The organism is Microbacterium sp. NPDC055683, from assembly GCF_053617895.1.
The window spans coordinates 45626-101957 of the sequence record NZ_JBSHGQ010000005.1 but is presented as its reverse complement, the minus strand read 5'-3'; the positions used below and the strand labels follow the sequence as shown (position 1 = coordinate 101957).

51 protein-coding genes (1 of these 51 only partly in view) are annotated in these 56332 nt (G+C 72.1%); 37 read left to right on the top strand and 14 right to left on the bottom strand.

Annotated features, from left to right (window positions below; genetic code table 11):
- Together ACWGPF_RS03750 and ACWGPF_RS03745 are read left to right on the top strand one after the other, a co-directional pair.
- Positions 1 to 1364: the 3' portion of a DEAD/DEAH box helicase gene (locus ACWGPF_RS03750; protein ID WP_452331546.1), read on the top strand. It extends 553 nt beyond the left edge of the window; only the last 1364 of its 1917 coding nucleotides appear in the window; its start codon lies beyond the left edge, outside the window; it ends in the stop codon at positions 1362 to 1364.
- Positions 1365 to 1415: 51 nt separating this feature from the next.
- A complete protein-coding gene (locus ACWGPF_RS03745; protein WP_452331545.1) occupies positions 1416 to 2468 on the top strand; it encodes a DUF998 domain-containing protein in 1053 nt (350 codons plus the stop codon).
- Positions 2469 to 2509: 41 nt separating this feature from the next.
- Here the strand turns inward: ACWGPF_RS03745 and purD are convergent, their stop codons facing one another.
- Complete coding sequence (gene purD, locus ACWGPF_RS03740) at positions 2510 to 3772, bottom strand: phosphoribosylamine--glycine ligase (RefSeq protein WP_452331544.1); 1263 nt, start codon at positions 3770 to 3772, stop codon at positions 2510 to 2512.
- A 111-nt stretch (positions 3773 to 3883) separates the two neighbouring features.
- Here purD and ACWGPF_RS03735 point away from each other — a divergent pair, with 111 nt between their 5' ends.
- The 6 genes from ACWGPF_RS03735 (at position 3884) to ACWGPF_RS03710 (ending at position 8258) form a co-directional block, all read left to right on the top strand.
- Positions 3884 to 4252 carry a sterol carrier family protein gene (locus ACWGPF_RS03735; protein ID WP_452331543.1) on the top strand — a complete coding sequence of 123 codons (369 nt, stop codon included), beginning with the start codon at positions 3884 to 3886 and terminating at the stop codon, positions 4250 to 4252.
- A gap of 50 nt (positions 4253 to 4302) precedes the next feature.
- Positions 4303 to 4626, top strand: coding sequence for a potassium transporter Trk (locus ACWGPF_RS03730; protein ID WP_452331542.1), 324 nt, complete (start codon positions 4303 to 4305; stop codon positions 4624 to 4626).
- 35 nt (positions 4627 to 4661) lie between these two features.
- Complete coding sequence (gene purM / locus ACWGPF_RS03725) at positions 4662 to 5792, top strand: phosphoribosylformylglycinamidine cyclo-ligase (RefSeq protein WP_452331541.1); 1131 nt, start codon at positions 4662 to 4664, stop codon at positions 5790 to 5792.
- A gap of 6 nt (positions 5793 to 5798) precedes the next feature.
- A complete protein-coding gene (purF, locus tag ACWGPF_RS03720; protein WP_345437074.1) occupies positions 5799 to 7271 on the top strand; it encodes an amidophosphoribosyltransferase in 1473 nt (490 codons plus the stop codon).
- A 52-nt stretch (positions 7272 to 7323) separates the two neighbouring features.
- Positions 7324 to 7671 carry a TIGR02611 family protein gene (locus ACWGPF_RS03715; RefSeq protein ID WP_452331540.1) on the top strand — a complete coding sequence of 116 codons (348 nt, stop codon included), beginning with the start codon at positions 7324 to 7326 and terminating at the stop codon, positions 7669 to 7671.
- Positions 7672 to 7742: 71 nt separating this feature from the next.
- Positions 7743 to 8258, top strand: a complete 516-nt coding sequence (locus ACWGPF_RS03710) for an N-acetyltransferase family protein (RefSeq protein ID WP_452331539.1) — start codon at positions 7743 to 7745, stop codon at positions 8256 to 8258.
- 6 nt (positions 8259 to 8264) lie between these two features.
- Here ACWGPF_RS03710 and ACWGPF_RS03705 read toward each other — a convergent pair whose 3' ends face one another.
- On the bottom strand, positions 8265 to 8801 hold the full coding sequence (locus ACWGPF_RS03705; protein ID WP_452331538.1) for a pyridoxine/pyridoxamine 5'-phosphate oxidase: 537 nt from the start codon (positions 8799 to 8801) through the stop codon (positions 8265 to 8267).
- A gap of 162 nt (positions 8802 to 8963) precedes the next feature.
- Between ACWGPF_RS03705 and ACWGPF_RS03700 the strand changes: the two genes are divergently transcribed.
- The gene (locus ACWGPF_RS03700) at positions 8964 to 10001 is read left to right on the top strand and encodes an aldo/keto reductase (RefSeq protein ID WP_452331537.1); all 1038 of its coding nucleotides are present in this window, start codon (positions 8964 to 8966) and stop codon (positions 9999 to 10001) included.
- Between the two features lie 265 nt (positions 10002 to 10266).
- Here ACWGPF_RS03700 and ACWGPF_RS03695 read toward each other — a convergent pair whose 3' ends face one another.
- Positions 10267 to 11253: a LacI family DNA-binding transcriptional regulator gene (locus tag ACWGPF_RS03695; protein ID WP_452331536.1), complete on the bottom strand. Its 987-nt coding sequence runs from the start codon at positions 11251 to 11253 to the stop codon at positions 10267 to 10269.
- A gap of 148 nt (positions 11254 to 11401) precedes the next feature.
- Between ACWGPF_RS03695 and ACWGPF_RS03690 the strand changes: the two genes are divergently transcribed.
- The 6 genes from ACWGPF_RS03690 (at position 11402) to ACWGPF_RS03665 (ending at position 17571) form a co-directional block, all read left to right on the top strand.
- Positions 11402 to 12355 carry a carbohydrate ABC transporter permease gene (locus tag ACWGPF_RS03690; RefSeq protein ID WP_452331535.1) on the top strand — a complete coding sequence of 318 codons (954 nt, stop codon included), beginning with the start codon at positions 11402 to 11404 and terminating at the stop codon, positions 12353 to 12355.
- Positions 12345 to 13259, top strand: coding sequence for a carbohydrate ABC transporter permease (locus ACWGPF_RS03685; protein WP_452331534.1), 915 nt, complete (start codon positions 12345 to 12347; stop codon positions 13257 to 13259). Before ACWGPF_RS03690 ends, ACWGPF_RS03685 begins: the two co-directional genes overlap by 11 nt.
- A 24-nt stretch (positions 13260 to 13283) precedes the next feature.
- Positions 13284 to 14594: an ABC transporter substrate-binding protein gene (locus ACWGPF_RS03680; RefSeq protein ID WP_452331533.1), complete on the top strand. Its 1311-nt coding sequence runs from the start codon at positions 13284 to 13286 to the stop codon at positions 14592 to 14594.
- Between the two features lie 63 nt (positions 14595 to 14657).
- Positions 14658 to 15788 (top strand): Gfo/Idh/MocA family protein, encoded by a 1131-nt coding sequence (locus tag ACWGPF_RS03675; RefSeq protein WP_452331532.1) that lies wholly within the window; start codon positions 14658 to 14660, stop codon positions 15786 to 15788.
- The gene (locus ACWGPF_RS03670; RefSeq protein WP_452331531.1) at positions 15785 to 16510 is read left to right on the top strand and encodes a cupin domain-containing protein; all 726 of its coding nucleotides are present in this window, start codon (positions 15785 to 15787) and stop codon (positions 16508 to 16510) included. Before ACWGPF_RS03675 ends, ACWGPF_RS03670 begins: the two co-directional genes overlap by 4 nt.
- Positions 16510 to 17571 (top strand): Gfo/Idh/MocA family protein, encoded by a 1062-nt coding sequence (locus ACWGPF_RS03665; protein ID WP_452331530.1) that lies wholly within the window; start codon positions 16510 to 16512, stop codon positions 17569 to 17571. Before ACWGPF_RS03670 ends, ACWGPF_RS03665 begins: the two co-directional genes overlap by 1 nt.
- Positions 17572 to 17622: 51 nt before the next feature.
- Here ACWGPF_RS03665 and ACWGPF_RS03660 read toward each other — a convergent pair whose 3' ends face one another.
- Positions 17623 to 18198 (bottom strand): HdeD family acid-resistance protein, encoded by a 576-nt coding sequence (locus ACWGPF_RS03660; protein ID WP_452331529.1) that lies wholly within the window; start codon positions 18196 to 18198, stop codon positions 17623 to 17625.
- An 85-nt stretch (positions 18199 to 18283) separates the two neighbouring features.
- The gene (locus ACWGPF_RS03655) at positions 18284 to 19042 is read right to left on the bottom strand and encodes a MerR family transcriptional regulator (protein ID WP_452331528.1); all 759 of its coding nucleotides are present in this window, start codon (positions 19040 to 19042) and stop codon (positions 18284 to 18286) included.
- A gap of 170 nt (positions 19043 to 19212) precedes the next feature.
- On the opposite strand from ACWGPF_RS03655, the gene ACWGPF_RS03650 reads away from it, so the two are divergent.
- Together ACWGPF_RS03650 and ACWGPF_RS03645 are read left to right on the top strand one after the other, a co-directional pair.
- Complete coding sequence (locus ACWGPF_RS03650) at positions 19213 to 20097, top strand: DUF4097 family beta strand repeat-containing protein (RefSeq protein WP_452331527.1); 885 nt, start codon at positions 19213 to 19215, stop codon at positions 20095 to 20097.
- Positions 20097 to 20699 carry a PadR family transcriptional regulator gene (locus ACWGPF_RS03645; RefSeq protein ID WP_452331526.1) on the top strand — a complete coding sequence of 201 codons (603 nt, stop codon included), beginning with the start codon at positions 20097 to 20099 and terminating at the stop codon, positions 20697 to 20699. The genes ACWGPF_RS03650 and ACWGPF_RS03645 overlap by 1 nt, the downstream gene beginning before the upstream one ends.
- A 20-nt stretch (positions 20700 to 20719) precedes the next feature.
- Here the strand turns inward: ACWGPF_RS03645 and ACWGPF_RS03640 are convergent, their stop codons facing one another.
- Positions 20720 to 21271, bottom strand: coding sequence for a universal stress protein (locus ACWGPF_RS03640; RefSeq protein WP_452331525.1), 552 nt, complete (start codon positions 21269 to 21271; stop codon positions 20720 to 20722).
- Between the two features lie 154 nt (positions 21272 to 21425).
- On the opposite strand from ACWGPF_RS03640, the gene ACWGPF_RS03635 reads away from it, so the two are divergent.
- From ACWGPF_RS03635 to ACWGPF_RS03610, 6 genes are all read left to right on the top strand, one after another.
- Complete coding sequence (locus ACWGPF_RS03635; protein WP_345437006.1) at positions 21426 to 21614, top strand: DUF3073 domain-containing protein; 189 nt, start codon at positions 21426 to 21428, stop codon at positions 21612 to 21614.
- 99 nt (positions 21615 to 21713) lie between these two features.
- Positions 21714 to 22103, top strand: a complete 390-nt coding sequence (locus ACWGPF_RS03630; RefSeq protein ID WP_452331524.1) for a fluoride efflux transporter FluC — start codon at positions 21714 to 21716, stop codon at positions 22101 to 22103.
- Positions 22100 to 22459 carry a fluoride efflux transporter FluC gene (locus tag ACWGPF_RS03625; protein WP_452331523.1) on the top strand — a complete coding sequence of 120 codons (360 nt, stop codon included), beginning with the start codon at positions 22100 to 22102 and terminating at the stop codon, positions 22457 to 22459. The genes ACWGPF_RS03630 and ACWGPF_RS03625 overlap by 4 nt, the downstream gene beginning before the upstream one ends.
- Before the next feature lie 122 nt (positions 22460 to 22581).
- Entirely contained in the window at positions 22582 to 26043 is a 3462-nt protein-coding gene (locus tag ACWGPF_RS03620) for an efflux RND transporter permease subunit (protein WP_452331522.1), read from the top strand.
- A 259-nt stretch (positions 26044 to 26302) separates the two neighbouring features.
- The gene (locus tag ACWGPF_RS03615; RefSeq protein WP_452331521.1) at positions 26303 to 28420 is read left to right on the top strand and encodes a DEAD/DEAH box helicase; all 2118 of its coding nucleotides are present in this window, start codon (positions 26303 to 26305) and stop codon (positions 28418 to 28420) included.
- Positions 28421 to 28533: 113 nt separating this feature from the next.
- On the top strand, positions 28534 to 28707 hold the full coding sequence (locus tag ACWGPF_RS03610; protein ID WP_452331520.1) for a hypothetical protein: 174 nt from the start codon (positions 28534 to 28536) through the stop codon (positions 28705 to 28707).
- Positions 28708 to 28842: 135 nt separating this feature from the next.
- Here the strand turns inward: ACWGPF_RS03610 and ACWGPF_RS03605 are convergent, their stop codons facing one another.
- The gene (locus tag ACWGPF_RS03605; RefSeq protein ID WP_452331573.1) at positions 28843 to 31032 is read right to left on the bottom strand and encodes an MMPL family transporter; all 2190 of its coding nucleotides are present in this window, start codon (positions 31030 to 31032) and stop codon (positions 28843 to 28845) included.
- Positions 31033 to 31111: 79 nt separating this feature from the next.
- Here ACWGPF_RS03605 and ACWGPF_RS03600 point away from each other — a divergent pair, with 79 nt between their 5' ends.
- Positions 31112 to 31654 carry a MarR family winged helix-turn-helix transcriptional regulator gene (locus ACWGPF_RS03600; protein ID WP_452331519.1) on the top strand — a complete coding sequence of 181 codons (543 nt, stop codon included), beginning with the start codon at positions 31112 to 31114 and terminating at the stop codon, positions 31652 to 31654.
- Between the two features lie 56 nt (positions 31655 to 31710).
- Positions 31711 to 32628: an aldose 1-epimerase family protein gene (locus ACWGPF_RS03595; protein WP_452331518.1), complete on the top strand. Its 918-nt coding sequence runs from the start codon at positions 31711 to 31713 to the stop codon at positions 32626 to 32628.
- On the opposite strand, the gene ACWGPF_RS03590 is transcribed toward ACWGPF_RS03595, so the two are convergent.
- Positions 32629 to 34713, bottom strand: coding sequence for an intein-containing Rv2578c family radical SAM protein (locus tag ACWGPF_RS03590; RefSeq protein WP_452331517.1), 2085 nt, complete (start codon positions 34711 to 34713; stop codon positions 32629 to 32631).
- A gap of 106 nt (positions 34714 to 34819) precedes the next feature.
- On the opposite strand from ACWGPF_RS03590, the gene ACWGPF_RS03585 reads away from it, so the two are divergent.
- On the top strand, positions 34820 to 35821 hold the full coding sequence (locus tag ACWGPF_RS03585; protein WP_452331516.1) for a M15 family metallopeptidase: 1002 nt from the start codon (positions 34820 to 34822) through the stop codon (positions 35819 to 35821).
- Between the two features lie 7 nt (positions 35822 to 35828).
- Here the strand turns inward: ACWGPF_RS03585 and ACWGPF_RS03580 are convergent, their stop codons facing one another.
- From ACWGPF_RS03580 to ACWGPF_RS03555, 6 genes are all read right to left on the bottom strand, one after another.
- Entirely contained in the window at positions 35829 to 36674 is an 846-nt protein-coding gene (locus ACWGPF_RS03580; protein WP_452331515.1) for a siderophore-interacting protein, read from the bottom strand.
- Positions 36675 to 36682: 8 nt separating this feature from the next.
- Positions 36683 to 37486 carry an energy-coupling factor transporter transmembrane component T gene (locus ACWGPF_RS03575; protein ID WP_452331514.1) on the bottom strand — a complete coding sequence of 268 codons (804 nt, stop codon included), beginning with the start codon at positions 37484 to 37486 and terminating at the stop codon, positions 36683 to 36685.
- Positions 37483 to 39183: an ABC transporter ATP-binding protein gene (locus ACWGPF_RS03570; RefSeq protein WP_452331513.1), complete on the bottom strand. Its 1701-nt coding sequence runs from the start codon at positions 39181 to 39183 to the stop codon at positions 37483 to 37485. Before ACWGPF_RS03570 ends, ACWGPF_RS03575 begins: the two co-directional genes overlap by 4 nt.
- Before the next feature lie 34 nt (positions 39184 to 39217).
- Entirely contained in the window at positions 39218 to 39784 is a 567-nt protein-coding gene (locus ACWGPF_RS03565) for an ECF transporter S component (RefSeq protein WP_452331512.1), read from the bottom strand.
- Positions 39785 to 39963: 179 nt separating this feature from the next.
- On the bottom strand, positions 39964 to 40947 hold the full coding sequence (locus ACWGPF_RS03560; protein ID WP_452331511.1) for a pirin family protein: 984 nt from the start codon (positions 40945 to 40947) through the stop codon (positions 39964 to 39966).
- Entirely contained in the window at positions 40944 to 41282 is a 339-nt protein-coding gene (locus tag ACWGPF_RS03555; RefSeq protein WP_452331510.1) for a GNAT family N-acetyltransferase, read from the bottom strand. The genes ACWGPF_RS03560 and ACWGPF_RS03555 overlap by 4 nt, the downstream gene beginning before the upstream one ends.
- 97 nt (positions 41283 to 41379) lie before the next feature.
- Here ACWGPF_RS03555 and recQ point away from each other — a divergent pair, with 97 nt between their 5' ends.
- The 11 genes from recQ to ACWGPF_RS03500 form a co-directional block, all read left to right on the top strand.
- Complete coding sequence (gene recQ, locus ACWGPF_RS03550) at positions 41380 to 43386, top strand: DNA helicase RecQ (protein WP_452331509.1); 2007 nt, start codon at positions 41380 to 41382, stop codon at positions 43384 to 43386.
- A gap of 145 nt (positions 43387 to 43531) precedes the next feature.
- On the top strand, positions 43532 to 46954 hold the full coding sequence (locus tag ACWGPF_RS03545) for a choice-of-anchor G family protein (RefSeq protein ID WP_452331508.1): 3423 nt from the start codon (positions 43532 to 43534) through the stop codon (positions 46952 to 46954).
- A gap of 147 nt (positions 46955 to 47101) precedes the next feature.
- Positions 47102 to 47854 (top strand): DUF5819 family protein, encoded by a 753-nt coding sequence (locus ACWGPF_RS03540; RefSeq protein ID WP_452331507.1) that lies wholly within the window; start codon positions 47102 to 47104, stop codon positions 47852 to 47854.
- Positions 47851 to 49029: an HTTM domain-containing protein gene (locus ACWGPF_RS03535; RefSeq protein WP_452331506.1), complete on the top strand. Its 1179-nt coding sequence runs from the start codon at positions 47851 to 47853 to the stop codon at positions 49027 to 49029. Before ACWGPF_RS03540 ends, ACWGPF_RS03535 begins: the two co-directional genes overlap by 4 nt.
- Before the next feature lie 3 nt (positions 49030 to 49032).
- Positions 49033 to 49764 (top strand): DUF5819 family protein, encoded by a 732-nt coding sequence (locus ACWGPF_RS03530; RefSeq protein WP_452331505.1) that lies wholly within the window; start codon positions 49033 to 49035, stop codon positions 49762 to 49764.
- Positions 49761 to 50915: a hypothetical protein gene (locus ACWGPF_RS03525; RefSeq protein ID WP_452331504.1), complete on the top strand. Its 1155-nt coding sequence runs from the start codon at positions 49761 to 49763 to the stop codon at positions 50913 to 50915. Before ACWGPF_RS03530 ends, ACWGPF_RS03525 begins: the two co-directional genes overlap by 4 nt.
- A gap of 398 nt (positions 50916 to 51313) precedes the next feature.
- Complete coding sequence (locus ACWGPF_RS03520) at positions 51314 to 53371, top strand: acyl-CoA dehydrogenase family protein (protein ID WP_452331503.1); 2058 nt, start codon at positions 51314 to 51316, stop codon at positions 53369 to 53371.
- Positions 53372 to 53520: 149 nt separating this feature from the next.
- Positions 53521 to 54069 carry an isopentenyl-diphosphate Delta-isomerase gene (gene idi / locus ACWGPF_RS03515; RefSeq protein ID WP_452331502.1) on the top strand — a complete coding sequence of 183 codons (549 nt, stop codon included), beginning with the start codon at positions 53521 to 53523 and terminating at the stop codon, positions 54067 to 54069.
- Positions 54066 to 55115, top strand: coding sequence for a polyprenyl synthetase family protein (locus tag ACWGPF_RS03510; protein ID WP_452331501.1), 1050 nt, complete (start codon positions 54066 to 54068; stop codon positions 55113 to 55115). The genes idi and ACWGPF_RS03510 overlap by 4 nt, the downstream gene beginning before the upstream one ends.
- The gene (locus tag ACWGPF_RS03505) at positions 55112 to 55984 is read left to right on the top strand and encodes a phytoene/squalene synthase family protein (RefSeq protein WP_452331500.1); all 873 of its coding nucleotides are present in this window, start codon (positions 55112 to 55114) and stop codon (positions 55982 to 55984) included. The genes ACWGPF_RS03510 and ACWGPF_RS03505 overlap by 4 nt, the downstream gene beginning before the upstream one ends.
- Positions 55981 to 56332: FAD-dependent oxidoreductase (locus ACWGPF_RS03500; RefSeq protein ID WP_452331499.1), on the top strand; the 352-nt coding region annotated here is incomplete at its 3' end. The genes ACWGPF_RS03505 and ACWGPF_RS03500, both read left to right, overlap by 4 nt.

The window sequence follows — 56332 nt, the reverse complement described above, 5'->3', positions numbered from 1 at the left end:
CGATCCTCGCCGACACCCCCGACGACAAGCAGGTCGCGCTCTTCTCGGCGACGATGCCCGCGCAGATCCGCCGCATCTCGCAGCAGCACCTGCACGATCCCGAGGAGATCACGGTCAAGAGCAAGACGACCACCTCGGCCAACATCACGCAGCGGTATCTCATGGTGTCGTACCCGCAGAAGGTCGACGCGCTCACGCGCATCCTCGAGGTCGAGAACTTCGACGGGATGATCGTCTTCGTCCGCACGAAGAGCGAGACCGAGACGCTCGCCGAGAAGCTGCGGGCGCGCGGGTACACCGCCGCGGCCATCAGCGGCGACATCGCGCAGGCGCAGCGCGAGCGCACGGTCGAGCAGCTGAAGTCGGGGAGGCTCGACATCCTCGTCGCGACCGACGTCGCCGCGCGCGGCCTCGACGTCGAGCGCATCACGCACGTCGTGAACTACGACATCCCCATCGACACGGAGTCGTACGTCCACCGCATCGGCCGGACCGGCCGCGCCGGCCGCACGGGCGACGCGATCAGCTTCGTCACGCCGCGCGAGCGCCGGCTGCTGACCGCCATCGAGCGCGCGACGCGCCAGCCGCTCACGGAGATGCAGATCCCCACCGCCGAGGACGTCAACGTCACGCGCCTCAGCCGCTTCGACGACGCGATCACGGCCGCGCTGGCCGACCAGGAGCGGATCGCCGAGTTCCGCGACATCATCGCGCACTACGTCTCGCACCACGATGTCGTCGAGAGCGATGTCGCCGCTGCGCTCGCGATCGTGTCTCAGGGCGAGACGCCGCTGCTCCTGCCGCCTGACCCGCCGCGGCGCGAGCGCCCGGCGCGTGCGCCGCGCGAGGACCGCGACGACCGCGGCGACCGCGGGCCCCGTGAGGAGCGCGGGCCCCGCCCCGGCCTGTCGCCGTACCGCATCGAGGTCGGCAAACGGCAGCGTGTCGAGCCCCGCCAGATCGTCGGAGCACTCGCCAACGAGGGCGGGCTGCGCCGTGACGACTTCGGGCGCATCGACATCCGCCCCGACTTCTCGATCGTCGAGCTGCCGTCGGACCTCTCCCCGGAGACGCTCGACCGCCTCTCGGGCACCCGCATCAGCGGGCAGCTCATCGACATCAAGCCCGACTCGCGGCCGTTCCGCGCGACGGGCGGCCCGCGCGGCGGCGGCCGGTTCGACCGCGACGGCGGGCGCGGAGGCTTCCGCGACGACCGCGGAGGGCGCGGCGGGTTCCGCGACGACCGCGGCGGCGGTCGCGGGGGCTATCGAGGCGACCGGGATGGCGGCCGCGGCGACGCGCGCGACGGCGACCGGGGCGGCTACCGTGGCGACGACCGTCCGCCGCGCAAGCCCCGCCACTGACGGGAGCGCCGCGACGGGCGCATGTCGGCCATCCGTGATTCGATGAGCGGGATGGCCGACGACGCGCTCCGAGACGATGTCGCCGTGACGACGGCGGGCTGGGCGGGCTTCGCGGTCGGCACGATCGTCGGCACCGCCCTGCTGTGGGGCGTGGCGCGTCCTCTCGCGGGCGAGGGGTCGATCGGGGTGCCGGCCGCGGTCGTCGTGGCAGTGCTGGCGGGCGCCGCCTTCGCCGTGAGCACCGTGCGCCACCGCCACGCCGAGACCGTGCCGATGCCCGGATGGCAGAGGGCCGTGTCGAGGCTGTCCGACGTCTGCGTCGGCCTCGCCACGGCGGGCGTGAGCGCGCTCGGCGTGCTGTGTGCGGGCGAGGTGCTCGCCGCCGGGCTCGACGAGCTCGAGGTGCCCGCGGTCGGCGGCGGACTGCTGACGGGCATCGCCTCGGCGGCGGCGTGCTCCGGGGCCTACGCGCTCGGGATGCGGCTGCGCACGCGCGACCTCGTGTCGCTGCTCTTCGCGTTCGTCGTCGCCGGCACGCTGTTCTCGATGCTCACCGCGACCGACCCGCGGTGGTGGGAGCGCAACTTCTCGCAGCTCGGCGCCGGCCACAGCGCCTGGGCGTTCAACGGCACGCTCGTCATCGCCGGCCTGCTGCTCGCGACGCTGGGGTCGTACGTCGGCCGCGACCTGCACCGCCTCCTCGGCGATGAGGCGATCGGGCGCATCGGATGGGTCGTCGCGCTCTTCGCTCTCGCCGGCCTGGCGCTCGCGGGTGTCGGCGCCTTTCCCCTCCATCGCGCCGAGGTCGCGCACAACGTCTGCGCATTCGCCGCGCTCGGCCTCCTCGCCGTCGTCGCGGTCGCGACCACGGCGATCGTGCCCGGACGCCCCCGATCGCTCATCTGGACGACGGCCGGCGTCGCCGTCGGGCTCGCTGGCGCCGTCCTGCTGTGGCGTCCGTTCGCGATCTACTCGGCCACAGCGCTGGAGGCGGTCGCCGCGGGCCTCGCGCTGGTGTGGCTCTCGAGCCTGCTGCGCACGCTCGCGGCGCTCGCACCCGACGAGGCGAGGCCATCCGCCCGAGCACATCTGCGCGCGGGATGACGCACGGGGCATCGAGCGGATGGCCCGGCTACCGCCCCGGGTCAGACGACGCGTGCGGCGATGTCGGTGCGGTGCTGGGAGCCCTCGAGCCGGATGGCCGCGACGCCGCGGTACGCGCGCTCGCGCGCCTCGGCGAAATCGGCACCCGTCGCGACGACGTTCAGCACACGGCCGCCCGTCGCGACGAGACCACCATCCGCCTCCTTCGTCGCGGCGTGCGCGACGTGCACGCCGTCGATCGCGTCCGCCTCGTCGATGCCGTCGATGACGCGGCCCGTGACGGGCGCCTCGGGGTAGCCCTCGCTCGCGACGACGACCGTGACGGCCACGTCGGAGGAGAACCGCGGCGCGCCCTCGTCCTCGAGCGTGCCCGTCGCGGCGGCGAGGAGCAGGCGCGACAGCGGAGTCTCGAGGCGCGGCAGCACGACCTGCGTCTCGGGGTCGCCGAAGCGCGCGTTGAACTCGATCACGCGCACGCCGGCGTCGGTGAGGATGAGACCCGCGTAGAGCAGGCCGATGAACGGCGTGCCCTCGCGGTCGAGCTGCCGGACGACGGGCAGGGCGACCTCGTCGGTCACCTGCGCGACGAACGCCGCCTCGTCGCCGAAGCGCTCGGCGAGCCACGGCAGGGGCGAGTAGGCGCCCATGCCGCCGGTGTTGGGGCCGGCATCTCCGTCGAGTGCGCGCTTGAAGTCCTGTGCGGGGCTCAGCGCGCGCACGGTGTCGCCGTCGCTGAGGAAGAAGAGCGAGACCTCGGGTCCCGACAGGAACTCCTCGACGAGCACGGGGCCCGTGGGGAGGTACTCCGCGGCGTGGTCGAGGGCCGCCTGGCGGTCCGACGTGACGATGACGCCCTTGCCCGCGGCGAGCCCGTCGGCCTTGACGACGTGCGGTGCGCCGAACGCGTCGAGCGCCGCCGCGACCTCGTCGAGCGTCGCGGCGTTCGTCGCGCGGCCCGTCGGGACGCCCGCCTCCTCCATGATGCGCTTCGCGAACGCCTTCGAGCCCTCGAGCGCCGCGGCCGCACGGCCCGGGCCGAACACGGGGATGCCGTGGGCGCGGAGCACGTCGGCGACGCCCGCCACGAGCGGCGCCTCGGGTCCCACGACGACGAGGTTCACGCCGTGCGCGTTGGCGAACGACGTCACGGCGGCGCCGTCGAGCATGTCGACGTCGACGATCTCGGCGTCGCGCGCGATGCCCGCGTTGCCGGGCGCAGCCAGGAGCTCGTGACCGCCCTCCGAGCGCAGGGCGAGGATGATGGCGTGCTCGCGCGCGCCCGAGCCGAGGACGAGGATCTTCACGCCCCCGAGCCTACCGACGGGCCCGCCCGCGGGAAAACGCCTCCTGCGCGAGCGGCCGACTACCGTGGACAGGGCGGTGCACAGGCCGCCCGCACGACAGGAGGCTGGCGGATGGCCCGCAGGATCGACACGGGAGACGGCCGCGCGGCCATCGACGCGGCTCGCGCAGCGCTCGCCGCGGGGGAGAAGCCCGCGCGGACCGCGCTCGCGACGGCCGTCCGCTATCTCCTGCAGCTCCTCGAGGAGCGCGCGCCCGGAGGGAGCGTGGAGGTGCGGGTGCCGCCGTTCGGCGCCGTCCAGGTCATCGAAGGGCCGCGGCACACGCGCGGGACTCCGCCGAACGTCGTCGAGATCGAGCCAGCCGTCTGGATCGCGCTGGCCACGGGCGAGCGCGAGTGGGACGAGGAGCTCGCCGCCGGCCGCATCGCGGCGTCGGGGGTACGGGCGGACATCTCGCCGCTGCTCCCCGTGCTGTTCTGAGGCGGCGCATGGGAGACGGTTCCCAGGAACGCGGTGGGACAATAGAGGCCATGTCCGAGACCCCTGCACTGCGCACGGAAGTCGACGTCGCGAAGGTGCGCCGCGCTCCGAAGTACGGCGTCTTCGCCGCGCTCGGGGCCGCCGTCGGTCTCGTCGCGACGCTCATCCTCGCCACCGTGTTCGATGGCACGTCGGAGGCGAGCCCCTTCACCGAGGTGGTGTATTCGCCGTCGCAGGCGTTCGGCTTCATCCTCCTCTGGTGCGTGCCGGCGGGCATCCTGCTCGGCATGCTCGTCGCCCTCGTCCTGGACTGGACGATCGGCCGCCGCACGCGCGATGTGCGCGTCGCGCACGAGTCGGTCGACGAGGTCTGAATCCGGGCGCGTCGCGCGGCCGGTATCCTTGTCCAGTGGTCTTCGATCCCACCCCTGAATCCCCCCGCTCCTCTTACGCCGAAGCCGGCGTCGACACGGCTGCCGGCGATCTCGCCGTCGAGCTGATGAAGTCGTCGGTGCGTGCGACGCACGGCCCCGAGGTGCTCGGAGGCGTCGGCGGCTTCGCCGGCCTCTTCGACGCCGCCGCGCTGCGCGACTACCGCCGTCCGCTCCTCGCGACGAGCACCGACGGCGTGGGCACCAAGGTGGCCATCGCGCAGGCGATCGACAAGCACGACACGATCGGCCAGGATCTCGTCGGCATGGTCGTCGACGACATCGTCGTGGTCGGCGCCCGCCCGCTCTTCATGACCGACTACATCGCGTGCGGCAAGGTCTTCCCGCAGCGCATCGCCGACATCGTGCGCGGCATCGCCGACGCGTGCGCCGCGACGGGCACCGCGCTCGTCGGCGGAGAGACCGCGGAGCACCCCGGGCTCCTCGGCGTCGACGACTACGACGTCGCGGGTGCCGCGACGGGCGTCGTGGAGGCCGACCGCGTCCTGGGCGCCGAGCGCGTCCGCGACGGCGACGTCGTCCTCGCCCTCGCCTCGAGCGGGCTGCATTCGAACGGCTACTCGCTCGTGCGGCACATCCTCTCCGGTGCGGGCATCGGCTACGGCGACCGCTCCGACGACCTCGGCACGACGTGGGGCGAGGCGCTCCTCGAGCCCACTCGCCTCTACACGGCGCCGCTGCTGCGCCTCATCGACGCGCTGGGTGACGACGTCCACTCGCTCAGCCACGTGACGGGCGGCGGCATCGCCGCGAACCTCGCACGCGTGCTTCCGCAGGGTACCTGGGCCGAGGTCGACCGCTCGACGTGGTCGCCGTCGGCCGTGTTCCGCGTGCTGAGCGGCATCGCCGGCTCGTCGCTCGAGTCGAGCGAGGGCACCTGGAACCTCGGCATCGGGTTCCTCGCTGTCATCGCGCCCGAGCGCGTCGACGCGGCCGTCGCGGCCCTGGCGGCCGACGGCATCCACGCCTGGCAGGCGGGCACCGTGCACACGGGCGCCGCGCCGGCCGGGGAATTCGAGCAGGGCGCCAAGGGGGTCGACGGCGGCGCCGTCCGCCTCGTCGGCGCGTACGCGGACGGAGCGAAGTAACACCCCATGTGCGGCATCGTCGGAGTGGTCGGTCGCGGCCCCGTCAACCAGGACATCTACGACGCACTCCTCCTCCTGCAGCACCGCGGGCAGGACGCCACGGGCATCGCCACGGCGGAGCCGAACGGCGTCATGCACATGAGCAAGTCGCGCGGGATGGTCCGCGAGGGCTTCCGCACGCGCGACATGCGTGCGCTGCTCGGCAACGTCGGCCTCGGCCACGTGCGCTACGCGACGAAGGGCACCGCCTCGAGCGAGGAGGAGGCCCAGCCGTTCTACGTGAACGCGCCGTACGGGCTCATCCTCATCCACAACGGCAACCTCACGAACACCCGCGAGCTGACGCAGGACATGGCGCAGCGCGACCGGCGGCACCTCAACTCGTCGAGCGACACCGAGCTGCTGCTCAACGTGCTCGCGGGAGAGCTGCAGGCGACGACCTCGCCGGTCGACCTCGATCCCGAGCGCATCTTCGAGGCGGTCGCGCGCACGCACCGCCGCATCGAGGGCGCCTACGCGGTCATCTCGGTGATCGCCGGCTACGGCCTGCTCGCGTTCCGCGACCCGTTCGGCATCCGCCCCCTCATCCTGGGGCGCCGCACCGCCGAGGACGGCAAGGACGAATGGGTCGTCGCGAGCGAATCGCTCGTGCTCGAGAACGCCGACTACGAGGTCGTCCGCGACATCGAGCCGGGCGAGGCCGTGTTCATCACGGACGAGGGCGAGCTGTTCTCGAAGCAGTGCGCCGACGCCCCGCAGCTCTCGCCGTGCTCGTTCGAGTACGTCTACCTCGCCCGCCCCGACTCGATCATGAACGGCATCTCGGTGTACGAGGCGCGCCTGCGGATGGGCGCGAAGCTGGCCGCGACGATCGCGAAGCACGTGCCGCTCGACGAGATCGACGTCGTCATGCCCATCCCCGACTCGTCGCGACCCGCGGCCATGGAGGTCGCGCGCGTCCTCGGCATCGAGTACCGCGAGGGCTTCTACAAGAACCACTACATCGGCCGCACCTTCATCATGCCGGGGCAGGCGGTGCGCAAGAAGAGCGTGCGTCAGAAGCTCAACGCGATGTCGAGCGAGTTCCGCGGCAAGAACGTGCTGCTCATCGACGACTCCATCGTGCGCGGCACGACGAGCAAGCAGATCATCGAGATGGCCCGCGACGCCGGCGCCAAGTCGGTGACGTTCGCCTCGGCGGCCCCGCCCGTGCGCTACCCGCACGTGTACGGCATCAACATGCCCTCGAGCAAGGAGCTCATCGCCCACGGCCGCACGATCCCCGAGATCGCGGAGGCGCTCGGCTGCGACCACCTCGTCTACCAGGAGGTCGACGACCTGCGCGATGCCATCGTCGAGGGGGCGACGGGCGGCCAGGCCTTCGCCGACCTCGACATGAGCTGCTTCGACGGGCGCTACGTCACGGGCACCGTCAGCGAGGAGTACCTCGGCTGGGTGGAGCAGACGCAGGGATCCTAGTCCGCCGCGCGGCGCCCAGCGCATTTCGAGCTATATCGTGTTGACTCCCGCCATGGAACGGGATGCGCCCACGGTCGAGCCGACGCCCGAGACGACCGCCGATGTCGCCGTCTCCCCGATCGCGCGAGCGGGGCGCGCCACGCGCCGGCTCATCGCGCGCAACCGCGCCGTGGACGCGAGCTACCGTGTTGTGGTCGGGACGGTCGGCGGCGTGCTCACCGTCGGCGGCCTGCTGCTCGTGCCGCTTCCGGGCCCGGGGTGGCTCATCGTGTTCACCGGGCTCGCCGTGCTCGGCACCGAGTTCGGCTGGGCACGTCGGGCCGCGGGATGGCTGAAGCGCCGGCTCGAGCAGTTCTGGGCCTGGTGGAAGGCACGCCGCGCGCGGCGGCGCGTGTCGTAGAGTCTCGCTGGTGCGGTCGTCGTGCCGCCCGGCGACCCGATTCGCCGCCGCCCCGATCGAGAGCCCCCGCCATGACCCTCCGAGACGCCCACCAGGGCGACGCCGCGCGCATCGCCGAGATCTACAACCACGCCGTCGTGCACACGACCGCGATCTGGAACGACGAGGTCGTGTCGGTCGAGAACCGCGCCGCGTGGATCGCTCAGCGGCAGGGCGACGGGTTCCCCGTGATCGTCGCGGTCGACGACGCCGACGAGGCCGTCGGCTACGCGACCTACGGCCCGTGGCGACCGCACGACGGCTACCGGCACACCGTCGAGCACTCCGTGTACGTGCGCGGCGATCAGCGCGGTCGCGGTCTCGGGAGGACGCTCATGGAGGCGCTCATCGCGCGCGGCCGCGCTCAGGGCATGCACGTCATGATCGCCGCGGTCGACGCGTCGAACGCGGTGTCGATCGCGCTGCACGAGCGGCTCGGCTTCGAGAACACCGGCACGCTCCGCCAGGTGGGCGAGAAGTTCGGCGGATGGCTCGACCTCACGTTCCTGCAGCTCGTGCTCGACGACCGCGCGACGCCGGCCGGCTGAGCGGCGTCAGCGCCGCCATCCGGTGCTGTCGCGCGTGTAGACGAGGTGCGTGTGCACGCGATCATGCGCGGCCTGGAAGAAGCTCGCCCGCTCGGGGCGGATGGCCCACACCTGCCAGTCGGGGTCGACCTCGCCACCCGACGTCGGTCGGGCGAGCCAGTCGGCGGCGCACTCGGCGGGGGAGAGCGGGACGGCCCGCCCCGTCAGCTCGACCTGCCGCCCGAGTTCGCGCCAGAACACGTGCACGCCGACGGGGCGGTCCGCCTCGAGGTGGACGCCCTTCCGCGAGCTTCGCCGGCCGGCGAACTGCACTCCCCGCTCGTCGACGTCCTTCACGACCAGCGTGCGGCTCGCAGGGCCGCCGTCCGCGTCGACTGTGGTGAGCGTGAACGCGTGCGGGGCGCGCTCGCCCGATGCGATGGCGTCGTCGATCCACGCACGCAACAGGTCGAGAGGATCGCTCGGTATGGCGCCGATGTCGAAGGTCGGCAGGTCGTCGGGAAACGGCGGAAGAGCTCTCAGGCGCTCTCGTAGGTCGCTCATCCGACCAGAGTAGGCCGTCGCCCCGTCGCCCCGTCGCCCCGTCGCCCCGTCGCGCGAGCCAGCATCGCCTGACCTACCCCGGTAACCGCTTCCCGCGGTAGCATCGCGGTGCCGCTCTCGTCAGACGCGGCACCCCCATCCGCCCGCTCGCCGAGGAGTGCCATGCCCATCGCCGCAGACGACCCCCGACTGCGCCCGACGCACGTCGCCGCCGACACGCGCTACGACGACGTCCCCTTCCTCCGCGCCGGCGCGAGCGGCGTGCGCCTGCCGCGCATCTCGCTCGGCCTGTGGCAGAACTTCGGGCGCGATCGCTCGTTCGAGAGCCAGCGCGAGATCATCCTGCACGCGGTCGACCGGGGCGTCGTCCACATCGATCTCGCCAACAACTACGGCCCGCCGTACGGGGCTGCGGAGTCGACGTTCGGCGCCGTGATCGAGTCGGACCTGCGCCGCTACCGCGACGAGCTGTTCGTCGCGAGCAAGGCCGGCTACGACATGTGGCCGGGACCGTACGGCGACGGCGGCTCGCGCAAGTACCTCGTGAGCTCGCTCGACCAGACGCTCGCGCGCACGCACCTCGATTACGTCGACGTGTTCTACCACCACCGTCCCGATCCCGAGACGCCGCTGGAGGAGACCGTCGGCGCCCTCGCATCGATCGTGCGCAGCGGCAAGGCCCTCTACGTCGGGGTCTCCAACTACCCCGCGCCTCTCGTGCGCCGCGCGCACGAGCTGCTCGCCGCCGAGGGCGTGCGGCTGCTCGTGCACCAGCCCCGGTACTCGCTGTTCGACCGCACGCCGGAGGCCGAGCTGTTCCCGGCCCTGCGGGACCTGCAGGTGGGAAGCGCCGTGTTCTCGCCGCTCGCTCAGGGGCTGCTCACCGGCAAGTACCTCGACGGCACCGTCCCGCCGGGGTCGAGGGCCGCCGGCAGCTTCTTCCTGAACGAGTCGGCCATCACCGACGACTACCTGCGCCGCATCCGCGGCATCGACGGCGTCGCGAGGGAGGTCGGCCTCTCGATCCCGCAGCTCGCGATCGCCTGGGTGCTGCGCGACCCCGTCGTCACGACGGCCATCATCGGAGCGTCGCGTCCCAGCCAGATCGACGACGCCGTGGCGGCGAGCCGCGCCGAGCTGCCGGCAGACGCCGTGGCCGCGCTCGAGGAGTTCGCCGCCCTCTCGGGCGGCTCGGTGTAGCGGCGGCGGGGTGTAGCGGCGGGGTGTAGCGGCGGCGGCCGCTTCGCCAGTGCGGATGTGGGGTTCCGCCGCATCCGCCAGTGCGGATGTCGGGCGTTTCGGCTGTTTTGGCCGACATCCGCACTGGCGAAGCGCCGCCGCGCCGCCGACATCCGGGCTGGCGAAGCGCCGCGACGCCGCGACGAGCGCCGCCTACATCCGCACTGGCGAAGCGCTACGACGCGCTCACGCCGCTCACGCGCTCACGCCGCAGCGCCGCCACCGCTCACGCGCGCGGCGCCCCGACCGACTCCCGCCAGACGACGTGCTGCAGTCCCGTCGCGGGCTCCGGCACGGGCTCGCGGCGGATGGCCGCGACGAGCCGGCGCATCGCGTTCGCCCCGAGCGCCTCGCGGTCCTGCACCACGGTCGTGAGGGAGGGGACGAGGTAGGCGCTCTGGTCGGTGTCGTCCCACCCCGTGATGCTGAGATCGCCCGGCACCGACCATCCGCGCAGCACCGCGGCGCGCAGGGCCCCCGTCGCGACGAGGTCGTTGGCCGCGATGAGCGCGAACGGGGGCGTGCCGTCGGGCAGGCCGGCCACCGTCGCATGACCCGTCGCCGCGCTCCAGTCGCCCTCGATCACTCCGAGCGAGGTCGCACCGAGCCGTTCGACGGTCGCGAGGTACGCATCGCGGCGCGCGACGGCAGACGGGTAGGTCAGCGAGCCCGTGATGTGCAGGAAGCGGGTGTGCCCGAGCTCCGCAAGGTGCTCCATCATCTCGACGACAGGGCGCGCGTCGGTGAACTCGCCCGTCATGTGCATCTCCTCGTCGAACTCGCTGAGCGACAGCACGACGGTGTCCTCCGCCGTCGCCGACGGGGTGCGGATGGGCGTGAACGAGAGGATGCCCTCGTACTGGCGCGAGTCGACGAGCTCGCCGATGCGCACGCTGCGCGCATCGGGATCGCCGGGGACGTAGACGACCTCGACGACGTAGCCGGCCTCGGCGGCGGCATCGGTGACGCCGTGCAGCAGGTCCTGCGGATTGAGGGCCGAGACGGTCATGAGCACCGCCACGCGGCCCGTGCGCCGCGTGCGCATGGATCGCGCCGCGAGGTTCGGCCGGTAGCTGAGCTCCGCCGCGGCGCGCAGCACGCGCTCGCGAGTGGATTCCGAGATGCCGTCGCGCCCCGTGAACACGAACGACACGGTCGACTGCGACACCCCGGCCACGCGGGCCACATCGCGACTCGTCGCGCGCTTCTCCATGTGCACGCCCCCTCTCCGCACTCCGGTGCCGAGAAAGCGGTTGACGGCGGGGACTGCTGCCGCCATACTACCTAATACGTCTTAGTACTACGTATTAGTAATACGTAGGAACGGCACTCCACTGACATCGAGGAGGATGCGCAGAACCATGAGCATCGCTGAACTGCGGAGCATGTCGCATGCCCGCGAGCGCGGCAGACGGAGGACGGAGGAGGAGCGGAGGGCCGCGGCCCCCGACAACAGGGCGGCGCTCGTCTTCCTCGCCCCGTTCATTCTGGGTGCGGCCGTGCTCACGCTCGGGCCGATCCTGATGTCGCTCTACCTCTCGTTCACCGACTACAACCTGCTGCAGGACCCGAACTGGGTCGGCCTCGAGAACTACGCGCGGATGGCCGGCGACAGCCGCCTGCACCAGTCGCTGCTCGTGACGTTCCTCTACGTCCTCATCGGCGTCCCGCTGCAGCTCATCGTCGCGCTCGGCCTCGCCATCCTGCTCGACAAGGGGATGCGCGGCCTCGGCTTCTACCGTTCGGCGTTCTACCTGCCGAGCCTGCTCGGCGCCTCCGTCGCGATCGCGATGCTGTGGCGTCTCATCTTCGGCGCGGAGGGGCTGCTCAACACGCTGCTCGGCGCGATCGGCATCGAGTCGTCGACGAGCTGGATCGGGAGCCCCGAGACCTCGCTGTCCACGATCATCCTGCTGCACGTGTGGATGTTCGGGTCGCCCATGGTGATCTTCCTCGCCGGTCTACGGCAGATCCCGGCGGAGCTGTACGAGGCGGCGGCGACCGACGGCGCGCCCGCCTGGTGGCGGTTCCGCGCCATCACCCTGCCGTTGCTCACGCCCATCATCTTCTTCAACCTCGTGCTCGCGGTGATCAACTCCTTCTCCGCGTTCACGCAGGCGTTCATCGTGTCGGGCGGCACGGGCGGCCCCGCCGACTCGCTGCTCTTCTACACGCTGTACCTCTACCAGGAGGGCTTCGGCTCCTTCCGGATGGGCTACGCCTCGGCGCTCGCCTGGCTGCTCCTCATCATCATCGGCGTGCTGACCGCCGTGAACTTCTGGCTCTCGAAGTACTGGGTGCACTATGACGACTGAGAACATCACCACGCGAACCATCGTCACCCCGAAGGGGCGCCGCGGGAGGTCCGCGCGGCCCTACCGGCAGCCCAGTCGATCCCGCTGGGGAACGGCCGCCCGCCACGCCGTCATGATCGTCATGGTCGTCGTCTCGCTCTACCCCGTGCTGTGGATGGTCGTGTCATCGCTCCGCCCGGAGGGGGCGATCTTCTCGAACCCGTCGCTCCTGCTCACGACGTTCGAGTGGGAGAACTACACCTACGGATGGACCGCGCTCGGCACGCCGTTCGGGCAGTACCTGCTGAACTCCGGCGTCATCGTGCTCGGCTCGATCATCGGCAACCTGCTGAGCTGCTCGCTGGCGGCCTACGCGTTCGCGCGGCTGCGGTTCCGCTTCCAGCGGCCGGCGTTCGCGTACATGCTCGTGACGCTGATGCTGCCCATCCACGTCGTGATCGTGCCCCAGTACATCCTCTGGGCGCAGCTCGGCCTGAACGACTCGTTCTGGCCGCTCATCGTGCCGAAGTTCCTCGCCACCGACGCGTTCTTCATCTTCCTCATGGTGCAGTTCATCCGCGGCCTGCCGAAGGAGCTCGACGAGGCGGCCCGCATCGACGGGGCCGGGCACGGCCGCATCTTCTTCCAGATCCTGCTGCCCCTCATGATGCCGGCGCTCGCGACGACGACGATCTTCACCTTCATCTGGGTGTGGAACGACTTCTTCTCGCAGCTCATCTTCCTCACGAGCCCCGCCAACTACACGGTGCCGATCGCGCTGCGGTCGTTCATCGACGCGCAGTCGTCCTCGTCGTTCGGCGCCATGTTCGCGATGAGCGTCGTGTCGATCATCCCGCTCGTCCTCATCTTCGCCTTCGGGCAGAAGTTCCTCATCAAGGGCATCGCCACCACAGGGCTCAAGTAGGCCCTTTCCATCACAAGGAGAATCATGAAGCGCACCACCCTTCGCGCCGGAGCCGGCATCGTCGCCGCCTCGCTCGCGGTCGGGCTCGCGGGTTGCGGGCTCGGCACGGGAGCGGCCGGCGACGCCTCCACCGAGCTCAGCGACGAGCCCGTCACCCTCCGCATGTACTGGTGGGGCGGCGACGCCCGCCACCAGCGCACGCAGGAGGTCATCGACCTCTTCGAGGAGGAGTACCCGAACATCACGGTCGAGCCCGAGTTCGCCGACTGGGGCGGGTACTGGGAGAAGCTCGCCACGGCGACGGCCGGCAAGAACTCCCCCGACGTCGTCCAGATGGACCTGCTCTACCTCGCCGAGTACGCGGGGCGCGGGTCGCTCGTCGAGCTCGGCGACTACGACATCGACACCTCAGGCATGGAGGACAGCGTGCGCGACATGGGCGCGTGGGACGACGGCCTCTACGCCGTGCCGATCTCGACCTCGAGCATGACGGTCGCCGTCAATACCGACCTCCTCGACGAGATCGGCGTGCCGCTGCCCGACACCGACGGCTGGACCTACGACGAGTACGAGGCCTGGGCGCAGCAGGTGACGCAGGCGGCACCCGCCGGCGTCTACGGCGGGTCGATCATGCAGAACGGGCACATGCTCAACCTCTTCGCGCGCCAGCACGGCGACCAGCTGTTCGACGGCACCGAGGTCTCCATCGACCCCGCGACCCTCGAGGCCTACTTCCAGGAGGCCCTCGACTGGACGAAGAGCGGCGCCGCGGCGCCCGCCTCGGTGTTCGCGGAGACGTCGAGCCTGGCTCTCGACCAGCTGCCCATCTCGACCGGCAAGGTCGTGTCGTCGTTCATCTACGCGACGCAGGTCTCCGCGTACTCGCAGGCGTCGGGTGCCAACATCGAGCTCGTCGAGCTCCCCACGATCCCCGACGGCGTGGAGACGTACGACTACTTCAAGCCGGGGATGTACTGGTCGATCTCGTCGCAGTCGGAGCACCCCGCGGAGGCCGCGGCCCTCATCGACTTCTTCCTCAACGACCCCGAGGCGGTGAAGATCCTCGGCACGGAGCGGGGCCTTCCCGCGCTGTCGAGCACGCTCGACATCATCGCCGACGACCTCACGCCGGAGGAGGTCAAGGCGGTGGAGTACTCCGAGAGCGAGCTGCCGCGTCTGGGCGACGCCCCCGCGCCCCTCCCGAGCGGCTCGTCCGACCAGGATGCCCTGCTGCTGCGCTACATGCAGGAGGTCCTCTTCGAGCGCACCACGCCCGCCGACGCCGCAGAGGGCTACATCGCCGATCTGCAGGCGTCGATCGACGCGGCCAACTGACGACCCGGCGGCCCCGGCACGGCGCCGGGGCCGCCATCCCCTCCCTGGAGAGTGAAAGAGAGCATGCTCAGAATCGGAATCATCGGCACCGGCGGCATCGCCGACGCGCACATCAGCGGGTACCTCGCGTTCCCCGACCAGTGCGAGATCGTCGCGCTCGCTGACGTCATGCCGGGGAAGGCCGCGGCCAAGGCGGCGGCGTTCGGGCTCGCCGGCGCGCAGGCGTTCGACGACCCGCTCGCGATGATCGCGGACGCGGGTCTCGATCTCGTGAGCGTCGCGACGCCGCCGTCGACGCACGCCGCGCTCGCGATCGCCGCCCTCGACGCGGGCGTGAACGTGCTCGTCGAGAAGCCGATGGCGCCCTCGCTCGAGGAGTGCGACGCCATGCTCGCGGCGCAGGAGCGTTCGGGCAAGCTGCTGTCGGTCGTGGCGCAGAACCGCTTCCGCGACGACCTCGCGACGCTCAAGGCCGTCGTCGAATCCGGGCTGCTCGGGTCGATCTCGCATGTGCGCGTCGACTCGGCATGGTGGCGGGGGCTGCCCTACTACGACCTGTGGTGGCGCGGCACGTGGGAGAAGGAGGGCGGCGGCTGCACGCTCAACCACGCGATCCACCACATCGACCTCCTCCTGTGGCTGCTCGGCAGCCCGACCGAGATCACGGCGATGCTCGCCAACGCGCAGCACGACAACGCCGAGGTCGAGGACCTCTCGGTCGCCGTGTTCCGATACGAGCGGGGGCTGGCCCAGCTGACGAGTTCTGTCGTGCACCACGGCGAGGAGCAGGAGATCGTCATCCAGGGGGCGAACGCGCGCGTCTCTCAGCCGTGGAAGGTCGTCGCCGAGCGCTCGCGCGCCGACGGCTTCCCGGCGGAGGGGGGCGACGCCGACCTCGTCGCACGCATCGAGGCGCTCGTGGCCGAACGCGCCCCCCTGTCGCACCTCGGTCACGAGGGCCAGATCGGCGATCTGCTCGCCGCCATCCGCGACGGCCGCGCACCCGTCGCGGGCGGACGCGACGGCCGCGACGCGGTCGAGGTCGTCACAGCGATCTACAAGGCCGGGTTCGAGCGCGAGATCGTCGCTCTGCCCCTCGCCGCCTCCGACCCCTACTACCGGGCGGGACAGCTCGTCGCGCACGCGCCGCACTTCTTCGAGAAGACGGCGTCGCTCGCCGAGGCCGCATCGTGACGGCGTCGTCGTTCCCCGGCGGGACGTCGCTGTCGCGTCTCGACGTCTACGGCGACGAGGCGCCCGACGGCATCTGCGGGGGCAGTCCGCACATGCACCTCGTCTCGACAGAGGCGTACGTCGTGGTGTCGGGGGAGGGGGCGCTCCAGACGATCGACGCGACCGGGTTCCGCGAGACCGCGCTCGCCGCGGGAGACGTCGTGTGGTTCACGCCCGGAACCATCCACCGCGCGGTGAACCGCGGCGACCTGCGCGTCGTCGTGCTCATGAGCAATGCGGGCCTCCCCGAGGCGGGTGACGCCGTCATGACGTTCCCGTCGGAGGTCGTGGCGGACGGCGCGGCGTACGCTGACGCAGCCGCGCTCGGAGGAGAGGATGGCCGCGCCGAGCGCGCCGCGCGGCGCCGCGACCTCGCCGTCGCCGGGTTCGAGGTGCTGCGCGATGCCGTCCTCGCGGGTGACCGCGCGCCGCTCGATGCCTTCCACGTCGCGGCGGGCGCCCTCGTCCGCGGGCGAGCGGCGGCGTGGGCCGACCTCGTCCGCGAGCGGCCGCTGGCACAGGCGGAGCGCTCGCTCGCGCTCGCGGAGGCGGTCGCGGCAGGCTCGGTCGCGCATCTCGCCCACGCGCGCGTGCACGAGGCCGCCGCCTCGACGGGCGAGCGCGGCTTCGGCATGTGCGGCCGTCTCCGCACCTACGACGTGACCGACCGAGAGGACGCATGATGAGCCATCCGTACACCTTCGATCCGCTGCCCGAACCCGTCGTCGACCCGGGGGAGTTCGTCTTCGCGGCCGTCGGCCTCGACCACGGCCACATCCACGGGATGACGGAGGAGCTCGTCCGGGCCGGCGGCACGCTCTCGGCCGTCTTCGATCCCGATCCCGCGAAGGTCGCGGATTTCGTCGCGCGGTATCCGCAGGCGCGCGCCGCCGCGAGCGAGCGGGAGGTGCTCGACGACCCGGCCATCCGGCTCGTCGCGAGCGCCGCGGTCGCCTCCGATCGCGCGCCGCTCGGCGTGCGCGTGCTCGACGCGGGCAAGGACTACTTCGCCGACAAGCCCGCCATCACGACCCTCGACGATCTGCAGGCGGCGCGCGCCGCCGTCGCGCGCACGGGCGGCATCTTCGCCGTCTACTACGGCGAGCGCGTGCACTCCGAGGCGGCGCTGCTCGCGGGCCAGCTCATCGAGCGCGGGGCCATCGGCCGCGTGCTGCAGGTCGTGTCGTTCGGGCCGCACCGCGTGGGCACGGGGCGGCCCGACTGGTTCTACGATCCCGCGCGCTACGGCGGGATCCTCTGCGACATCGGCAGCCACAACTTCGAGCAGATGCTGCACTACACGGGCGCGACGGGCGGTCGCATCGCGAGCGCGACCGTCGCGAACTACGCGCATCCCGACACCCCCGGGCTGCAGGACTTCGGCGACGCGCACGTCGTGCTCGACAACGGCACGAGCGGCTACGTGAGGGTCGACTGGTTCACCCCCGCGGGTCTCGACGTGTTCGGCGACGGCCGCACGCTCATCCTCGGGACCGACGGCTACCTCGAGCTGCGCAAGTACGTCGACATCACGACCGACAACGGGGGAGGGCAGGTGCTCCTCGTGAACCAGGACGGGCAGTACCGGTTCGACGCCGCGGGGAAGACGGGGTTCCCGTTCTTCGGCCGGCTCATCCGCGACAGCATCGACCGCACCGAGACGGCGATGACGCAGGAGCACGCGTTCGCCGCCGCCGAGCTCAGCATCCTCGCCCAGCAGCAGGCCGAGGTGCTCGCGGGCTGACATCGGATGCCCGCCCGCCCGCTCCCTGCCGACGCGGGCGGGCGGCGCGGGTCAGCGCTCCAGCGTCGCGGCGCGGACGACCTGGATGATGCCGAAAACGACGAGCGCGGCGCCGATGAAGAGCCACAGCCAGACCGCCGTGAGGAGCGGCGAGAGGATGACGACGACACCCGCCAGGATGCTGATGATCGCGAACGCGATCGTCCAGCCCTTCGAGCGCGGAACCGGGCTGAACGGATCCTTCGGGCCGCCCAGCGCGAAGAGCGACACGATGCCGTCGACGATCCACGAGACGCCCAGCATGATGGCGACGAACGCCGCCAGCAGCACGGTCGTCGAGGTGAGGTTCGCGAAGGCGACGATCGACGAGACGACGAACAGGATGCCGAGCAGCGAGATGCCGACCCGCAGCCATCCGCCGAGCCCCTTCGAGGAGATCGCGAGCGCGATGTTGATGACGCCGGCGACGAGCGTGTAGATCGCGATGAGCACGGTGATCGCGACGGCCGACTTGAGCGGCCAGACGAGGATGACCACGCCCGCGATGAGCGAGACGACGCCCGTCACGATCGCGATCGTCCGCAGGGTGCGCGCGAGGCCGATGGGCTGGTGCGTGGTATCCGTCACGATTCCTCCTGTTGCCGGTCTGTGCTCCCGACGCTAGTGCGTGCGGAGCGTCCCCGGAAAGGGCCGCGCCGCACGCGACGCCCGGTTACAGGTGCGATCCGGCGTACCGCGCGAGCGCATCGCGCACGAACGCCGCGCCTCGGGCGCCGCCGTAGTTCGCGGCGAAGCGCGCATCGGCGACGTACATCTCGGCGAGCCCGACGACATAGGCCCTCTCGTCGCCGCCTGGGGTCGCCGAGGGCGTCCCGGGGATGCCCCGCAGCCACTCGACGTGGCGGCGCGCCAGCTCCTGCGCGGCATCCGACGCAGGATCCGCGTCCGACGCGGCCAGTGCCATCCAGTCGGCGCCGAGCCGCGCGGAGCGGTCCTTCCACGCGGCGCGCTCGGCGTCGGACATCCCGCGCCACCAGGCGTCGCTCCGGGCGTAGGCGTCGCGCCCCCAGCGCTCCTCCACCTCCTCCCTGTGCTGTGCGTGGTCGAATCCGTCGAACATGTCCTCCGCCATGAGCTCCCTGCCTTCCTGGAGTGATCGGATGGTCGACGCGACGGCCTTCATCTGCCGTTCGAGGCGGTTCCTCTCGTCGACCAGCCACGCGAGATGCGTCTCGAGCGCGTGCACCGGGGTGACATCGCTCGCGAGCAGGTCAGCGATCTGCGGCAGGCCGAGCCCGAGCTCGCGCAGCAGCAGGATGCGCTGCAGGCGTACGAGGGCGTGCTCGTCGTAGTACCGGTAGCCGTTCGACCCGTGGCGGGTCGGCGGCAGCAGCCCGATGTCGTCGTAGTGCCGCAGCGCGCGGCTCGTCGATCCCGTGAGCCGCGCGATCTGCTGGATGGACCACTCCATGCGGTCCTCCTCTCGTGTGGATGGCTCCACGCTACGAGTTGACGTCGCGTCAAGGTCAAGGACGATCTTCGGATCCGCCCTTGCTTATCGAGATATATCGTGTTCTACTCGGTGACATCGAGATATATCTCGAATCGCACGGCCGGGTCCCCGGCGGACAGGAGCAGATCATGGCAGACGAGAAGTGGCTCATCCACCCGGGTGAGACCCGCGTCATCGACGTCGAGGGCATCCGCCGTCTCAAGGTGGGCCTCGTCGGCGGACAGGTCGACGTCATCGCACACGACGAGCCGCACGTGCGGCTCGAGGTCCACGGCGTGAGCGTGAAGGACCTCCGCGTGGAGGTGACGGGCGACCAGCTCGAGCTCGATCACGCGCAGCTGAGGTGGGACAACTTCCTCGAGGTGTTCCGCAACTTCGGGTCGGGGGGTCCGCGCGCCGAGGTGAGCCTCGCCGTCCCCCGTGCCGTCGCCCTCACGCTGGGTGTCGTGAGCGCCGGCGCGCTCGTCTCGGGAGTGGAGGGGCACACCCGTCTCAACACGGTGTCGGGCGACATCCTCGTCGATGGGCTCCGCGGCGACCTGGGAGCCAACGCCGTCTCGGGCGACATCCAGGTGCGCGGCCTCACCGGCCCGTTCTCGGCGAACACGGTCTCGGGCGACGTGGCCGTCACCGGCGCGGTCACGAAGGTCGACGTCGACTCCGTCTCGGGATCGACCTTCGTCGACGCAGAGGGCCCGGTCTCGCGCATCTCCGTCAACGGCGTGAGCGGCGCCGTGACGGTGCGCCTCGACGCGGGCTATCCCGCGAACTACGTCGCGCGCTCCGCGAGCGGGCGAATCCTCGTCGACGGCGTCCGGTACGCGTCGTCGGGGCCGTCGAACTACACCGGCTCGGTGGGCGAGCTCTCGAGCGCGTTCGTCGACGTGGGCGTCAACACCGTCTCCGGCGACATCACCGTGGTGCGGCGGGACGACCCGTCCGCGCCCGCCGGCGACACCGACGAGCAGGTCGAGTGGCCCGGCGGTGCGTCGGGCGAGGAGCGGAGCGCCTGATGCCCCCCGTCTTCTCCCACGGCGACCTGCGGCTCTATCTGCTCGCCCTGCTCGACGAGACGCCGCGGCACGGCTACGACATCATGCAGGCGCTGTCCGAACGCACCGGCGGCACGTACACGCCGAGCGCGGGCACCATCTATCCGCGCCTCGCGAAGCTCGAGGAAGAGGGGCTCGTCACGAAGTCCGCGGACGGACGCAAGACCGTCTACGCCATCACGGAGGCTGGCCGAGCGGAGGTCGCCGCCCGCGCGGCGGACATCGACGGCATCCAGGAGGGTCTCGCGGACTCGGTGCGCCTCATCGCCGACGGCGTGCGCGCGAGCGTGCAGGACGCCATGCGGAGCCTCCGCGCCGACCTCGCGGCGGCCGCGCGGACGCCGGACGAGCCGGCGCGGCCCGAGACGCGCGACGACCCGCGCGTGCGCTCGCGGGAGCACCTGCAGCGGGTCGACGTGCTCGTGAACGACTTCCGCGGACGCGTCCGCGCCGATCTCCGGACGCATGTCGCTCGGGGCGGCGAGCTCGCGGCGTCCGTCGTCGACGACCTCGCCCGCGCCCTCGACGACGCCGCCGAGGCCGTCCGCCGATCGCTCGGCTGACGGCCCCGGCGCGCCGGCGGTCAGGCCTCCACGGGCCAGTCCTCGTCGTCGGCGAGCGGCTCGCTCACGGGCACGACGAGGATGGGTCGGTGCTGCCGATGCGACAGCCGTGCCGCCACGGAGCCCGTGAAGAACTCGCGGACCGACTCCCCGAACCCGCGCTTGCGGGTGCCGACGACGAGGAGACGGGCGTCCACGCGGTCGGCGAAGTGCTTGATCGCGAGCGCGGGGTCGCCGACGAGCTGCTTCACCGACCACGCCACGTCCTTGCCGGACAGGGCGGCCTCCGCGGCCGCGGTCACCGCCGCGAGCTCCTCCGCTCCCGCGTCGATGTGGATGTCGACGGGCGCCGTCTGCACGAATCCGTCGGGATCCTCGTAGGTGACGAAGCGCGTGACGTCGACGTGCGCGACGACGAGCGGGGCATGCAGGAGATGCGCGTACCGCGCCGCCTCCTTCACGACACGCGGCGTCTGACCGGGGATCACCCCCACGACGACGGCTCCTTGCAGGGCGGCGTCCGCACCCGGATCGTGCGTCTCCTCGACGGGGGAGACCTCGTTGTCGCTCATGACCGCGTCCTCTCTCCGATGCCGCAGCCCGGCCGGTGGCGAGGCCGCGTGGTATCGTGGATCATACTCTTTCCGGCAACCGCCGGCTGTCCGAAGTGATCGCATACGGGCCGGCGAATAAGCCCGTTGCCATTGACATAAGGGGGTCTCGCCCATGGGCCGTGGCCGTCAGAAGGCGAAGCACACCAAGCTCGCCCGCGAACTCAAGTCGTTCAGCCCTGCTGTCGACTACTCGGCCCTCGAGCGGGAGCTCGGTCATCCCGAGGACGACCAGTACGTCGACCGCTGGGCCGACCAGTACGCCGACGAGGACGAGGACGAAGACGAACTCGAGAAGGCATAGCTCCTCTCGGGTCCACACCCACGCGGTCGCTGCGGACATCCGTCCGCGGCGACTTTCGTGCGTCCGACCGTCCTCGCATGCGCGTCGGGGCATGACGCGATGAGCCGCCCTCCGGTCCGCTGGTCGCTCCTCCCCGCTGTCATCGCGGGCGGAGCGGTCGGCGCAGCCCTCCGCTACGCCCTGGTGATCTCCGATGCGGACGCCGCGGTCGTCACGACGGCGGCGATCAACCTCGTCGGGGCCTTCCTCCTCGGCATCGTGGCCGGTGCCGTCGCCGACCGCCGCCCCCGTGTCCGGGCCTTCCTCGGCACCGGGGTGCTCGGAGGGTTCACGACCTACAGCGCCTTCGCCGTGCAGACCGCGTCGTTCCTTGCAGAGGGCGCGGCGATCGCGCTGCTCGGTGCCCTCCTCCTCGTGGCCGCGGCGACCGCGGCCGCCCTCGCAGGGCTCGCCGTCGGCGCCCGGCTCGTCGCGAGGCGGTCGTCGTGATCCTCCTGCTCGTCGTGGCGATCGCCGGGGGCATCGGCTCCGGCGCCCGCTGGCTCGTCGACGTGCTGCTCGGGCGCGTGCTGCCGCGCGGGTTCCCCTGGGCCATCCTCGTCGTGAACGCGACGGGGTCGTTCGCGCTGGGGCTCCTCACGGGCGCGGTCTCCGAGACGGCCTGGCTCGCGGCCGTCGGAGCCGGTCTGCTCGGCGGATACACGACCTTCAGCACGGTCGCCCTCGACTCCGCGGCATTCCTGCGGGAGGGGCGGACGCGCGCTGCCATCGCGGATGCCCTCGGCACCCTCTCGGTATGCGTCGCGGCGGCGGCTGCGGGGCTCGGGATGGCTGCGCTGCTCTGACGGAGATCCTCCCCTGGGGGGACGTGCCCGGACGCTGCCCGGTGCGAGAATGGCCTTGCGGATACAGGACCGTATCGAGGTCCGTCCGCGCCTCGCCCGGCCATCCCGAACGAGAGAGACCTGTGTCGAAGCTCGCCGTCCTCAGCCTCAAGAACAGGGCGCTCATCGCGCTCATCACGATCTGCGCCGCCGTCTTCGGCGGGCTGTCGCTCACGAACCTCAAGCAGGAGCTCATCCCGTCGATCGAGCTGCCCTCGCTCGTCGTCATGACGACGTACCCCGGCGCCTCGCCCGAGGTCGTCGAGGCCGACGTGTCGACGCCGATCGAGACCGCGATCGCCGGCGTCCCCGACCTGGAGTCGTCGTCGGCGACGTCGACGACGAACTCGTCGATCATCCAGGCGACGTTCTCGTACGGCGCGAACCTCGCGACGGCCGAGCAGAAGATGCAGCAGGCCATCAGCCGGATCTCGAGCCAGCTGCCCGACGGCGTCGAGCCGCAGGTGCTCGCCATCAGCATCGACGACCTCCCCGTCATCCAGGTCGCGGCGTCGGGTCTGGGCGAGGCGGACGAGGCGCAGGCGCAGCTCGAGTCGATCGCCATCCCCGACCTCGAGGACGTCGAGGGCGTTAACGCCGCGGAGATCGTCGGCGGCGTGGGACAGCGCATCACGATCACCCCCGACACCGAGGCGCTGGCGGCCGCCGGCCTCACGCAGCAGGCGATCTCGGACGCCCTGCAGCAGAACGGCAACCTGTTCCCGGGCGGCGACATCACGGAGGACGATCGCACGCTCACGGTGCAGACGGGGGCGAAGATCGCCGACCTCGACCAGCTGCGTGCGCTGCCGCTCGCGACGACCGCGACGGTCGACCCGGCGACGGGGATGCCCGTGCCCGCGCCGGTCGTGACGATCGCCGACGTCGCCGACGTCGCCCAGACCGATGATCCCGTCACGTCGCTGTCGCGCGTGAACGGCGAGGACGCCATCTCGATCTCCATCACGAAGCTCCCCGACGCCAACACCGTCGAGGTCTCGGAGGGCGTGCAGGCGGTGCTCGACGATCTGCGCGAGACGCTCCCCGATGCACAGTTCACGGTGGTTTTCGACCAGGCGCCGTTCATCGTGCAGTCGATCGAGACGCTCGCGACCGAGGGGCTGCTGGGCCTCGTGTTCGCCGTCATCGTCATCCTCGTGTTCCTGCTGTCGGTGCGCTCGACGATCGTGACGGCGATCTCGATCCCGACGAGCGTGCTCATCACGTTCATCGGGATGCAGTCGTTCGGCTACACGCTCAACATGCTCACGCTCGGCGCGCTCACGATCTCGATCGGCCGCGTCGTCGACGACTCCATCGTCGTCATCGAGAACATCAAGCGGCACTACGTGGGCGACGCCGACAAGGGCGCGGCCATCCGCCTCGCCGTGCGCGAGGTCGCCGGAGCGGTCACGGCGTCGACGATCACGACCGTCGCCGTCTTCCTGCCGATCGTGTTCGTCGGCGACATGGTCGGCGAGCTGTTCCGCCCGTTCGCCATGACGGTGACCATCGCGATGGCCGCGTCGCTCCTCGTCGCGCTGACGATCGTGCCCGTGCTCGCGTACTGGTTCATGCGACCAGGCAAGCCGCTCCTCGACGAGCACGGTCATCCGATCGATCCCGAGCACCCCGACGCGCCGCCGTCCCGTCTGCAGCGGGCCTACCACCCGATCCTCGGATGGACGCTTCGGCACTCCGGGCTCACGGTCGCGCTCGCGGTTGTCGTGCTCGTCGGCACCGTCGCGCTCGCTCCCCTCATGAAGGTGAACTTCCTCGGCGACTCGGGGCAGAACACCATGACGATCTCGCAGGACCTCGGCGACACGGCGAGCCTCGAGGCGAAGGACGCCGCCGCGCAGCGCGTGGAAGAGGTGCTCGACGGCATCGACGGCATCGAGACGGTGCAGGTGTCGGTCGGGTCGAGCGGCTCCGCCCTCTCCGACGCGTTCTCGGGCGGGGGCGGCGTCACGTACTCCGTCATGAGCGCCGACGGCGTCGACCAGGAGGAGCTGCGCGCGGAGGTGCAGGACGCCCTCGACGCCCTCGACGACGCGGGCGATCTCATCGTGTCGGCCGCAGCCGGCTTCGGATCGAGCGATATCGCGATCAGCGTCGAGGCGCCGACCTCCGACGCGCTCGCTGCGGCGACCGACGCCATCGTGGCGGAGCTCGACGGCCGTGACGGCGTGGGCGCCGTCACCGACGACCTCGCGTCGTCGCTGCCGTACATCGCCGTCGAGGTCGATCGCGACGCGGCAGCGGAAGCCGGGCTGTCGGAGGCCGCGATCGGCTCGATCGTGTCGTCGACCATGCAGCCGCAGCAGGCGGGGAGCGTCGAGTTCGAGGAGACCTCCCTCGACATCTACATCGCGGTGTCCGACCCGCCGGCGACGGTCGCGCAGCTGCGCGAGCTGGACCTCCCGACGGCCACCGGGGTCGTGCAGCTGCAGGACCTCGCGACGATCGAGGAGAGCGCGAGCCCCGCGTCGATCACGACGGTCGACGGGCGCCGCACGGCGACCATCACGGTGCCGCCCGCAGGCGACGACCTCGCGGTGGCGACCGCCTCGGCGGCCGCCGCGATCGAGGCGGCCGACCTCCCCGACGGCGCCTCGGCGTCGGTCGGCGGCGTCGCGGAGCAGCAGGCGGACTCGTTCAGTCAGCTCGGCCTCGCGATGCTCGCGGCCATCCTCATCGTGTACGTCGTGATGGTGGCGACCTTCAAGTCGCTGCGTCAGCCGATCCTGCTGCTCGTGTCGGTGCCGTTCGCGGCCACGGGGGCCATCCTGCTGCAGGTCGTCACGGGCGTGCCGCTCGGCGTCGCGTCGCTCATCGGCGTGCTCATGCTCATCGGCATCGTCGTGACGAACGCGATCGTGCTCGTCGACCTCGTCAACCAGTACCGCGAGAAGGGGCTGTCGACCCACGACGCGACGCTGGCCGGCGCATCGATGCGACTGCGGCCCATCCTCATGACGGCCCTCGCGACGATCTTCGCGCTCACGCCCATGGGGCTCGGCATCACGGGGCACGGCGGGTTCATCTCGCAGCCTCTCGCGATCGTCGTCATCGGCGGCCTGGTCTCGTCGACGTTCCTCACCCTCATCGTGCTGCCGACGCTCTACAACCTGGTCGAGGGCGCGAAGGAGCGACGGATCGCCCGGCGCGGAGGCTCCGGCGGGCCGGGCGAGGACGGCGGGCCCGCGACCGATCCGGATGGCGGCGGATCGCCTGCGCCCGGGGTCGCGCGGGCGTCCGCAGCGCTGTCGGAGCAGGATGCGCTCGTCGCTGCGGCCCCTGCGTCTCCGGTCTCGCGCGTCTCGAGGCGGGACTCCGCGCAGACCGTGAGCTCACCGGCAGAGGCGACCCCTGTGGCGCGCACCGTCGTGTCGGAGCAGGCGTCGTCGGGCGAGCCCGTGAGGGTGTCCGTCTCCGTCGCCGTGACCGCCGAGGCGGTCACGGCCGGGAGCGCGACGGGTGCTCCGTCGGCGCCCGCGGCCGGCCTGCCGACCGCGGCACCCGTTCAGCACCGCCCGCGGTAGCGGCGGGCCGGTGCGCCCCTGCGCCGCCTCCGGGTGCAGGGGCGTTTCCCAGTCGGGTCCGGTAACGTCGACCAGTCGGCTTCGGACACCGCGTAGAGCGCGGACGTTTTCAGCAAGTGTGAGTCCGGGGGCCGATGGTGAGCGTCGATCGACGCGCATGAACCATCACATGAATGGCCCCCGGCCGATGGACGCCCGGGTTTGCCTGCGCATGCGTGCGCAGGCGCTGTTCTCGTGCGAGAACCAGAAGGACACACCCATGCCCAAGAGCAAGAAGCCGGCCGGCGGTCGACCCGCCCAGAACTTCGATCCGCGCTATGCCAAGAAGAAGACCGGCGGACCTTTCCGCGGGAACGACGGCGGGTCGCGCGGCCCGCGCCGCGACGACAGCGCCGCGGGCGGATACCGCCGGGACGACCGTGGGTTCACGGGTCGCGAGGGCGGTCAGCGTCGCGAGGGCGGCTACGAGCGTCGTGACGACCGCGGATACGCGGGTCGCGACGGCGGTCAGCGCGACGGCGGGTTCCGTCGGGACGACCGTGGGTTCGGCGGGCGTGATGGCGGTCAGCGTCGTGAGGGCGGTCACGAGCGTCGCGACGATCGCGGCTTCGGCGGCGGTCAGCGTCGTGAGGGCGGCTACCCCCGTCGTGACGATCGCGGCTTCGCGGGTCGTGACGGCGGTCAGCGTCGCGAGGGCGGCTTCGGCGGCCAGCGTCGTGAAGGAGGCTTCGAGCGTCGCGACGACCGTGGCTTCGGCGGCGGTCAGCGTCGTGAAGGCGGGTACGAGCGCCGTGACGATCGCGGCTTCGCGGGTCGTGACGGCGGTCAGCGTCGCGACGGCGGCTTCGGTGGCCAGCGTCGTGAAGGCGGGTACGAGCGCCGTGACGATCGCGGCTTCGCGGGTCGCGAGGGCGGTCAGCGTCGCGAGGGCGGCTACGAGCGCCGTGACGACCGTGGCTTCGGCGGTGGCCAACGCGACGGCGGGTTCCGTCGTGACGACCGCGGCTTCGCGGGCCGTGACCGCGGTCAGCGTCGCGAGGGCGGCTACGAGCGTCGCGACGGCGGTCAGCGTGACGGCGGCTTCCGCCGCGACGACCGTCCTGCTCGCTCGGCCGCGCAGGAGCAGCAGATCGACGTCGTGCACGAGCGCCTCGAGGCCCAGGCCATCCAGACCGACGACGCCGTCGAGGTGACGTTCGCGGAGATCGGACTGGGCGACAACATCGAGCGCGCCCTCGCCGCCCTCGGCGCCGACAAGCCGTTCCCGATCCAGGCCGCGACCATCCCGCCCATCATCGAGGGCCGCGACGTGCTCGCGCGCGGACGCACGGGCTCGGGCAAGACGATCGCCTTCGGCGCACCGCTCGTCGAGCGCGTGCTGCGGTCGAAGGCAGGGACGAAGCGCGAGTTCGGTCGCGCCCCCGTCGCGCTCATCCTCGCCCCCACGCGCGAGCTCGCCCTGCAGATCGACCGGACCATCCAGCCGATCGCGCGCAGCGTCGGCCTCTTCACGACGCAGATCTACGGCGGCGTGCCGCAGGGGCGCCAGGTCGGAGCGCTGCAGAAGGGCGTCGACATCATCATCGGCACGCCCGGCCGCATGGAGGACCTGCACGCGCAGGGCAAGCTCGACCTCTCGCAGATCTCGATCGCCGTGCTCGACGAGGCCGACCACATGTGCGAGCTCGGCTTCCTCGAGCCCGTGCAGCGCCTGCTGCGCCTCACAGCCGACGGCTCGCAGAAGCTCCTCTTCTCGGCCACGCTCGACCGCGAGGTCGCCGCGCTCGTCGACGAGTTCCTCGTCGAGCCCTCGGTCTACGAGGTCGCGGGCGAGACGCAGGACTCGGGCACGATCGATCACCGCGTGCTCGTCATCGATCAGCGCAGCAAGGGCGAGATCCTCGACACGCTCGTCGACCGCGAGGGGAAGACGCTCGTCTTCTCGCGCACCCGGGCGTACGCCGAGCAGCTCGCCGAGCAGTTCGAGGACGCGGGCATCACCGCCGTCGCGCTCCACGGCGACCTGAACCAGGCCAAGCGCACACGCAACATCGAGAAGTTCTCGAAGGGCCGGGCGCAGGTGCTCGTCGCGACGGACGTCGCCGCTCGCGGCATCCACGTCGACGACGTCGACCTCGTGGTCCAGGCGGACGCGCCCACCGAGTACAAGACGTACCTGCACCGCGCGGGTCGCACGGGCCGCGCCGGCCGCTCGGGCCGGGTCGTCACCCTCATTACGCGGATGCGCCAGCGCCGCATGAGCGAGCTGCTCGAGCGCGCCGAGATCGACGCGCCGTTCGACCAGGTGCGTCCGGGTGACGACCTCCTCGACGAGATCGCGGGCGCCGTCCCGACCGCCGCGGAGCTCACCGCGTAACCCCCGCCATCCGGATCACGGCCCCGTCGCATCGCGCGACGGGGCCGTTGCGCGTCTCCGATCTGGGCGGATCCCTTCGCGGCCGTGGCGACATGCTGTCCTACCGTGAAGGTATGGACATCAACGGATGGCTCGCCGGCGGCGGATGGCTCACGCTCGCCCTCGTGAACGCCGGTCTCGCCGAGCAGAAGAACCGCACGCGGCTCGGATGGTTCCTCGGATCGCTGATCCTCGGACCCATCGCGACGTTCCTCATCGTGGTGTGGTCGCCCGCCGCCCGCAGCTGATGCCCACGTCTCGTCCTCGGTCGTGCACAGTGCAGGAGATCCGGCCGAGCCGATTCGGTGGGTCCGCGCGGATCCGGGCCGACGGCCATCCGCCCAGCCCGGATCTCCTGCGGTGTGTTCGCCCGCCAGCCGGCCTCAGCGCGAGCCGCGGGCGAGCTTCGACGGCCACCAGATGGCGCGGCCGATGTCGTACGCGAGCGCGGGCACGAGCAGCGAGCGCACGATGAACGTGTCGAGCAGCACGCCGAACGCGACGATGAACGCGAGCTGCACGAGGAACAGCACGGGGATGACCGACAGCGCCGTGAACGTCGCCGCCAGCACGAGGCCCGCCGACGTGATGACGCCGCCGGTGATCGCCAGCCCTCGGATGATTCCGTCGCGCGTCCCGTGCCGCAGCGACTCCTCGCGCACCCGCGTCATGAGGAAGATGTTGTAGTCGATGCCGAGCGCCACGAGGAAGACGAAGCCGTACAGCGGTACCGCCGGGTCGGCCCCCGGGAACCCGAGCACCTCGTTGAACACGAACGCCGACACGCCCATGGCGGTTCCGAACGAGAGCACGGTCGTGAGGATGAGCAGCACCGGCGCGAGGATCGACCGCAGCAGCAGCATGAGGATCACGAGGATCACCGCGAGGATGACGGGGATGATGAGGTTGCGGTCGTGGATCGACGCGTCGTTCGTGTCGACATCGGTCGCCGTGACGCCGCCCACGAGCGCGCCGGGCACGGCGTCGTCGAGCGCGACCCGCAGATCGCGCACCGTCTGCTCGGCGGCGGTCGAGTCGGCGGCGTCCGCGAGAGTGCCCTGCAGCAGCACATCGCCATCCGCCACGGTGGGATCGGGTGACGGCGTTCCGGGAGGACCGAAGGCCGTGACGCCGTCTTCCGTCACGGGAGCGCTGCCGCTCTCCGTGTCGGCCGTCACGGCGACGCCGTCGATGCCGTCGGCGGCGAGCAGCACATCGGCCGCGGCCTGCAGTTCGTCCTCCGCGACGACGACGTAGACGGGGCTTCCTGATCCTGCCGGGAAGTGCTCGCCGAGCACCTGCTGGCCCTCGCGCGCCTGCGACTCGCCCAGCACGAGGTCCGACTGCGACACCCCGTCGGCCTGGAACTGCGTGAACCCGATCGAGCCAGCGGCCAGGACGACGGCCGTGAGCGCCCAGATGACGCGCGGCCGCGCGCGGATGGCCCGCCCGACCCCGGCCCAGAGACCTCGTGCGGGCGCGCCCTCGGCCGCCGTGTCGGGCGCGTATACGGGCCGCCGCGGCCAGAACGCCGCACGACCGAAGGCGAACAGGAGCGCGGGGAGCAGCGAGAGCGCCGACAGCATCGCGAAGACGATGCCGATGGCCGCCACGGGGCCGAGCGTGCTGTTCGACTTGAGGTCGCTCAGCAGCAGGCAGAGGAGACCGGCGATCACCGTGCCGCCCGACGCCAGGATGGGCTCGAACGAGCCGCGCAGGGCCCGCATCGACGCGGTCCAGGTGCTCTCGGTGCGGATGAGCTCGTCGCGGTACCGGGAGACGTACAGGAGCGAGTAGTCGGTCGCGGCGCCGATGACGAGGATGAAGAGGATGCCCTGCGTCTGTCCGCTGAGGAGCAGCACGCCGGCCTTCGCCAGCCACCACACCGTGAGGAGCGCGACGCACAGCGCGAACAGGCTCGTCGAGAGCACCGCGACGGGCAGGAGCAGCGACCGGTAGACGATGACGAGGATGACGAGCACAGCGGCGAGGGCGACGAGCAGGAGGATCCCGTCGATGCCGGCGAACGCGGAGACGAGGTCGTTGGAGAACCCGGCGGGGCCCGTGATGTGCACCGCGACGTCGGCGGGGAGCCCGTCGGAGAGGGCCTCGTCGAGTGCCGCGACGACCTCGGACAGCTCGGCGTCGGAGGAGATCGGGACGAACGCCTGCGCCGCCTTCCCGTCGTCGGAGGCGATGGCGGGGGAGACCTCGTCGACGCCGTCGAGATCGGCCGCCGCGGCGAGCCGCTCGTCGATGGCGGCGAGGTCGTCGTCGCCCAGGTCGGCGTCGGAGGAGAAGACGACGACGGCGGGGATGGCGTCGCCGTCGGTGAAGTCGGAGAGCCGCTCCTGGACGGCCGTCGCATCGGCGCTCTCGGGAAGGTAGGTGGTCTGATCGTTCGAGGAGACCTCGTCGACCTTGCCGAAGTACGGCCCGCCGATCGATGCGCCGGCGAGCCACACGAGGATGAGCACGGCGGGCAGGAGGATGCGCAGCCACCGGGGGACCCGAGGAGGGGTCGTGCTCGGGGCGCTCGACTGCACGCGCGGTGCTTCGGGGAGAGGGGACATCATGCTCCAGTCGTCTGATCGCTAGCTAGCCTAGCAAGAATCTTCACTGATTTCGAGTCCTGGCAGGTAGGATGGTCGCATGACGGAGACCGGAGCGGGGGTGTACGACCTCGACGCCAACGACCCCGTCGGAGCCCTCGTCGACCGCGCAGGTCTCTCTCCGCAGGACGTCGCCGAGATCGGCATCCTCATGAATGCGATGGGCCGGGTGCGCCAGGCCGAGCAGTCGCTCAACGAGGCCTCCCTGCGCTACATGAAGCTCAATCAGACCGACATGCGCGCGCTCCACTACCTCATCGTCGCGGGCAATCGAGGCGACGTCGTGACACCGGGCGTGCTCGCGGCGTTCCTCTCGATCTCGACCGCGTCGACGACGAAGCTGCTCGACCGGCTCGAGGCCGCGGGGCATATCGTCCGCACGCCGCATCCGAGCGACAGACGCGCCCTCACCGTCGCCATCACGCCCGAGACGCGCATCGCCGCGACCGACACGATCGGGCGCATCCACGCCCGCCGCGCGGTCGCCGCGGCGCGGCTCACGTCGGCCGAGCGCGGCGTCGTGACGCGGTTCCTGCAGGACATCGCCGATGAGCTCGGGGCGGCGGGGTTCGACGAGGGCTGAACGGCCGTGCGGCGTCTGGGAGGATCGTCTGCGACGGAATCCGAGAAGGGACGGCCATGGCGGAGATCGACCCCACAGGCGAGCAGGTGCGGCTGCGCCGGAGCGGAGCGCGCGGCGAGGTGACGGCGCGGATCGCGCAGGTGGGCGCTTCGCTTCGCGCCCTGACCGTGGGTGGCATCGACATCGTGCAGGGGTATCCCGACGGCGAGCGCACGCCGTCCGCATCGGGGATCGTCCTCGTGCCCTGGCCCAACCGCGTGCGCGACGGCCGATGGTCGCAGCGCGGAGCGACCGAGCAGCTCGCCGTCTCCGAGCCGAAGTACGGGAACGCGAGCCACGGGCTGCTGCGTTTCTTCCCGTACGCGATCGACGGGGGCGACGCGGCGGCGACCCTCTCGGCGCGCATCTTCCCGCAGGCGGGCTATCCGTTCACGCTCGCGACGAGCGTCACCTACGCGCTCGTCGATGACGGGATCGAGGTGACGCACCGCATCCGCAACGAGGGCGACGCCGACGCGCCCGTCGCCATCGGCACGCATCCGTTCTTCCGTCTCGGCGACGTCCCGACGGGCGAGCTGCGGCTCGCCGTGCCGGGGGAATCGTGGTTCGAGCTCGACGACCGCATGCTGCCCGTGGCCGAGCGTGCGGTCGATGCGGCCACCGATCTGCGCGGCGGCGCGCGCCTCGCGGACGTGCAGCTCGACCGCGCCTACGGCCGGCTCGCGCGCGGTGACGACGGTCGCGTGCGCACCACGCTCACCGCACCGGATGGCCGGGCCGTCACGGTCTGGCAGGGGGAGGGGTTCGACTACGTGCAGGTGTTCACGACGTCGGGCTACCCGGGAGCGGAGCTCGCCGTCGCGGTCGAGCCCATGACGGCGCCTGCCGACGCCCTCAACTCGGGGCAGGGGCTCCGCTGGCTCGCTCCCGGCGAGGACTGGACGCTCTCGTGGGGTGTGAGCCTGAGCGCCTGATCAGAAGAGGGTCGGCGCCGTCGTCCGCCCCGTCTCGATGAAGCGCGGCGGCGCCTTCGCGCGCGACCGCGTGCGCGGCGGCTGGTCCTCCTCCGCCGACCCCGCCAGGCCGTGGGCGCGCAGGAGGGGGCGGATGCGCTGGGCGAGCCAGGTGCGGTACCCCTTCGGCGCCTCGACGGATGCGCCGGGATAGAGGCCGCGGTAGGCGGCGACGAGGTCGGGGCGCTCGCGGGCGAGCCACTGGAAGAACCACGGCTTCACGCCGGGCCGCAGGTGCATCGCCCCGTAGACGACGCGATGCGCGCCTGCCGCCCTGATCCGCGTGAGCGCCTCGTCGAGCGCTTCGACGGAGTCGCTCAGGTGGGGGACGATCGGCATGAGGAAGACCTGCACGCGGAAGCCGAGGTCGGCCGCCGCCTTGACGGTGTCGAGGCGGGCGCGCGCCGTCGGCGTGCCGGGTTCGATGGCGCGCTGCAGGGCGTCGTCGTGCACGGCGATCGACATCGCCAGCGAGATGTCGACGTCGGCTCTCCTCGCCGCGAGCTGCGGCAGGTCGCGACGCAGCAGGGTGCCCTTCGTGAGGACCGAGAAGGGCGTGCCCGAGTCGGCGAGCGCGTCGATGATGCCGGGCATGAGACGGTAGCGTCCCTCGGCGCGCTGGTACGGGTCGGTGTTCGTGCCCAGAGCGACGTGCTCGCGCTGCCACCCGGGTTTCGCGAGCTCGCGCCGCAGCACGTCGGCGATGTTGACCTTCACGACGATCTGCGAGTCGAAGTCGCGCCCCGCGTCGAGCTCGAGGTACTCGTGCGTTCCGCGGGCGAAGCAGTTGTGGCTGACGACGCCGTTGGCGATGAAGTCACCCGTACCCGTCGTGATGTCGAGCATCTCGATCTCGTGGCCCACGTCGACGATCGACACGACGCGCAGGTCCGAGAACGTCTTCACGGCCATCCCGAGCAGCGCCAGCTTGCGCGTGATCGCCGGGCGGACGATGTCGAAGAACCGGCGGCGTGCGGGAAGCCCGCCGAGGAGCCGGAGGGACGTGACTCCGTTCGGGCGGACAGGTTCCATCGTCGACGCGAAATCGAACCGATCGGCCGCGGCCCTGAGCACCTCGAGCAGCCGCCCGTCCTTGTTCGACATGCGTATGGTGGGGCTCGCACTTCCCTCCGCGTCGAAGAATCCGGCGAGGAAGCCACGATCCCATGATGCGGATGGGTCTGCCGGAATCTCGATGAGGGTTTCGATCCTTGCGACGTCTGCCCGCCGGGCCGTGTGGATGGCGTTCATCGCGCGGCGCGTGCCGGTCGCAGCGACGAAGGGCCGGGTCATGGTCACGACGCCAGCGGAGTCCAGGTAGCGCCGAGTGCGATCGAGGGCTTGCTCATCAGCCAGAGCGAGGCGGAAGCGGTGGATGCTCCGAGTCCGGCGACCGTCCGCATAGGTCCCGTGGAACAGCATCCCGTCCCCGCGGATCATGCCCGTCAGGTACCCGAGCCGGTACTCGTCGTCTTCGTCCTCATCGAGGATGGGCCCGCGACCCTGTCCGAACCCGAGCAGCCGGTTGCCGGTCGTGAGATGAGGGCGTCGCTCGGCGCCCGACGTCGTGCCGGTGACGTGCTTCCATCCCCGCTCCGTGAGGAAGCGGTGGTCGCCGCTGGCGACGATCTCCGTCCCATCCGCGAGCATGATCCGGTACGCGCGCTTACGGGTGGGCCACTTCGCCTGCACCGTCGTTGCGACGTAGCGGCGGTATGCCCCGTCTCGTTCCGTGCCGATGATCTCGTCGCCGATGCGCAGATCGCGCAGGCGGGCCCCCCTGCCGTCGGCGCGGAGGATGAGGGTGTCAGGAGAGAGGCAGTACACGCAGGCATGGCTGCAGCCCCGGTACGGGTTGACCGTCCAGTCGAACGGCATGGAGCTCGGGCCGGGCACGTGGTTGAGCGCCGACTTCGCGGCGACCTCGTGGAACGTCAGGCCGGCGAACTCGGGCGTCGTCACGGTGCGGACGAGGCCGTCGAGCCGGTCGAGCCCCGGTAGCGCCGAGGCGTCGACCTCGCCGATCCGCTGACCGTTCCATCGCATCCATCCATGGAACAGATCTTCGAGAGAGAAGTCAAGTGCGACTCGCAGATATGTTCTCCACGGGGAGCCTGCAGATCGTCGCGGGCGCGTCCGTGACAATGGGGGGATGACGAACGGGCGCTACGCACGGCGCCGCGGTCTCGTCGCGAAGCACGCGGCGTCTGAGCCGCGGCTCCTCTCCGGGCGGGGCCTCGTCGTGCTGGCGGCCGTCGCCGGCGTCGTGGGCGCGTGCGTCCTGGGCAGCGCGCTCGCGGTCGCAGGGGGCGATCGCCCGAGCCATGCCGCACCGCAGGAGACGTCGGCGGTCGAGCCCGCCGACGCCCGGCCCGGCTCGATCGAGTCGCTCCCCGTGCCGCGGTTCGAGGTCGTGGAGGTCGATGCGCCCACCGGCGGCTGCGCGTCGGACGCCGCGGCCGCCGCCGCGCAGACGCACGACGTGGCGGCCATGGTCGCGGCGTTCGGCGGCGGCGAGCAGCTGAGGGCCGCGGCCGCAGCGGGGGCGGAGTGCCTCCCCCTCGACGATCCCGGATGGTCGTGGGTCGTCGTGAACAAGCAGCGCGCGGTGAGCCCCGTCGACTACGCCCCCGCGGTCATCCTCCCCGCCGAGACGCCCAGCCTCGTGGGCGGAGGGCTCCGCGCCGACGCGGCGGCCGCGCTCGATGCGCTCGTCGGCGCGGCGGCCGACGCGGGCGCGGGTGACGTCGCGCTGCAGAGCGGGTACCGCTCGTACGCGACCCAGGTGAGCACCTTCGGCGGGCAGGTGGGCTCCCTCGGGCGGGAGGGCGCCGAGGCGATCTCGGCACGTCCGGGGCACAGCGAGCACCAGCTGGGGCTCGCGGCCGACGTCGTCGCCTGCGCGAACGGCGGCTGCGGCACGATCTACGAGATCGAGGGCACGACCCAGGGTGACTGGATCGTCGAGAACGCCTGGCGGCACGGATGGATCGTGCGCTATGAGAGCGGTCGTACCGAGACGACGGGGTACGACCCCGAACCGTGGCACCTCCGCTACATCGGCGTCGAGCTCGCCGAGGCGTACCACGAGGGCGGGTTCCACACGCTCGAGGAGTTCTTCGGGCTGCCCGCCGCGCCCGACTACCTCGACTGACGGCCGCTCACGCGACCGACCCCGCCCCGGCTCCCACCCGCCAGTAGCCGCAGAAGTCGATGAGCCCCTTGTCGACGCCGTGCTCGCCGACGAGATGACGCCGACCGCCCGTGGGCAGCTGCTGCTCGCCGACGAGGAACGCGTGGAAGGGAGAGCCCGGAAGGGAGGCGGTGCGCAGTGCGTCGAGCGCGCCGGCACCCGGGCGGGCCTGCGCGTCCGTCCGGACCACCCAGCGGAGCGAGACGCCGTCGGGCCGCGGGAAGTCGAGCGCGTCGTCGGAAGACGGCACCTCGACGATCGCGAGTCCGCGGGCGTCCGCGGGGAGCGAGCCGCAGATGCCGGCGACGGCGGGAAGCCCCGTCTCATCGGCCACGAGCACGACGGAGTCGGTGCCGCGCTCGGGGTTGAAGACGAGGCCCTCGTCGATGATGGCGACGTCGTCGCCGGGCTGCGCGCCGAGCGCCCAGCTCGGCGCGGGGCCCATCGACCCGTCGGCCGCGGCGTGCACGACGAAGTCGACGTCGATCTCGGCGCCGTCCGCGCCTTGCGCCGGCCGGTACGCGCGCACCGTGTAGCTGCGCATGGCCGGGCGCATCCCTTCGGGGATCCGGAGGAACTTGAGGTAGCCGAGCATCTTGTTGGCCTTCGCCGGCACGCGCTCGAGCCCCGCCTCGCCGTGGACGGGGAGGAAGATCCGGAACCACTGGTCGTACCCCATCGGCTGGAACCGGTCGATGTCGCCCCCTCCCAGCGTGACGCGCATCCAGTGCGGCGAGAGCCGCTCGGTGCGCTGGACGGTCAGGCGCAGCAGCTCCTGCGATGCGGGCTTGACGAGGCGGCTGGCGACGGCCATGGGTGCTCCTAAGGGGTCGAGGGGACGAGAAGCGCGGTCGTGGCGATCGCGGTGACCGCCCAGAACGCGAGGACGAAGACGGTGTCGCGCGAGCGCCACAGCACCTCGTGGCGCTCGGTGCGGGTGGCATGCGCGCCGAAGGCGCGGGCGTCCATCGCCAGCGCGACCCGCTCGGCGTGGCGGATGGCGCTCGCGAGGAGCGGCACGAGGTATCCCAGCCCGCGCCGCACCGCGGCGACGGGCCCGCGCCCGCCGTGATGCCCGCGGACGCGGTGCGCAGCGCGGATGACGTCGAGCTCGTGACGGAACCTCGGCACGAACCGGTACGCCGCGAGAGCCGCGTATCCGACGCGGTAGGGCAGCTTCAGCTGGCGGATGGCGGCCCGCACGAGATCCGGGCCCTCGGTCGTCGTCCCGCCGACGAGAGCGAGGGCGACGAGCGCGGCGAGGCGCAGCCCCGTCGCGAACCCGATCCCGACCGCGCCCGCGTGCAGCCGCCATCCGCCCGCCGAGAGGAGGACGGGCGTGTCGGCGACGCGCGCGGGATCGGCCCAGAGCGAGAAGCCGGCGCCGACGGCGAGCGCGAGCGCGGGCAGCGCGACGACGAGCAGCGCGAGCGTGCGGCGGGTGGGGCGGGCGCCGCCGAGGACGACGGCGTACGCGAGCGCGAGGAACACGAGCGGAGTGGCGAGGTCGCGGCTGAACAGGGCGACGACCATCGCGGGCAGGGGAGCGGCGAGCTTCGCGAGCGGGTTGAGCGAGCGCAGGCCGCGCACGCGATCGGATGGCGCGGCGCCGACGAGCGCCGTCATCGTCGCGCCTCCGTGCGGGCGAGCGCGGCGGACGCGGCAGGGCGGTCGGCGAGGACGCGGTGGAGCGAGGGGAGGCGCAGGCCGGCGTCGGCGAGCAGGCCGGCGTCGGCGAACACGGCCTCGGCCGGTGCGTGCGCGCGCAGACGGCCGTCCGCCACGACGGCGATGTCGGTGGCGTGCCGCGCGGCGAGGGAGAGGTCGTGCGTCACGACGACGATCGTCGTCCCGCCGCGGTGCAGGTCGTCGAGGAGCGCGAGGAGCTCCTCGGCACGTGCCCTGTCCTGCCCGAACGTCGGCTCGTCGAGGACGAGGACGGCGGGCCCCGTGATGAGCGCGGTCCCGACCGACAGCCTGCGCTTCTGGCCGCCGGAGAGGCGGAAGGGATGGGCGTCGGCGTGCCCGTCGAGCCCGAACCGCGCCAGCAGCTCGTCCACGCGCCGACGCGTCTCGTCGGGGGCGACGCCGCGGATGCGCAGGCCGTGGGCGAGCTCGTCGAAGACCGTGTGCGCGATGAACTGGTGCTCGGGGTTCTGGAAGACGAACCCGATGCGGGCGGAGACCTCCCGTGCCGAGGCGCGGCCGACGTCGAGCCCGTCGACCACGACAGCGCGTCGCGGCGGCCGGACGACGCCCGCGATCGCCTGCACGAGCGTCGTCTTGCCGGCGCCGTTGCCACCGACCACGGCCGTGAACGACCCCCGCGGCAGGTCGAGGTCGACGTCGTCGAGGAGCGTCCGTCCTCCGCGTCGGACGGTGAGCCCGCGCACCCGGATGGCGATGTCCGCGCCCACCGAGCCGGGTTCCGGCGGCAGCGCGGTCGCGGTCTCCGGGGGCTGCTGCGCGTCGATCGCCGCCGCGAGCGCGTCGGGTGTGAGCGGGAGCGGGGCCATCCTCCAGCCGGCGTCGCGCAGCGTGCGCGCCGCGACGAGCGCGGACGGCAGCCAGACGCCCATCCGCTCGAGGGACTCGTACCCGTCGCGCAGGACCGTGTCGAGGGGGCCGTCGACGGCGAGGCGGCCGTCTGCGTCGAGCACGACGACGCGCGTCGCGAGCTCTGCCGCGGCGTCGAGGTCGTGCTCGACGAGCACGATCGCGCGGTCTCCGTCCGCCGCGATCTCGGCGAGCGCCGCGTAGACGTCGTCGATGCCGACGGGGTCGAGGTTCGCGGTCGGCTCGTCGAGGACGAGCACGTCGGCGTCGACGGCGAGCGCGCAGGCGATCGCGAGCCGCTGGCGCCCGCCGCCCGAGAGCGTGTCCGGGTCGTCGTGGCGGCGCTCCCAGAGCCCGAGGCGGCGGAGCGCGCGCTCGCTGCGCGCGAGGACCTCGGCGACGGGCAGCAGGAGGTTCTCGAGCGCGAAGGCGACCTCGTCGAGCACGGTCGCCGTCACGATCTGCGTGTCGGGGTCCTGGAAGACCATGCCCACCGTCGCGCTGAGCGCGGCGGGGGAGGAGTCGCGCGTGTCCACGCCGGCGACGACGACCGCGCCGTCCATGTCGGCGTCGACGGCGTGCGGCACGAGTCCGTCGAGCGCGAGCGTCAGCGTCGACTTGCCCGAGCCGCTCGGCCCCAGCACGAGCACCACCTCGCCGCGCCGGACGTCGAACGAGACGTCGGACGGCGCGGGCGCGCGATCGGGGTAGGCGATCGAGAGTCCGCGCACACGCAGCAGCGGGGGCTCGTCGACGGCGGGGCTCACGCCACCAATTTAGCCTTGCCTTACCTGTAAGCCGTCATCGTGACGCGACGTGCGTGCGGCGCGGCGCGGCCACTCCGGCACGGCGGAGCCCTGCCCCCGCGCCGAGGCCCACGAGGGTCCACACGACGGGGCCGAGGAGCGAGAGCACGAGGTAGGCGGTCTGCGCCCAACCGGGAAGCGCCGCGATGTCGGCGGCGAGGGCGACGATGGCGGCCACGAGCACGCCGATCACGGCGCCGGACAGGAGGAACCGCCACCACCCCCATGCGCGGTAGCGGAAGAGCGCGGCGACGCCCTCCTGCAGCCCGCCGAAGAGCACGGCGGTCATGAGGAACTGGCCCGTGAAGGGCGGGGCGATCGCGCTGGAGACGAGCGCCGCGAGCACGTGAGCGAGCAGGGCGACCCAGGGAAGGCGCAGGAGCTCCTGCGCCACGATGCCCGGCAGGACGTGGACGCCGAGGAGGAAGCCGTAGATGATCGGCGCGCCCGCGACGACGGGTGCCGCGAGCCAGCCCTCCACGCCGCCGAGGATGCCGGTCGCCACGCCGATCGCCGCGCACACGAGCAGGACACGGGTCGACAGTGCGGGCGTTCGGGTCACGAAGGACAGCCTAAGTCGTCCGGATGCGAGCCGGCCGGGTGCGAGCACGAGTCGTCCCGCGACCATCCCGGCGCTGGCTGCCGCCCCCGCCGAGACGAGCGTTGGTCGTCGAAACCCATGCTGGGGGCGCTGGTCTCGACGACGAGGGCTGGTCTCGACAGGATGGCCGACGCCCGGCGTCAGATCCGCCGGCGGCGCGTGGTGAGGCGGACGTTGGGGAGCGGCGGGGCGGGGATGCGCTCGGCATCGTGGTGGCCGTCGACCGTTCCGAAGCGTGCGGAGCGGGCCTCCCAGTCGTCGCGGGCGGCGGCGACCTCCTCGTGCGAGCGCGCGACGAAGTTCCACCACATGACGATGTCGTCGGGGAAGGGCTCGCCGCCGAGCAGGAAGACGGTCGCGCCGCCGTCCGATGCGAGCTCGACGGCGTCGCGGTGCACGCCGAGGTAGAGCAGGTCGAGGCGGGAGATCGACGTGTCGCGGCCGTCCGCCCCCACCCGCGCGTCGCCGTCGACGGCGACGACGGCGTGCTCCCAGCGGTGATCGAGCGGCACGCGGACGCGCGACCCGGCCGGCACCGCGATCTCGGCGCCGACGATCGGCGTGTGCACGGTGGCGGGGGAGACCACCCCGTCGAGGGTGCCGACGACCACCGTCGCCGTCGCGTCGGCGCCCTCGATCGCGCGCAGAGCGAGCGCCGGCAGGTCGTCGTGGCGCTCGAAGGCGGCGGCCCCGTGCCTCCGCTCCTCGGGGAGCGCGACCCACAGCTGCAGCGCGTCGAGCGGCACGGGGCCGTCGCCCACCGAGTACTCGGAGTGCGCGATGCCGTCGCCCGCCGTCATGATGTTGAGCGAGCCGCGGCGGATCTCCACGTCGCTGCCGAGGCTGTCGCGGTGCCGCACGTCTCCGACGAGCGGCCATGTCACCGTCTGCAGACCGATGTGCGGATGGGGGTCGACGCGCATCATCGCGTCCTGCGGCCCGAACCGGTCGAGGAAGCACCAGGCACCCACCGTCGGCAGGTCGCGCTGCGGCAGGGAGCGGTGCACCTCCATGGCGCGCACGCCGCCGAGGGGCACCTCGCGCGGAGCGAGGAGCAGCAGGCGCGGGCCGTCGCACGAGGTCGTGCCGCCGTCGACCTCGTGATCGGTCTCGAGCCGCGTCATCCCGGCTGCTCGCCCGGCGTCGCGGCGTCGTGCGGCGCGCCATGCGGCCAGTCGACGACGGCGCCCGCGACCTCGTTCTCCGAGAGATAGGCCGCGATGAAGGGGCACAGCGGCACGATCACGTCGCCGCGCCGCGCGACGTCGGCGAGCGCCTCGGAGGCGAGCAGGTCGCCGTAGCCGCGGCCTCGGAAGGCCGGGTCGACGACCGTGTGCACGAACCGGATGCGCCCCGTGCCCTGCTCGAAGGCGGCGAAGCCGGCGAGCGCACCCGCCTCGCCGTCGTGCAGCTCGTAGCGCGACTCGTCGTCGTTGCGGATGACCGTGAGATCGCTCATGGATGCTCCTTCCGTCGGTGCTCCCCACGCTAGACCGGATGCGTGCGCGAAGGGCCGTTCCCGCGGCCGCGTCGGACGCGCTCCGTAGACTCGGAGCATGCCCGCGCATCCTCACGACGGCTCCCAGGGCGATCCGTGGCTGGTCGCGCGCATCCCCGACGACGACAGCTGGGTGCCGCCAGAGCATCCGTACGACGACGTCCCGCCCGAGGACTGGGCGCCGCCGGAGGGCGACGCGCACGGCGGATGGTCGCCCGCCGCACCGGCGCCCGCCGCGCGTCGCGCGACGCCCTCCCGGTTCCCGACGGCGCTCGCCGCGTTGCAGACGGTCTACGGCTACGACGCGTTCCGCGGTGATCAGGCGGCCGTCGTCGATCAGGTGATCGCGGGTGGCGACGCCGTCGTGCTCATGCCGACGGGTGGCGGCAAGAGCGTCTGCTATCAGGTTCCCGCGCTCGTGCGGGAGGGCACCGGCCTCGTCGTGTCGCCGCTCATCGCGCTCATGCACGACCAGGTCGACGCCCTCGTCGCGAACGGCGTGCGGGCGGCATACCTGAACTCGACGCAGGCGTCGTCCGAGCGCGCCGCCGTCGAGCGCGCGTATCTCGGAGGGGAGCTCGACCTGCTCTACGTCGCGCCGGAGCGGCTGGGCGGCGAGCAGACGCTGCGCCTGCTGGAGCAGGGCTCCCTCAGCGTCATCGCGATCGACGAGGCGCACTGCGTGAGCCAATGGGGCCACGACTTCCGCCCCGACTACCTCGCGCTCGGCGGGCTCGCCGACCGATTCCCCGGGGTGCCCCGGATGGCGCTCACCGCGACGGCGACGCGAGAGACGCACCATGAGATCACCGAGCGCCTTCGGCTCCCCGACGCGAAGCACTTCGTGGCGAGCTTCGACCGGCCGAACATCCGCTACCGCATCGAGCCGAAGGTCGAGCCGCGCAAGCAGCTGCTGCAGTTCATCCGCTCCCAGCCCGAGGGTTCGGCGGGCATCGTCTACGCGCTCAGCCGCAAGTCGGTGGAGCAGACGGCGGCGTACCTCGCGCAGCAGGGCGTCGACGCCATCCCGTACCACGCGGGTCTCGACGCGGGCGTGCGCGCGGCGCACCAGTCGCGCTTCCTGCGCGACGACGGCGTGGTGGTCGTCGCGACGATCGCGTTCGGGATGGGCATCGACAAGCCCGACGTGCGCTTCGTCGCGCACATCGACCTCCCGAAGTCGGTCGAGGGGTACTACCAGGAGACGGGCCGCGCGGGGCGAGACGGCGAGCCGTCGGTCGCCTGGATGGCCTACGGGCTGGGCGACGTCGTGCAGCAGCGTCGCATGATCCAGCAGAGCGACGGCGGGCGCGCCATCCAGCAGCGGCAGGGGCAGCACCTCGACGCGATGCTCGCGCTGTGCGAGACGGTCGCGTGCCGCCGGCAGAACCTGCTGGCGTACTTCGGCCAGGAATCAGGGCCGTGCGGCAACTGCGACACGTGCCTCGAGCCGCCCGAGACGTGGGACGGCCTCATCGCGTCGCAGAAGCTGCTCTCGACGATCGTGCGCCTGCAGCGCGAGCGTGGGCAGTCGTTCGGCGCCGGCCACCTCATCGACATCCTGCGCGGCGCATCGACCGATCGGGTGCGGAAGCTCGGCCACGACCGGCTGTCGACCTACGGGCTCGGTCAGGACCTCTCGGAACAGGACTGGCGCAGCGTCATCCGCCAGCTGCTGGCGCGCGGCCTGCTCGTCTCGCAGGGCGAGTACGGCACGCTCGGCATCAGTCCGGCGTCGGCGGGGGTGCTGCGCGGCGAGACGGCCGTGCCGCTCCGCAAGGACGTCATCGGGCGCCCGGCGCGCAGCGCGCAGCGCAAGGCGACGGCGGCCGACTCCCTCGCCCCCGCAGATCGTGACCTGTTCGAGAGCTTGCGGGCGTGGAGGGCCGAGAAGGCCCGCGAACAGGGCGTTCCCGCCTACATCGTGTTCGGCGACGCCACCCTGCGTGCGCTCGCCGAGCACAAGCCCGCGACGCTCTCCCAGCTCGACGGGATCACCGGCATCGGCGCGAAGAAGCGCGATGCCTACGGCGAGTCCGTGCTCGCCGTCATCGCCGGTCGCTGACCGACACGCCGCGTCACGAAACCTGAATGCCGGCTGGACAAGTTGTCCGGTATAACGCAATACTCAGATTCGACGTGCGTGCGCGAACGTGCCCGGGGGGTGCCCAGTGCATGGCGTTCTCCGATACCCCAGCAAGAGGAGACCCATGAATGAGTCAACCGCGAGCGCGCGGACCGCGCCTCGCACGGGCAAGCGAAGGCTTGCCCCGATCGCGACGCTGGCCACAGCCAGCCTCGTCGCAGCGGGCGTCGCGTACGCCGGCAACCTGAACACGACGGGGGCGGCGAACGCGCTCGACGCGGACTACTCGGCGGAGCAGTCCGAGGCGCTCGCGGCCATCCTGTCCGGCGACCTCGCGGGCATCGACCTCGCGGATGTCGTGTACGCGCAGAGCGCGTTCAGCGCCGCCCCCGGGCCGAACCAGGGGACGCTCGAAGCCGAGCTCCTCGATCAGGCGCTCGACGCCGACCTGGGAACCCTCAACATCCCGCTGCTCGAGCTCCTCGACCTGGGCGACCTCGGGGCGGCCTTCACGCAGGGCACATCGGCCGACGCCACGTCGTCGCGCGCGGAGACGTCGACCATCGGGCAGAACGGCGTCGTCGACCTCGACGCGGTTCTCGGCTCGACGACCGACGCCGCCGAACTCGACCTCACGGAGCTCTTCGCGTCGATCGGCGTCGACGGCCTCACGGACACGATCCTCGACGAGGCCTCGCTCACCCTCGGCGCACTCGCCTCGATCGCCGAGGTGACCGACGGCGGCGTCATCTCGACGGGCGACGACGCGGTTCCCGGCGAGTACGCCATCGCCGGCTCGCACATCCGACTCCACAGCCCGCTCGTCGGCCAGCTGCTCACGACGATCGACGACACGCTCGGCGGCCTCGGCACGACCCTCGACGGGGTCGTCGGCTCGCAGGGCGTCGTGGACGGGATCGTGGGCGGGCTCGGAGCCCTCGACCTGCCTCTCCTCGAGGTGGACACGACCGGGACCACCGTCTCGGTCGACGGTGTCGACGCGGCGCTCGCCGGCATCGTCGACTCGCTCATCCCCGCGGAGGGGCTCGGCGGGGACGCCGTCACGGTCTTCGCCGACGGATCCATCGACATCGACCTCGCGCAGCTGCACGAGGGCGGCCTCAACAACCTCCCCGCGAACACGCCGCTGCTCAGCGACACGGTCCTCGCGGGCGTCACCGACGAGCTCACCGACATCCTCGACAGCATCGTCGACGGACTCCTCGAGACCGTCACGGCCGCGCTGTCGTCGGCGACGGTGAACGTCCAGGTCGACCTCGCCGTCACGCTCGCGACCGACGAGGGCCTCGTCACCGACGCCGTCTCCGACATCCTCTCGGGCCAGACGGTCAGCGAGGTCCTCGACCTCCTCTCCGCCCTCGGCCTCGGCGCGGTCGCCGATCTCGTCAACGGCCTCCTCGACGTGCTCTCGCTCGGCGGCCTCATCCCGATCGACCAGCTGCTCGGCTCGACGGTCGGTTCGCTCGCGGGAGTGCTCGACCTCGTGCTCTCGCCGATCGTCGACACGCTCGTCGGCTCGTCCGTCGCTGAGGTCTCGGCCGACGTGCTCGTGCCGTTCGGCGGCCTGCTCGCCGGCACGCCGGCGGCGGTGGTCGACACGCAGGTCACGCTCGTCGGCGACAACCCGCTGCTCGGCGAGCTGCTCGGCGACGTCACCTCGACGCTCACCGGCGCGATCGACCCTCTGCTCGAGTCGACCGTGAACACGACGCTCGCGACGATCGTCCCGACGCTCACCAGCACGCTCGCGAGCCTGCTCGACGACGTCGACGGCGGCCCGCTCGACCTGGCGCTCGACCCGATCCTGAGCCAGCTGCTCGGCGCGGTCGACGGCCTCGTCGACGGCCTCTCGGGTGTCCTCGCGATCACGCTGAACCACCAGCCGACTCCGTACCTGACGGGCGAGAACGACTTCACCGTCAACGCTGTGAACGTCAACGTGCTCAGCGGCGTTGTCGACCTGTCGCTCGCCTCGTCTTCGGTGCGCGCGCTGACCGAGGCGGTCGTCGAGTACGAGACCTCGATCTCGGCGGACCCGGGCTCGGTGGAGCCCGGGGAGACGGTCACCATCACGGGTGAGGGCTTCGAGCCGCTCGAGACGGTCGCCATCAACATCGACGGCGTGGACGTGGGAACCACCACGGCCGATGAGGACGGCGTCCTCGTGCCCTTCGAGTACGACGTCCCCGGTGACGCCGCCGCGGAGACCGGTGTCGTGGTGATCGCCACGGGAGAGGTGTCCGACACGCCGGCCACCGACACGTTCGACATCACCGAGGCGAGCGCCGCGGATGCGGATGTGAACGCGTCGGCGTCGGCGTCGGCTTCGGCGAACGCGGATGACGAGTCGAACGCGTCGGCTCAGGTGGCCGCTCAGGCTGCTGCGCTGGCGGACGCTGAGACGGATGCGTCGGCTGCGGCGGATGCGACGGCGGCGTCGGCTGCCGAGGCTGCGGCGACGGCGGATGCGTCGAGCGATGCGTCGACGACGGCGGACACCGACACGACGGCGGCGGCTCAGGCTGCGGCGCAGTCGTCGGCTGAGGCCGACTCGCAGGCGGATGCGACCTCGGCGGCGAACGCGAACGCGTCGGCTGCTGCGGCTGCGGCGTCGAACGCGGACTCGTCGACGGACGCCTCGGCCGAGGCCGCGGCGAACGCGGACGCGGACGCGACGGCGACGGCGGATGCGACGGCCACGGCTGACGCGGACGCGACGGCGACGGCTGACGCGGATGCAACGGCTACGGCGGACGCCACGGCCACGGCCACGGCCACGGCCACGGCTACGGCTGACGCGGACGCGACGGCTGACGCGGATGCGACGGCGACGGCTGACACGGACGCGACGGCGACGGCTGACACGGACGCGACGGCCACGGCTGCTGCGGACAGCGCCGCCACGGCGACGGCGACCGCAGATGCGACGGCCACGGCTGACGCGACGGCGACGGCCACGGCTGACACGGACGCGACGGCCACGGCTGCTGCGGACAGCGCCGCCACGGCGACGGCCACGGCCGACGCGGACAGCTCCGCTGCGGCCGACAGCGCCGCGACGGCAGACAGTGACTCGGCTTCGGACAGCGAGGCCTCGGCGTCGGCCGATGCGAACGCGAGCTCGAGCGCCGACGGCGTCCAGCTCTCGATCGAGCTGGAGCACGAGCGCCGCACCGCCGGGCAGGTCCAGATCGCGTACGGTCACGGCTTCGAGCCGGGCGAGACGGTGACGGGTACCCAGTACTCGACGCCCACCGACCTCGGCACGCAGGTGGCCGACGCGAACGGCGACGTGCTCTTCACGTGGACGATCGCGAACGGGACGCCGCTCGGCGACCACCGCGTCGAGCTCGTGGGCGCCGAGTCGGGCGCTGTCGACGCCACCTTCGAGGTCTACGCCAAGGCCGGCGCGCTCGCGCCGACGGGCGGCGACACCACGCTCCAGCTCGGTGCCCTCGCGGCGGCGATGCTCTTCGGCGGTGCGGCCATCTGGCTCGCCATCCGCCGACGCGGAGCCGGCGTCTGATCCCAGACGCGAGACACCCGGTGCTCCGGGCGGGCGACCGCCCGGAGCACCCGGTAGCCTTCTGAAATACCGACTGTGCCCCGGTGATGAACTCACCGGGGCACACTCGGTTCGCAGGAACCCCAGTCCGTGCGAAGAGAGAGCGACGTGCCAGAGAAGACCGTTCCCCGTCGGCGCGTGTACACCCGCGTCGTCATGATCGTCGCCGTGCTCTTCACGGCGGGGCACGTGTTCGCGTCGTTCCTCTGGATCGCGCCCTGGTCGCCGCTGCGCGAGGTCGTGCCGCAGAAGGCGCTCTCCGGCTACATGCTCCCGATCTTCGGCCAGTCGTGGAGCGTGTTCGCGCCCGAGCCCATCAACGGCGACTACCGCTTCGAGGTGCGCGCGATCGTCGACGGCGAGGAGACGGAGTGGGTGAGCGCCTCCGACGTCGAGCTGTCGATGATCCGCTACAACCTCTTCACCCCGCGGGCGGGCATCCAGGCGATGGACGTGTCCAGCCAGTTCAAGGGCGCCTGGGCCGACCTCGACGAGGAGCAGCAGGGCGTGGCCGAGCTCAACTACTTCAAGGACGACTGGGAGGCGCGCATGACCGAGGCGATGAACGCCTACGGCGACGACCCCCAGGTCGTGTCCGACTATGTCGCACAGGAGCACCGGGCGACCGCCTACGCGACCCAGGTGGCCCTCGCGATCTGGGGCGACGACGTCGAGCGCGTGCAGTTCCAGGCCACCCGCCAGAACGTCATCCCCTTCGCCGACCGACACGACCCGGAGGTCGAGCGTCCGGCCGTCCAGTACTCGCCGACCGGATGGCGCGGTCTCGTCGTCGAGGAAGGGCAGTCGCAGGAGGCGTTCGCCGACGTCTTCCGCGCCCAGTGGGAGAGGATCTCCGGATGAGCGCCCGCCGCGCCCCCTCCGCCCTCCTCAGCGAGGCGGGCGGCCTCCTCGCCCGCGCGCCCCGCGCCGTCGCGACGCTCGTCGCCGAGCTCCTTCGCGCGCTGGGGGACGTCGTCCGCCGCGCGTGGCTGTTCGGCGAGTCCTGGCTGCTCGACTCGAAGAAGTCGCTCTACGGCCTCGCTGTCACCCGCATGCTGTTCGGCCTCACGGGCGTCGGCCTGCTGCTGTCGAACTTCTCCACGCGTCTCTACACGTTCGGCTCGGGCTCGGCCTGGAACGGCGAGGCGGCCGAGCCGGTGAGCGACTTCCCGAAGATCTGGCTGTTCGGCCTGTTCGACGCGGTCCGCCTCGACGACACGCTGTTCACGCTGCTCTATCTGGGGCTCCTCGCGCTCGCCGTCATGGTGACGATCGGATGGCGCGTGAAGATCGTGCTCCCGGTCTACTTCGTCCTCTGGGTGAGCTTCATCGAGATGAACGACGCCGTGGGCGACCAGGGCGACAACATGTACCGGATCGTCCTGCTGCTCCTGCTCTTCGCGGACCCGGCTGCGCGGTGGTCGCTCGACGCGCGAAGACGTGCGAAGACGGGGTTCCGGACCATCCTGCCCGTGGAGATCAGCAACCTGCTGCACAACCTCGTGCTCGTCGCGATGACCGCGCAGGTCGTGTTCGTCTACGTCTCGGGGGGCCTGTACAAGGCCGGGGGCGACCCGTGGTCGGGGGGATTCGCCGTCTACGCGCCGCTCATGACCGAGCGGTTCGGCACCTGGCCGGTGCTCAGCGACCTCGTCACGGCGTGGGGCCCGATGGTGACGATCGCGAGCTGGGGGTCGATCATCCTCCAGATCGCGTTCCCCTTCATGCTCCTCACGCGTCCGACTCGCATCATCGCCCTCATCGGCATCATGAGCTTCCACGTCGGCATCGGCGTGCTCATGGGCCTGCCCTGGTTCTCGCTCGCCATGATCGGCATCGACTTCATCTTCATCCGCGACCGGTCGTGGCAGCACCTCGCGCGGACGGTCCGGCGCGCCTTCGCGAAAGACCCCTCCACCCTCACGGAGCCCGTCGGCGACCCGGCGGCGGATGACCGGCCCGTCGACGACGCGGACGCCGCCGCTCCGGTGCTCGGGCCGGCGACATCGACCAAGAAGATCCGGGTCGCTCGCTGAACCATGCGACCGCACCCGCGCACCCTCCGCCGCACCGTCGTCGCCGTGCTCACGGCGTTCGCCGCCTGGCACATCCTCACGACCTTCCTCTGGGCCGCACCCGCAGCCCCTGAGCGCGACGCGGTGCCGGGAGGCATCCTCGCGTCGTCCATCCAGCCCCTGTTCGACCAGGACGCCGCGGCCTTCGCCGCGGCGGGCGATCCCGTCCGCGTCGATGTGCGCGCCGCGCTCGCGGCCGGCGAGGACGAGACGGCCGAGATCACCGGATGGGTCGCGGCATCGGAGGTCGAGCTGTCGATGGCGGGCGGCGTCGCGGTGCCGCGATCGGCGGGGCTCGCGGCTTCGGCAGGGCGGGATCTCCTCGACGCGTGGCTGGCGCTCTCCGACGCGCAGCGCCAGACGGCGGCGCTCAACTGGTTCCGAGACGGCTGGGACTCCCGGCTCGCCGACGGGCTCGGTGAGGACGATGCGGCCCGCGTCTACCTCGAGGCGGACGAGACGCTCACGGCGTATGCCACGCAGGTGGCAGCGGCCGTGTGGGGGGACGACGTCGCCCGCGTGCAGGTCCACGTGACGACCGAGCCCTCCGCCGCGGATCGCGGCGACCAGGCAGCGAGCACGGGGGCGGGTGTCGCGAGCGAGATCGGATGGCGCGGACTCGTCGTGCGCGCGGGGCAGGACCCCGCGGCGTTCGCCGACGCGTTCTGCGGCGCTCCCGAGAAGGTGTGCGGATGACCGCCGCGGACAGCGCGACCGGATCAGCGCGCGTGCTCGGCGTGCTGCGCGTTCTCGGGCGGTTCACCGGACGCGGGGCGGCGCTCCTCATCGCGGGTCTCGCCCGCATCGCGGGAGAGGTGTTCGCGGCCGGCGAGGCCTGGCTCGTCGACCGCCGGCACGCCCTGACCGGGCTCGCCGTCGCGCGCATCCTGCTCGCCGTCGCGGGCATCGGCACGCTCCTCACCGACATCGCGAGCCGCGGGTACGCGCGCGGTGCTGCCTCGGCGTGGGCGGGCGATCCGTTCCTCGGCGACGCGCCGCTCGCGCTGCTCTTCCTGCTCGGCGGCGTCGCCGGGGCCGCCGCGCTCGTCGGATGGCGCACCCGCATCGCCGTGCCGGTCCTCGTCGTCGTGCTGACGGTGCTCGCCGGGTTCGGCCCGACGGCGGCCGCTCCCGCCGACGATCCCCTCCGCATCGCGCTGCTGTGGCTCGCGTTCGCGGACTCGGGCGCACGGCTCTCGCTCGACGAGCGGCGGCGGGCGATCGCCCCCTCCGGGCCGTCGCGTCTCGTGCGCATCGTGCAGGGCGAGCCCTTCGCCCCGGCCTGGCTCGCGAACACCGTGCACAACCTCGCTGTCGTGCTGATCGCCGCGCAGCTCTGCCTGCTGTCGACGGCAGCGGGGCTGCATCAGGCCGGCGGCGCCGCCTGGCGCGACGGGACGGCGATCGCCGCGTTCCTGAACACGCCGCTGTTCCAGACGTCGCCGTGGCTGAGTGACGTGCTCACGGCGTGGGCTCCTGGTGTCATGGTCGCGACGTGGGGACTCCTCCTGCTGCAGGTGGCGTTCCCGTTCCTGCTGCTGTCGGCCGCGACCCGCCCCCTCGCGATCGCGCTCGCGACCGTGTCGCTCGCCGTCGTGGGAGTCGCGATGGCGCTGCCCTGGTACGCGCTCGCGGTGCTGGCGACGATCGCCGTGTTCGTGCCCGACGACGCCTACTCCGCCTTCGGGCGCGGGGCGGCTGCGCTGTGGCGCGCGAGCGGAGGGGGCGACGCCGCACCTGCGGGCAGCTCCCGGCCTGCGGCCACGGCGGCGCTCGTGGCGGAGGAGCCCGCCGCCGCACCCGTGCCGACGTCACGGCGCGCGCGCCGCGAGTCGGCCGGCCTCTGACGCCGGCGGCGACGGCTGGCGGCGACGGCCTCAGGCGGCGACGGCTGGCTTCGCCGGCTGGCTTCGCCAGTGCGGATGTGGGTCAGAAGCGCCCGATACGCCTACATCCGCACAGGCGAGTGGACGGCTGGCCCACATCCGCACAGGCGAGTGCGTGCGGGTGTCGTGAGGCCTACATCCGCACTGGCGAGTGCGTGCGGGTGTCGTGAGGCCCACATCCGCACTGGCGAGTGCGTGCGGGGGCCGTGAGGCGCACATCCGCACTGGCGAGTGGGCGCCGGCGCCGGGAGTCCGACTGTCTCCGCCGGACAACCCGGCCCCGGCGCGAGCCGCGCCGGCGCTGTGCCGCGTGGACAAACATCCGTCGGCAGCCGTGGCCGCGGCCTAGCGTGAGCGTCATGGTCGACACCGCCGTCAGCACTGCCCCGTCCGCCTCCCGCACCTCCGCCGCCGGCACCGATGCGCGCATCGACGTGCCCGCCGTCACCGACCTCCTGCTCGGGACGTGGAAGGACATCCGCCTCGAGGCGCGCGAGATGATCGCGGACTCCGCGTTCTGGCGCATCGACGGGCTCAGCCACCACGCGCATCGCGAGCGCGTGCTCGACCAGACCCGGCTCCTCGCGCAGCACGGTGCCGGCGGGCGCGCCTACCCCGTCGAGTACGGCGGCATGGCCACGAACGGCGGCAACCTCGCCGGCTTCGAGGAGCTCGTGCTGGCCGACCCGAGCCTGCAGATCAAGTCGGGCGTGCAGTGGGGGCTCTTCGGCAGCGCCGTCTACCAGCTCGGCACGAAGGCCCATCACGACCGCTGGCTGCGCGACATCATGGACCTCCGCATCCTCGGCGCGTTCGCCATGACCGAGACGGGGCACGGATCGGACGTCGCCGCCATCGGCACGACCGCGACCTACGACCCCGAGACGGAGGAGTTCGTCATCCACACGCCGTTCCGAGGCGCGTGGAAGGACTACCTCGGCAACGCCGCCGTGCACGCGACGGCCGCGACGGTGTTCGCGCAGCTCATCTCGCGCGGCGTGAACTACGGCGTGCACTGCTTCTTCGTGCCCATCCGCGACGCGAACGGCGTCTTCCTTCCGGGCGTCGGAGGACAGGACGACGGCGTCAAGGGCGGCCTCAACGGCGTCGACAACGGCCGTCTGCACTTCGACCGGGTGCGCGTGCCGCGCGAGAACCTGCTCAACCGCTACGGCGACGTCGCGGCCGACGGCACGTACTCCAGCCCCATCGCGAGCCCAGGGCGCCGCTTCTTCACGATGCTCGGCGCGCTCGTGCAGGGTCGCGTCTCCCTCGACGGTGCGGCGACCTGGGCATCCGGCCTGGCCCTCAAGATCGCCATCACCTACGGCAACCAGCGTCGGCAGTTCGACAACGGAGCCGGCGAGACCGTGCTCCTCGACTACGCCAAGCACCGCCGACGGCTGCTCCCGCTCCTCGCGACGACCTACGCGCAGGCGTTCGCGCATGACGAGCTGCTCGTCAAGTTCGACGGCGTCTTCGGAGGGACGGCCGACACCGACGACAACAGGCAGGACCTCGAGACGCTCGCGGCAGCGCTCAAGCCGCTATCGACCTGGCACGCGCTCGCGACCATCCAGGAGAGCCGCGAGGCGTGCGGCGGCGCGGGCTACCTCGCCGAAAACCGACTCGTCACGCTCCACCAGGACCTCGACGTCTACGTGACGTTCGAAGGAGACAACAACGTGCTGCTGCAGCTCGTCGGCAAGCGCCTCCTGGGCGACTACGCCGCGCAGTTCAAGGGGAAGGACGCCCGCGCGCTTGCGGCGTTCGCGGTGGGTGAGACGGCGGACAAGATCTTCCACGGCGCGGGCCTTCGCCAGCTCGGCCAGGCGTTCGCCGATCTCGGCTCGACCGCGCGCTCGGTCGAGCACGGACTGCGCGCCGACGACCAGCAGCAGCTCCTGACCGAGCGGGTGCAGCGGATGGTCGCCGACGTCGCGACGCGCCTGCGGCCCTCCGCGAAGATGTCGCCAGCCGATGCCGCTGCGCTCTTCGACGAGAACCAGGTCGAGCTGCTCGAGGCGGCGCGCGCTCACGGTGAGCTGCTGCAGTGGGAGGCGTTCACCGATGCCCTCGACCGCGTCGACGACGCCGGAACGCGCCAGGTGCTGACGTGGCTGCGTGACCTGTTCGGCCTCGGCCTCATCGAGAAGCACCTCGCGTGGCATCTGCTGAACGGGCGGCTCTCGACGCAGCGCGCCGCCGCGGTCTCCCGCTACATCGACCGGCTGTGCGCGCGGCTGCGCCCGCACGCACAGGATCTCGTCGACGCCTTCGGGTTCGCGCCCGAGCACGTCCGCGCCCCCCTCGCCTCGGGCGCCGAGCAGGACCGGCAGGACGAGGCCGCCGCCTACGTCGCCGCCCTCGCCGCGAGCGGGGACGCCCCCGTGCGGGAGCGCAAGCCCTCCCGTTGACCTCAGCGCTGCTGTGGTGGCGAACGTGCATCGGCAGCGCCGACGAGGCCCCGGTCATCCGACCGGGGCCCCGTCGGCGTGTCAGGGAACGGAGTGGAAATTAGGGCTCCTAGTAGCTAGCTTGGATAGCAACAAGAAAGGAGAGCCATATGCAGCGGATCTCGGAGCGCGTGGTGCTTCTCGACGAGGACGGCGCCCCTGCCGGCGTCGCGGACAAGGCGACGGTGCACCACGCGTCGACTCCGCTCCACCTCGCCTTCTCCTGCCATGTGCGCGACGACGAGGGGCGCCTCCTCCTCACGCGTCGCGCGCTCGGGAAGAAGGCGTGGCCCGGCACGTGGACGAACGCGTTCTGCGGTCATCCGCAGCCGTTCGAGCCCGTCCCCGACGCCGTCGCCCGGCGCGGCCGCGATGAGCTCGGCCTCGAGCTGCGCGACCTGCGACTCGTCCTCCCCGACTTCCGCTACCGCGCTGTCGACGCCTCGGGCATCGTCGAGAACGAGATCTGCCCCGTCTACACCGCCGTCGCCGCAGGGCCCGTCCGCCCCGATCCCGACGAGGTGATGGACCTCGAGTGGGTGCACCCCGACGACCTCGCCGCGGCGCTCGCCGCGACCCCGTGGGCGTTCAGCCCGTGGCTCGTGCTGCAGGCACGTGAGCTGTCCGAGGCGACGGCCCGGCGGGAGACGGTGACATGACCATGAGCGAGCTCACCCGACGTGACGCCGTCGACTCCGTGCTCGACGGGTTCTTCGCGACCCGCATCGCACGCGCCGAGGCGCTCGGCGGTCAGAGCGCGCTCCTGTGGCGGCGGGTCGCGGCATCGGCCCAGGGCGGCAAGCGGGTGCGCCCCCGCCTCGTGCTCGCCGCCCACGACGCGCTCGGCGGAGACGACCACCGCTCGGCCGCCGTCGCGGCTGCGGCCTTCGAGATCCTCCACACGGCCCTCCTCCTGCACGACGACGTCCTCGACGGCGACCTCGTGCGCCGCGGCCGGCCGAACCTCGCCGGCGAGTTCGCGGCCGCCGCGCTCGATGCGGGACTCGGGTCGGATGCGGCGACCGCGTGGGGCGAGGCGTCGGGCCTCCTCGCCGGCGACCTCCTCCTGAGCGGGGTGCACACGCTGCTCGCCGGGATCGATTCGCCCGCACGCGCGGACATCCACGAGATCGTCGACGAGTGCCTGCTGCAGACGGCGGCCGGCGAGCACGCCGACGTCGGCTTCGCGCTCGGCGCCGTCGAGGCGCGCTCGGCCGACATCGCGCGCATGATGGAGCAGAAGACCGCCGCCTACTCGTTCTCGGCGCCGCTGCGCACGGGCGCGGCGCTCGCAGGAGGAGGCGCCGATCTCGACGCGGCGCTCGACCGCATCGGCGCCGACCTCGGCTTCCTCTACCAGCTCCGAGACGACGTCCTCGGCGTCTTCGGCGTGGAGCACCGCACCGGCAAGACCGCGATGGGCGACCTGCGGGAGGGCAAGCGGACGCTCCTCATCGCCTTCGCTGCGGAGCACCCCGCCTGGCGCGCGGTCGAGCACCTCTTCGGACGTCGCGCCCTCGAGTCCGACGACGCCGACCGCCTGCGCGCCGCGCTGGTCGCATCCGGCGCGGCAGGAGAGATCGAGCGCCTCATCGTGGAGCAGCGCGAACAGGTCGAGGCGGGCATCCGCGCGGCGGGTCTCCCCGCCCCGCTCGCCGCAGAGCTCGGCGAGCTTGCGCGGCTGTGCGCGGAGCGGGACGCATGACGGCCTCGACCGGCCTCGACCTGTACACGCGCACGGCGAGGGCGTCGTCGGCGCGCGTCATCGGCGCGTACTCGACGTCGTTCGGGATGGCCAGCCGGCTGCTGCCCCGCGAGGTGCGCACGCACGTGGCCGACGTGTACGCCCTGGTCCGCGTCGCGGACGAGATCGTCGACGGCCCCGCCGAGGAGGCGGGGCTCGCGGTCACCCGCAAGCGCGAGCTCGTCGACCGGCTGGAGGCGGAGACGCTCGCGGCGATGTCCAGCGGCTTCAGCGCCAACCTCGTCGTGCACGCCTTCGCCGTCACGGCGCGCGAGACGGGCATCGACGCCGCGCTCGTGCGGCCGTTCTTCGCGTCGATGCGGGTCGACGCCGACGGCGTCGCCGCATTCGACGACGCCGCCTACCGGTCGTACATCCACGGCTCGGCCGAGGTCGTGGGCTCCATGTGCCTGCGCGCGTTCGCGGGCGAGGGGCGGGGCATCCGCCTCGACGACGAGCTCGAGGAGGGGGCGCGCCGGCTGGGAGCGGCGTTCCAGAAGGTGAACTTCCTGCGCGACCTCGCCGACGACTGCGACCGCCTCGGTCGCACGTACCTTCCCGGTGTCGACCCCGCGCGGTTCACGGACGACGACAAGATCGCGGTCGTGGAGGAGATCGATGCCGACCTCGCGGTCGCGCGCACGGCCATCGTGCGCCTGCCCCCGGGGGGACGCCGCGCGACCGCGGCCGCCGCCGGCCTGTTCGGCCGGCTCAACGCGCGGCTGCGGGCGACGCCCGCCGCGGAGCTGCGCCGACGCCGCGTGTCGGTCCCGCGCGCGGAGAAGCTGCGGATCCTCGCATCCGCCGCGATGGGGAGGGTGCCGGCATGACCGCACAGCGTCGCGTCGTCGTCATCGGCGGCGGCATCTCGGGGCTCGCCACGGCGGCCCTCCTCGCACGCGAGGGGCACGACGTCGAGCTCGTCGAAGCGCGGACCGAGCTCGGTGGCCGCGCCGGCCGCTGGCGCGCGCACGGCTACACGTTCGACACGGGGCCGTCGTGGTACCTCATGCCGGAGGTGTTCGACCACTTCTTCCGCCTCCTCGGCACCTCATCGGCCGTGGGGGGGGGCCCCCTGGCGGGCGCCCCCCCGCCCCCCGGGTGGTGGTGGGGGGGGCCGCCCCCGGGGACGAGGCCCCCCGGGGCGGGCGCCGCCCCCCCCGGGGCGGGGGCGCAGG

Excerpts from the sequence above, each read along its gene's own strand:
- ACWGPF_RS03590 (WP_452331517.1), bottom strand. The coding sequence starts at position 34,713 with ATGCGATGGAACGGTCAGCGGATCGGCGAGGTCGACGCCTCGGCGCTA.
- ACWGPF_RS03695 (WP_452331536.1), bottom strand. The coding sequence starts at position 11,253 with ATGGAGAAGCGCGCGACGAGTCGCGATGTGGCCCGCGTGGCCGGGGTG.
- ACWGPF_RS03715 (WP_452331540.1), top strand. The coding sequence starts at position 7,324 with ATGGAACGGGATGCGCCCACGGTCGAGCCGACGCCCGAGACGACCGCC.
- ACWGPF_RS03640 (WP_452331525.1), bottom strand. The coding sequence starts at position 21,271 with ATGAGCGACAACGAGGTCTCCCCCGTCGAGGAGACGCACGATCCGGGT.
- ACWGPF_RS03575 (WP_452331514.1), bottom strand. The coding sequence starts at position 37,486 with ATGACGGCGCTCGTCGGCGCCGCGCCATCCGATCGCGTGCGCGGCCTG.
- ACWGPF_RS03580 (WP_452331515.1), bottom strand. The coding sequence starts at position 36,674 with ATGGCCGTCGCCAGCCGCCTCGTCAAGCCCGCATCGCAGGAGCTGCTG.
- ACWGPF_RS03560 (WP_452331511.1), bottom strand. The coding sequence starts at position 40,947 with ATGACGCGGCTCGAGACCGATCACGAGGTCGACGGCGGCACGACCTCG.
- ACWGPF_RS03735 (WP_452331543.1), top strand. The coding sequence starts at position 3,884 with ATGGCCCGCAGGATCGACACGGGAGACGGCCGCGCGGCCATCGACGCG.
- ACWGPF_RS03525 (WP_452331504.1), top strand. The coding sequence starts at position 49,761 with ATGACCGCCGCGGACAGCGCGACCGGATCAGCGCGCGTGCTCGGCGTG.
- ACWGPF_RS03650 (WP_452331527.1), top strand. The coding sequence starts at position 19,213 with ATGGCAGACGAGAAGTGGCTCATCCACCCGGGTGAGACCCGCGTCATC.
- ACWGPF_RS03655 (WP_452331528.1), bottom strand. The coding sequence starts at position 19,042 with ATGGAGTGGTCCATCCAGCAGATCGCGCGGCTCACGGGATCGACGAGC.
- ACWGPF_RS03685 (WP_452331534.1), top strand. The coding sequence starts at position 12,345 with ATGACGACTGAGAACATCACCACGCGAACCATCGTCACCCCGAAGGGG.
- ACWGPF_RS03530 (WP_452331505.1), top strand. The coding sequence starts at position 49,033 with ATGCGACCGCACCCGCGCACCCTCCGCCGCACCGTCGTCGCCGTGCTC.
- ACWGPF_RS03535 (WP_452331506.1), top strand. The coding sequence starts at position 47,851 with ATGAGCGCCCGCCGCGCCCCCTCCGCCCTCCTCAGCGAGGCGGGCGGC.
- ACWGPF_RS03615 (WP_452331521.1), top strand. The coding sequence starts at position 26,303 with ATGCCCAAGAGCAAGAAGCCGGCCGGCGGTCGACCCGCCCAGAACTTC.
- ACWGPF_RS03595 (WP_452331518.1), top strand. The coding sequence starts at position 31,711 with ATGGCGGAGATCGACCCCACAGGCGAGCAGGTGCGGCTGCGCCGGAGC.
- ACWGPF_RS03645 (WP_452331526.1), top strand. The coding sequence starts at position 20,097 with ATGCCCCCCGTCTTCTCCCACGGCGACCTGCGGCTCTATCTGCTCGCC.
- ACWGPF_RS03730 (WP_452331542.1), top strand. The coding sequence starts at position 4,303 with ATGTCCGAGACCCCTGCACTGCGCACGGAAGTCGACGTCGCGAAGGTG.
- ACWGPF_RS03630 (WP_452331524.1), top strand. The coding sequence starts at position 21,714 with ATGAGCCGCCCTCCGGTCCGCTGGTCGCTCCTCCCCGCTGTCATCGCG.
- purF (WP_345437074.1), top strand. The coding sequence starts at position 5,799 with ATGTGCGGCATCGTCGGAGTGGTCGGTCGCGGCCCCGTCAACCAGGAC.
- ACWGPF_RS03505 (WP_452331500.1), top strand. The coding sequence starts at position 55,112 with ATGACGGCCTCGACCGGCCTCGACCTGTACACGCGCACGGCGAGGGCG.
- idi (WP_452331502.1), top strand. The coding sequence starts at position 53,521 with ATGCAGCGGATCTCGGAGCGCGTGGTGCTTCTCGACGAGGACGGCGCC.
- ACWGPF_RS03610 (WP_452331520.1), top strand. The coding sequence starts at position 28,534 with ATGGACATCAACGGATGGCTCGCCGGCGGCGGATGGCTCACGCTCGCC.
- ACWGPF_RS03555 (WP_452331510.1), bottom strand. The coding sequence starts at position 41,282 with ATGAGCGATCTCACGGTCATCCGCAACGACGACGAGTCGCGCTACGAG.
- recQ (WP_452331509.1), top strand. The coding sequence starts at position 41,380 with ATGCCCGCGCATCCTCACGACGGCTCCCAGGGCGATCCGTGGCTGGTC.
- ACWGPF_RS03635 (WP_345437006.1), top strand. The coding sequence starts at position 21,426 with ATGGGCCGTGGCCGTCAGAAGGCGAAGCACACCAAGCTCGCCCGCGAA.
- ACWGPF_RS03745 (WP_452331545.1), top strand. The coding sequence starts at position 1,416 with ATGGCCGACGACGCGCTCCGAGACGATGTCGCCGTGACGACGGCGGGC.
- ACWGPF_RS03700 (WP_452331537.1), top strand. The coding sequence starts at position 8,964 with ATGCCCATCGCCGCAGACGACCCCCGACTGCGCCCGACGCACGTCGCC.
- ACWGPF_RS03520 (WP_452331503.1), top strand. The coding sequence starts at position 51,314 with ATGGTCGACACCGCCGTCAGCACTGCCCCGTCCGCCTCCCGCACCTCC.
- ACWGPF_RS03680 (WP_452331533.1), top strand. The coding sequence starts at position 13,284 with ATGAAGCGCACCACCCTTCGCGCCGGAGCCGGCATCGTCGCCGCCTCG.
- ACWGPF_RS03705 (WP_452331538.1), bottom strand. The coding sequence starts at position 8,801 with ATGAGCGACCTACGAGAGCGCCTGAGAGCTCTTCCGCCGTTTCCCGAC.
- ACWGPF_RS03605 (WP_452331573.1), bottom strand. The coding sequence starts at position 31,032 with ATGTCCCCTCTCCCCGAAGCACCGCGCGTGCAGTCGAGCGCCCCGAGC.
- ACWGPF_RS03545 (WP_452331508.1), top strand. The coding sequence starts at position 43,532 with ATGAATGAGTCAACCGCGAGCGCGCGGACCGCGCCTCGCACGGGCAAG.
- ACWGPF_RS03665 (WP_452331530.1), top strand. The coding sequence starts at position 16,510 with ATGAGCCATCCGTACACCTTCGATCCGCTGCCCGAACCCGTCGTCGAC.
- ACWGPF_RS03600 (WP_452331519.1), top strand. The coding sequence starts at position 31,112 with ATGACGGAGACCGGAGCGGGGGTGTACGACCTCGACGCCAACGACCCC.
- ACWGPF_RS03710 (WP_452331539.1), top strand. The coding sequence starts at position 7,743 with ATGACCCTCCGAGACGCCCACCAGGGCGACGCCGCGCGCATCGCCGAG.
- ACWGPF_RS03585 (WP_452331516.1), top strand. The coding sequence starts at position 34,820 with ATGACGAACGGGCGCTACGCACGGCGCCGCGGTCTCGTCGCGAAGCAC.
- ACWGPF_RS03690 (WP_452331535.1), top strand. The coding sequence starts at position 11,402 with ATGAGCATCGCTGAACTGCGGAGCATGTCGCATGCCCGCGAGCGCGGC.
- ACWGPF_RS03510 (WP_452331501.1), top strand. The coding sequence starts at position 54,066 with ATGACCATGAGCGAGCTCACCCGACGTGACGCCGTCGACTCCGTGCTC.
- ACWGPF_RS03675 (WP_452331532.1), top strand. The coding sequence starts at position 14,658 with ATGCTCAGAATCGGAATCATCGGCACCGGCGGCATCGCCGACGCGCAC.